Genomic DNA, 57,671 nt, shown 5'->3' on the forward strand with positions numbered 1-57,671 from the left:
GACCACTCTGGCGCCATTGGGCGACTAAGGACAACATTTTATCGCGCTTGCTTTCTATCAAATTCATGCAAGCAAAGGTAATCCCAATAAAAAACTATTTAAATATGTACTTGATAGGCCGGATACTCACTTACTGAGAAGATTGTCCAGATAGATTATGCTCACCCTATGAAACTTATGGAGATGTCATTGGGAGGAAAGTATACAACTCGTGACGGCGAAAGTGATTTCAATTCCCTTATTCCTATAAATGAAGAGAACGGTAATAATAAAAATGGGAACAATAGATTTCTTAACAAACAGCATATTTATACGATCTACAACTCATATAATCTGAAAATAAAAGACTGGGGAATTTCGTTGGGAGCCAGATTTGAAGGAACAGAAAACAAAGCTAATTTTTATGCTACTAATACAGAAATAAAACAGAGATACAGCAATTTAATACCCTCTTTTCAGCTTTTGAAGAAATTCAAGAACATATCAAGTGTTAATCTGGGTTATACGCAAAGAATTCAAAGACCAGATATTAATCTAATGAACCCTTTTGTAAATAAGTCAGATCCAACGTTCTACTTTGTGGGAAATCCTGATCTTTCGCCAGTAACAAATCATACTTTTTCCTTGGGTTATAGTTGGTTTAAAAAAGGGTTTGTAAATATTGGAACCAATTATTCATCCGCCAGGAATACTATTCAGCGTGTTATTGAGCTTAAAGAGGAGAACATAAGTTATGCTACCTACTATAATATTGGTAAAGACAGACGCTTCGATATAAACCTGAACACTAATTATCCACTAACTAAAGCCATAAACCTTTCGCTAAATGGTACGGTTTCTTATGTTAATGTAAATGGAAGTGTTCAGGGGGCAATGTATGAAAATGATGGTATGCAGGGGAATGCATATATGTATATAAATTATTCGATACCAAAAATTGCACGTATATCAGCAAACTTAGGGTACTATAGTCCCACCGTGATCCTTCAGGGAAGTTCTAATGGTTATGTCTATTCTTCATTGTCTGCAAGTAAACAGTTATTAAAGAACAAACTGACGATATCTGGTTCAGTAAGTAACCCATTTCAAAAGTATCGAACAGTAGAAAATAGAATACGTACTGCGGACTTTTCACAAGCTCATCGTTATAAAAATTATTTTAGAAATTTTTCGCTGAACCTAAGTTATAATTTTGGAAAACTGGAAAAACCAATTAAAAAGAATAAAAAAGGTATTAAAAATGAGGATAAGATCGAAAATATTGAAAAGGCTGAAAAGGGAGTTAACTAATTATTTTTTATATAAAAAACTATCAGAAAAATCATACTATTCAATTTTCATAAGTAATGGACTTTGACATTTAAAATTGTACGGGTTTTAAGGCTCATTTTAAGAAGGAATATTTGTAGTAGGTAATGATAATGATTACACCCGGCATACAGACAACTATTATAGAGATCGAAATGTAATCGATCCGCTCAATTTTAAGGTATTGGACGAGGTTTTCCAATTTCATGAGGACATGCAGGCGGATATTCCTTCGCTTGACAAAGACCTACAGGAATTTCTGATTAAGGTCAAAGAGGTTCATATCCTGTTCGATGATTACGTCGCCCAATACAACCAGCTTTACACCTCGTATAGCTACGCTATCCAGCACATGGCAGAACTGACAAAAGAGGTCAGGGTTTGGGACTGTTTTTGGAAGGAGCCTAATCTATAACAGCTGTTTATATATTAGTTTCATAAATTAAGTGCATTTTTTTTAGAATATAATTTTTAAAGGAAGGTTTGATTTATACTAATTTCTTTTCGCCTCTATGCCGGCGAGAGGCATCCTACTTTTGACCGCAAAAGTAGACATATATTTCATATCAAGGAGTTACCTCTTTTTACTATATATACACTATGTCTATTTTTTACCTTCCCCGGTGTAAATTAAGTCCGAGACTTTTTGTTATAAATGTAAAATTTAATTCACAACCTTTTTCGGAATAGTCATTTTTTTACAGAAATATCTTTTCTCTCTACTATCCCTACCTTTCCATATTTTCTAACTTTCTGCATTTGAGGGTTGAAAAGTTCGATAGTACAAACTTTATTGCTGAGCCAAAGAATAGATTATGTATTTGGGTCTAAAAAAGCAATGATCAACTTTGATACTAAAAGTATCACTTATATATCAATAATAAGTAAAGATTGTCCAATCCTAAAAGCGGATGTTGTTTTCACAGTATTCATTTGCTTTAACGATGTTATCTGTAAATGATGATGACCCAATTCCTCCTTTAACTGCGATCACAGCTATTTTATTTAGCATTCCATAGTAGGTAATGATACGTTTCATTTTTTCTGTCGTGTCTAACTGATGAAAGTTACTTGATGCTAAATTCACCAGTTTTAAATGATGATTGCTTTTAAACGCTTTTTCAAAATAAATAGACTGGGCTTCTAACATGCCTTTCAAAAAGGATTGCTCAGTTTGCTTCATTATGCCAATATCCGTATCTATATTATGTTTTTTCATAAATTCAATCCAATGTCCCGTAGCACTTGCATGGGACATATTATACTGTATGGGAATAGCTGGTAGATCTTCTGTATTGTCAAAATCTGGATAGCGGATTAACAAACTGTCAATCCACCGGTATCCAATATTATAACTTTCGTCAACCAACTCATCAATTGTTAATACACTTTCATTAGTGGGTAAGGAATTACTGTTGTTATTTGGTGATTCCAAATTGACTGTTGTTATATCCTTTTGGTTAGTCGATGGTGAGGCTTCATGCGTGATTGGAGTTTTTAGATTGACATGTAGGCTGTCCTCTTTATCACCGACGGGTTTTAGATCATTAATAGTCGTTAATTCTGTGGTTTTTATGGGTGAATCTTCGTTTGAGTCGAACAGGCGGATGAATAATAATATGCCGATGATTGCAATGATAACAGTGACTACTCCTCTAATAAATAATCGACTATTCTTTTTGTGCAATAAGGTATGTACATGGTCATAATCAAACCGTTTATTTACATCCTTTATAATACATCCCGCTATTATTTTGTTAAAGGGAAATTTCACCAGTTTTAGGTTAGAAGAAACTGTACTGTTTGTCAGCATTTCTAACAGAATGAGACCCAAGGAGTAATAATCTGATTTATAGTTTGATGAGGGGAGTTCTTCTAGTTGTTCTGGTGCAGTATACCTCCTCGTTCCTGCTGGCGATTTAAACAAATAATGATAATCCGTATCAGACAGTCCAAAATCTATTACCTTGATATTATTGCCATTATGCGTAATCAATATATTATCGGGTTTCAGATCCCTATGAATGATTTGCTTGGAATGAATATAGGATAAAGCTTCGTTGATTTGGCTAATAATTCGGATAAACATTTTATTGTTAGCCGTAATATCGTTTTGTTCTGCAAATTGTTTTAACGTCAATCCGTCTATATATTCAACCACAATATAAAGACCTTTGTTATCGTAATGCTTATCGTAAACACGAGCTATATTGGGATGATCCAATTGATAACCGATATCAAACTCCTTTTCCAGTAATTGTATATAGAATGGATTTGTAGAAAATTCTGGTTTCAGTCGTTTGATAATGTACCATTTACCATACTTTTTTGCTTTTAGGATAAGACAATGGCTATGTTTATTTTCAGTAACAAACTGAATGTCCTCAAAGATATTGGAAAAAGCTATGGCATCTTCCTGTTTGGAGAAGAAACCCGAATTATTCAAAATGGATATGTAGTCATCTTCTTGATGGGGCATTATCGAATACTCTTAATATTGTTAAACCTGTTTTTTTTCCTATCACATAAGGTTTTTCTTCTGTAAAGGTACCTGTAAGAATATTCATTAACAATGGTTGGTTCAATGCTATTATTGGACTTTCAAAAACTGTACCCGATATCAGTCGTGTGTATTCTGCTTTCAGAATAAGGAATTTGTTGTCGCCTTGATATTTTATCCTACACAACCTATTGGGCAACCATCCTATTTCCAATTCTATTCCTACCGTTAAATCTGATGCTGAAATAACGGAGTTAGATAAAAAAGCTGATTCTATATCTGATGACCTTACTTGGCAAAATGCTTCAAAGTTTTCATAACCGAGATATCTTGAGAGGATATCCAACGTGGATTTTCTAACTTTTTCCCTACGTGGAATATAACCCCACAACCTTTTTAAGGTCGATACACTGATACTGTCTTTCGTTTCTTTGAAAATGCCTACAGACAAATCTTGAAAGTCAGATGGTGTAGAAAACTTTTTATGGGAAACAAACTCTATTTCATAAATAAGTGATTGTACTTGTGACAAATTAACCGACATTCCTATTCAATTTTATGCCTAAATATAAGCAGTACCTATGACACTATAGGTATGGAGTTTGAAATGAACCAATATGAACCTTACAAATTCACCCAAAACACCTCATATTTGGAGCATGAAGATTACAATGAACTATCGGGGAGAAATTCCTTAGGCGAACAGCCAAATATCTCGGCTAATTTGTTGATGTGGTTAAGATTGTATTTTGCAGGGTATTTTGGGCTTTCGATTTGCCCGATAAAGCCTATCGAGAAATCAAGAAGATGAGCAAGCTGGGCTTGGGAAATTCCTTTGGCCTCACGGAATTCTTTGACTTTGCGTATCACAAAGAGTTCTATTTCAGACTTAAATGCTGTGGTACTCATCGTGAACCGAAGTAAGTCAATTTTACGACTAAATTCACTTATATATAACTAAGTGTTTTTGTAGATTTGAATAATAAACCAAACAAGGGAAGCCGAAAACAAGATAGAGTAGGCATAAAAATAAATTGACAGCAAATGAAAAAACTATTATTGGGTAGTATCGTGCTATTTTTATTCTCGGCTTCTGGTCTAATGTTCCAAATCAGCTGTTCAAAGGAAGTAAAAGCAGAAAACACTTTACTTCAAAATGAAGGACTGAAGCAATTGGGAAAGATTTCATATAAGTCACAAGGCGATTACTGGTTGGCGAACTACAACGGTACGGGTCAACAGAAACTGAATATTCCTTTGCCAAGTGTATAAGACGGTATTGCAGAGATAGCCTTATCTTCTGATGGGCCAAGAATCTTTTTCATAGCCGTACAAGAAGTTGGTCCTCCTGTGTACGAATATTTTCATTTATACTCTTGCAACTTAGATGGATCAAACCTTAAAAGGGTTTTGGACAACGAAGATATAGATCAACTTTCTGTTTATTAAGCTATTGGCATAACTATCGTGTATCTCACTATGGTGCCATAGGAAAGCACACGTGATTGCTTTTTGATCGTTATGATTACTGCGATGTCATATTTACTCAACTGATACAAACCAAGAAAAAATAATGAATTACGAAAAATACTACGACTTAGAGACATTTCTTTTTACGGATGTCCATAACGCATTTCATGAAAATGAAAAACTGTCTGCCGATCAGTTCTTTTGTATTGTTATCTGGAAAGCGAACAGGGCTAAAAGTAAAATAGCCAAAAGATTGTTGGCAGATTTTAAAATGAACAGTGATGATAACTTAGATCATATAGTCGATGTTATGACTTCAAAAATCCATGAAGCAAGTTCAAGCAAAGATAAACTGTCCGTATTGATAGAAGAGTATAAGTTTAGATTGCCTATGGCTTCCGCTATTTTATCCGTTTTATATCCGGATGATTTTTCAGTTTATGATATAAGAATTTGCGAAATATTGCAAGGTGATTTTCCTAAAATAGCAGACAGAACATTTGAGCGTTTGTGGGAAGGTTATATGCTGTATCTCGAAAAAGTAAAAGAAATTTCATCAAAGACGAACTATCGTGATGCTGATAAATATTTATGGGGCAAGTCTTTTTATGACCAATTGGTTTTGGATATACAAAATAATTTCAAGTCGAGTAAAGACTGATTTGAAACCATTGGACTTAATATTTGGGAGTAAAGCAAATACACCTTAAAAATAGATACTCAAAATATGGATAATGCTGAAATAAAGGCAAAAATTAAAGATTACTTTGTTGAAATTGATGATGACAAATTCACAAAAGTAAAGCGTGTCAATTCTAAAGAAGAGCTTAAATGGGAAGGCGCTATTCTCCGAAATAGATTTATGCTTACAAGTAATGATAGCCATTCTCTCTCTTTGTATATTACATACGCACATGCTGATGAAAGAGACGCCCTTTATTTTAAATTTGGCTATAGTAATACAAATGATGGCTATCCTGCTGTGGAGAATTTTGTCATATTCCTTTTGTTAGACGAAAATAAGACCATTAAATTAAATATAGACTCGGCAGATTATCGAGACTATCCACATCTGAATGCTTATCTGCAATATGGCGATCTTTCCTCTCTTTCTGTATCAGACTTTATTCAGATTGCTAATGCCAATAAAATAGACTATTCAATTAGGTTTGGGAGAGGTGAACTTGAAGGATCTTTTACGGAAGATGAACTCAATATTATAAAAGGATTTTACAATGCTGTCTTTGATGAAGATTTTGAAATCGAAAGACTGTCAAATTATATAAAAGCCAAAACCATCCCAGAACAAGAAGAAGTAATGAATGTAGATACCGATATCCCACAACCGGAAGAACCGAAAAAAGCAAGTGGTTGCTACATCGCAACTATGGCATACGGTAGTTACGAACATCCACAGGTAATGCTTTTGCGCAATTTTAGAGATGGTTATTTGGCGGAAAGAAATTGGGGGATAAAATTCATTGAAATGTATTATAAATATTCGCCCAAGTTAGTAAAGCGATTAGAACATAAAACTGTAATCAACAAAGTGGTTAGACGCTGTCTTGACCTATTTATAAAAATCATTAAGTAACGACCAGAGATGAAGGAAGTTGTCTCCCATATTTTCACCGTGAATAGAACAGATGAGCAATAGATCAATATCCAATAAAACAGCACTCCTTATCAAGTCGGACAAGTTAGCCAAAACTCTACATCAATTTCGGGCTGAACATACGGATGGGTTAAGTCAACGTGACCATGATATGTTGGTTGGAGCAATCAAAAGGGATGGTTGCTCCATGCTAACAAGCCTTTTAAACTACAAGAGTTTTGAAGAGTATCCATTTGAGTTTGCTGTTGCCTTTGTATGGTATATTGAGCTTACAGACGGATTAGATATGCCGTCCTTAAAGGTTATTGATAATTGGGGGCATTTTGGAGATGAGCTCCGAAGTACAATCATCCAATGTGTCTTTGAATCCTCCCATGCGCTTAACTTTTTCGAATCACTTTGTTTTATCATGACACTTAATATTAGTGAAGAACAAAAAAAGAAGTTGTCCATTAGCCTGGAAAGTCTTTTTATGGACTATTACAATTTAATCGTTAACATCGATAATTCAATTTCCGAACTAGAGAAACAGAAATATGAGGAGCTAAAAAGGTTATTGAGGATTGATTATAGTACCATTGAAGTTGAGGTAAATGGCACTTCTGAAATTAGTGATTCTTTGGAAACGACACTTAATGAATTAGAAAGTTTGGTTGGCTTAAACGAAATAAAGAATGAAGTAAAATCTCTGATTAATTTTGTTAAAGTAAATCAACTAAGAAAATCAAAAGGATTGCCCTTAGTTTCATTATCGCTCCATTCAGTTTTCTACGGTCCGCCCGGTACAGGTAAAACTACTATTGCAAGACTAATATCAAAAGCTTTCAAAAATTTAGGCTTTTTGAAGAAAGGTCATTTGGTCGAAACCGATAGGTCACAATTAGTTGCTGGTTATGTTGGTCAGACAGCAATTAAAACCAAAGAGGTTTTAGACCGGGCATTAGATGGTGTGCTATTTATTGACGAGGCCTACAGTCTCAATAGCAAAGACGATTATGGTAAAGAAGCCATTGATACTATCCTAAAATACATGGAGGACAACAGGGATAGATTAATCGTAATTGTGGCTGGTTACGAGAATGAGATGTCCGAATTTATAAACTCAAATACAGGTCTAAAATCAAGATTCAATAAATATTTCCATTTTCCAAATTATAGTGGTTCTGAATTGTTGGAAATTTTAATAAACATTATTAGCAAGAATAAGTTTGCCATTGCGGAAGATGCTAAAAATAAGCTCTTATATACTATCAGCGATGCCATTTTTGCCGAAGGAAAACAGTTTGGCAATGCAAGGTATATCAGAAACCTATACGAACAGATTATTCAAAATCAGTTTATGAGAATATCTCAAATGCAGTATGTCGAAGAAGAACATCTATCGGAAATAACGATTGAAGATTTACCGTAGACCAGAGAATTTAAAATCATTGTAGATTAATTTTTAACTATATGAAATTGATATGTTTTTCCCTCTTTTTTTTTATTGATTGTGTGTTGTAACTCTATCCAGACTGATGCACCAAGAATATTGAATGATACGCTTGTTTCGCAGTTCAATATCGCTTCAAATGGATTTTTAGCCTTTGTGAATTTCAAAAAAATAGATGGTATTGAATATCAGGACGGAAGCCTACGATATAAATTAATCTATAGTGGATTTGTAGAAGCTACGAAAGATTGCTATTGGAATGGGAATATACTAACTTCAGGGAGATCATATATGTATTCGGAAGATGATGAAAAGGGCTGGCCGATGGGTATAAGTAAAATGAAGATAGCCGAAACAATAGAAGAAATTAATGCAATGCAATGGTACGGTGGTTTATATAAGCACCAGCTATATAAAAAGGCTATGGACACGATGTCACAGGCTATGCTATTTTTGAAAAGAGAGATAGCGGATGGAAAATGATAGCGTATTCTTGTGGAGTAGACACATCGGAATAAATACCCAAAGGCAATGAAGAAGCAAGCAAGGAAAATAAGCTCAACGAGGACAAATAACTATAGAAAAACTCTTATTCTGAGAAATTTAAGCTATCACAGAGAACAATATTGGTTTCCTGCTCTTGTAGTTCTAATTCTTTTTGGGCTTTGATTATACCGATTCTGATCCTAGATTCTTTATTATACTCTCGCTTGATTTGATTTTTAGGGTTGGTATAAACACGAATTGTAGGATTATAGTATCATGTTCTCCCTTGATGGTAAATGTCAAAGTAGACTGATGACATCCCATTTTTTAATGTATTTTTACGAACTGCAACTGACATAATTATATCTCTAAAAATTTTAGACAAGATTATCCAACTTAAATATAATTAAAAAAATATTTTAACATTCCTGATTTTTATAAAAACAAAAAAGACATTGGAAACCAATATCTTTCGAAAGAGTTTATTTGAAATCTACCAGAAATTAGATGAAAATATAGGTTAATAAATGGTCTGAAAAGAAAGCTGAAACCAATCTAACAATGCTATCTGCAATATTACTTACCATTTGTTAAAAATGAATATTTGACCGCAAAAGTAGCAACCTGCCTGCCGGCAGGAACTCGTCGCTGTACCGGCTCGACACGACGGTGCACCATTCCTGCAATTGTCGACCCGCTAAGGCGACATTTGTCGGGCATGTAAGGATAGTGCTTTATTCTTACATATTATTTTATACTCCAGCTGAATTGAAAAAAGACGGCCTTAGCGGATTTGGACGTGCAGGCCGCAGATGATGTGTTGCAGAAGCGTACAATCAGCACTTAACCAAGCAGATCTCAGCCTTTGCTTTGGGGCGGAGCGGTGGAGGCCTAAGAGCTGCGCACTGCATCATCGCGTCGCCGGAACGACAAATACGATACAGCCTTGATTTTTTTGCTTCGTTTTTTTATCAAGAAAAAAATGAAGGCCCTGTCGTGGCAACGACGGAAAGGTAATGCGATGGACAAACCAAAAAAAATGGACTAAAATAAACCTTCCTTTTTATTCCCCCTTAACCTCATCCCCTAAACATAATCAAATAAAAAAAGGCATCTCCTATGACAAACATAGAAGATACCCTCTTAAATAACGTTTAGAAGCGAATTACTTCGCGTACGACACCGATCTTGTTTCGCGGATTACCGTTACTTTAATTTGACCCGGATACGTCATTTCCGTCTGTATACGGTTTGAAATATCGGCAGCTAACACTTCTGCAGCTGCATCGCTGATCCGTTCAGACTCTACTACGACGCGTAACTCGCGACCTGCCTGGATAGCGAATGTTTTCTCTACACCTGGGTATGATAAGGCCAATGCTTCTAATTCTTTCAAACGCTTGATATAACTTTCAACAACTTCGCGGCGTGCACCCGGACGTGCTCCTGAAATAGCATCACAAGCCTGTACAACAGGAGAAATCATGGATGTCATTTCTATTTCATCGTGATGGGCTCCAATAGCGTTACAAACATCCGGATGTTCCTTATATTTCTCGGCCAATTGCATACCCAATATCGCATGCGGTAGTTCTGGGTTATCGTCAGGCACTTTACCAATATCGTGCAATAGACCGGCACGCTTAGCCATTTTCACGTTTAAGCCCAGCTCTGCTGCCATCGTTGCCGCGAAGTTAGCCACCTCCCGCGAGTGCTGCAATAAGTTCTGACCATAAGAAGAACGGTAACGCATACGTCCTACCATACGGATTAATTCAGGATGTAAGCCATGTATACCTAGATCTATGACAGTACGTTCACCAATTTCGACGATTTCATCCTCGATCTGCGTACGTGTTTTGGCAACCACCTCTTCAATACGAGCCGGGTGAATACGACCATCTGTTACCAATCTATGCAACGATAGACGGGCAATCTCGCGACGTACCGGATCAAATCCCGATAAAATAATAGCCTCAGGCGTATCGTCTACGATAATCTCAACACCTGTAGCGGCTTCGAGTGCACGTATATTACGCCCTTCCCGACCGATAATACGTCCTTTGATTTCATCATTTTCAATGTTAAAAATGGAAACCGTATTTTCAATTGCAGATTCCGTAGCCGTACGTTGAATAGTCTGTATAACTACTTTCTTAGCTTCTTTAGAAGCCGTTAGCTTCGCCTCATCTACGATATCTTTAATCTGCATAATAGCTTGAGAACGTGCTTCTTCACGTAATGAAGATACCAATTGTTCTTTGGCTTCGTCAGCCGTCAATCCCGCAATAGTTTCCAATTGTTGGATATGCTGATTTTTCAATTGATCCACCTCTTCGCTTTTCTTTTCATTCACCTCAACGAGTTGATCTAACTTTTTACTTTTAGCATCCAACTCCTGTTTTTCCCGATTTAAAGTCTCTAGTTTTTGATTGATGGACTGTTCTTTTTGACGGATGCTGTTTTCCTTTTGAGCTACCGTATTATTGCGTTGATTAACCTCTTTTTCATGCTCCGCCTTAAGTTGAAGAAACCGTTCTTTAGCTTCCAGTTGACGTTGCTTCTTAATATGTTCGGCATGTTTTTCAGCCTCTTTTATAATGCTTTCCGCTTTCCCATTAGCAGCTTGCTCTTGCTTCTTGAACAGTAATTGTAATAAATACCGTCCAATAACAACGCCAATAAGAAGTGAAATTATTATTGAAATTGTCGTTGATAACTCCATTTTATTTATTGTATATATTTAGTTTTTAATAATTTTCTTTTCAAAACCAATGCCCTCTTCTTTTATCATCCCCGAGATTCCTCGGAGCAGGCTCCGACTCTGGATTTTGTCATCCCGACTTCCGGAGGGATCTAATGACGTGTAGGTAATCACACGGCTGTAGATGCCTCGTAACCTCGGCATGACAAAGCAACGATCTCTCAGCTGCTTTTAAAAAAAAACCGCAATTAAATTTAAACAGGCTTCATGTATTATTAAACTTCGATTACACATGATTTGAGCGTATGATTATGACCTAGATGGCTTTCGCAAAATGGCCTATATCTTTTTGTTGCTCGTGATATTGAAGCGTTAAGTTTAAAATAGTGACAACCCGAATTTAATTGCGGCAAATTCGTCGTTAAACAGCTCTATAAAGAACGATCTTATTTTTTAAAGAAATCTGTTAATAAATTATCCAGTTCATGAATCGTCTGTTCCAGACCTATGTCTTGATTTTTTGCATTACGCTCAGCTTTAATCATACCTGTAGCATACTGCAATACGCACATAGAAAGCAAATCCTGCTTATCACGAACTGCATAACTATCCTGCAATTCCTTTATTTTTTCATTTATCAATTTCGCAGCGTGACGTATCACCTCCTCTTCTTCCGTTTCTACCCGTAAAGGATACACCCGATCTGCGATATTTATTTTTATGGAAATATCTCCCATTTTCTTGAGCTTAATAACGTAATAAACTTATATCCTTATACTCTTACCTACCCAACTACTTCAGTAAGTTTATACATTTGTCTATTTCTCGCACAAAATCGTTAATTTTTTGCTTTGTGTCAAGTGTTTTTTCATTTATAGCTACTTTATCTATATCAGACTCTTCCAAGGATTTTGCTACTGTCATCACTTTTAGCTTATCTTCAAGCTGTTGAACTTTATCCGAACTCGTCTCAAAAGCAACTTGCACAGATTGTAGTTCTAATTTCAGCAGGTCATTCTCTTCTTGTAAGGCTTCACACATTTGAATTAAATTTTTCGTTTTCTCAACGATAATATTCATTTGTGATGATAATGATGCCATATATTATTTCGCAATTAATATTTATATCTCTCAACTAACGCACTACCGCACCAGTCTCTTTCTCAAAGTTAAGAATTAATTTTTTAATTATACTATCAATTTGTTTGTCATTAAGTGTTTTTTCTTCATCCTGAATGGTAAAACTCAATGCGTAAGACTTTTTGCCTTCCGGCAACTTTTCACCTTTGTACACATCAAATATGTTTACATCCTTCAAAAGTTTGCGTTCCGATTTAATAGCGATGTTTTTAAGCTGCTCAAAAGTAACCTCATCATCTATCAACAATGCTAAATCCCGACGTACGGATGGAAACTTCGAAACCTCTTTGTACGTAATCGTATTCTTGCGAATGGTTTTTAATACCAGATCCCAATCAAAATCCGCAAAAAATACAGCCCCGTCAACATCTACCTTCGCCAATGTTCCCGCCGCAACAGCTCCTAACGATACCAATACCTTTTGCCCTTTTAGGTAATCCAGACCATAAGCAAAATGCGGATTGGTCGTTTCTACAAGTTGAAGATTATCTATCTTTAAACGCTGCAGAAGAACATCTACCGCAGCTTTTAGGTTATAAAAATTATTTACTTTCGATTCATTGTTCCACTGTTCAGGCATCTTTTTACCAGCAATCCCCAGTACCAAATGCTGCTTTTCCTGGTACCCTTCTTCCAAAAGATGATACGTCTTGCCGTATTCAAAGAACTTGATATCCGAAGATTTACGTTTCTGATTGTATTCTATGGCCGTTAACACCGAAAAGATCATGTTTTGACGCATCGTATCCAAATCCGTACTCAACGGATTAAGCAACTTCACGGCGGTGTGTTCATCGTCTGAATAAGCTCCTTTTGTCAGGGAATTGGATAAAATCTCGCGGTATCCATTGGCAATCAAAAGATCGGCAACCTGATTAAGCACCACTTCTTTATCCGGTTTTTCGGAAGTATTCAAGGAAGCTTTAATCTGCGGTTTCAGCTCGATATTGTTGTAGCCGTAAATACGCAACACTTCTTCTATTACATCCACTTCGCGGGTTACATCCACTTTATATGCCGGTACATGAACGGTGATCGTATCGGCATCTTCGTTCGAAATTTCTATGCCCAAGGCCAGTATAATAGCCTTAATCTCCGGAGCCGGGATATCTTTACCGATCAGGCGTTGCACGTTTTTGTAACTTACGTCAAATGTAAACGCATCTACCTTAGACGGGTAAATATCGGTAATGGCAGCGTCAATTTGCCCACCGGCTACTTCCTGTATCAATAAAGCTGCACGTTGAAGTGCATATACTGTTATGTTAGGATCTGTTCCGCGTTCAAACCGGAAGGAGGAATCCGTTTTTAAGCTATGCCGTTTGGAGCTCTTCCGAATAGACACTGAATTGAAATATGCCGATTCCAAGAATATATCAGTGGTCTCTTCGGTCACCCCGGAATGTGCACCGCCAAAGACACCAGCTAAGCACATCGCTTTTTCAGCATCTGCAATGACTAAATCTTCCGATGACAGCTTGCGTTCTACCCCATCTAAGGTCGTAAACAATTCACCTTCGCTTGCTAAGCGGACAATGACTTTGTTTCCTGCAATCTTATCTTTATCAAACGCGTGTAGAGGTTGCCCCAGATCGTGCAATACATAATTGGTGACATCCACAATGTTATTGATCGAACGGATGCCTATCACATTTAATTTCTCTTTTAACCATTCGGGTGATTCCCCTACTTTTACACCAGCGATATTGATCCCCGAATAACGAGGACATGCTGTGCTGTCTGCTACAGTTACACCTGTAGCATCGGAATTTTCCTTTTCGTTGAAAGCAGTTACATCAGGCAAGGTATATGTACTACGAAAATATGCTGCCAGATCACGCGCAACGCCTAAATGTGAAGCCGCATCTGCACGATTAGGTGTGAGGCCGATTTCAAATCTATAATCGTCCTGAATCTGGTAATAATCTTTCACCAATGAGCCAATCTGCGCATCCGCATCCAGTTCCACAATACCGGCATGAGAAGTTCCCAGACCTATTTCATCTTCACCGCAAAGCATACCTTCTGATACTTCGCCCCTGATTTTTGATTTCGTTATTTTAAAAGGTTCTCCGGTTGTAGGATGGCAAATCGTACCTACTTGCGCAACGATCACCTTAAGACCTACCCTTACGTTGGGAGCTCCACACACGATATGCCGCAATTCTGAAGCACCTACATTCACGGTAGTTACTTTCAATTTATCCGCATTGGGATGTTGTTCGCATGTAATCACCTCTCCGACAACTAATCCGTCCAAACCTCCCGGGATAGATTGTACCGTTTCAACAGCTTCCACCTCTAGTCCGATATCCGTCAAAATCAACGACAGTTCCTGCGGTGTCTTATCTATATTTACGTAATTCTTAAGCCAATTGTAAGAAATATTCATTTATCTGTGATTTTAAAGGTACAAAGATAGGATTTTGTAGCGAATTTATTCAGCACGACCCTAAACGATTTGCACTACAATTATTAAAATAATACGTAACTTTGTACTTTAATTTGAAGAACGTTCAAAACATACGAAAATAATGATTCAATTCTTTGAGAACCCATCGAACACCATATACGGTGTTCAAAGTGTAAACTCTTTATCACAAGAAGACATTAACAAACTCAATTGGCTTTTTGGAAACGCTAAAAAACTAGACGACCATACGTTAAATAACCACTACGTAGGGCCCCGTGCAGCAATGATCACCCCTTGGAGTACCAATGCCGTGGAAATAACACAAAACATGGGCATTAAGGGTATCGTCCGAATTGAAGAATTTCAGCAGGTGGATGAAAACTTTAACGAATTCGATCCTATGATTTCGCAGAAGTACACAGCCTTAACACAAGACATGTACACCATTCATATCAATCCGGAACCCATCTTGGAAATCGATGATATTGATGCGTATAACAAACAGGAAGGCTTGGCGCTGAATCGGGAAGAGGTGCAGTATTTAGACAACCTATCGACTAAACTCGGCCGCAAGCTGACTGATTCGGAGGTTTTCGCATTTTCACAAGCTAATTCTGAACACTGCCGTCACAAAATATTCAACGGAACGTTTATTATCGACGGGGAAGAACAGCCGACTTCTTTGTTCAAATTGATTAAGAAAACTTCCGAAACTAACCCTAATGATATTATATCAGCGTATAAGGATAATGTTGCTTTTGTAAAAGGACCCCGCGTCGTTCAATTCGCACCCAAATCGGCAGACAAGCCTGACTTTTACGAAGAAAAGGAATTCGAATCTGTGCTGTCCGTAAAAGCAGAAACACACAACTTCCCGACGACCGTTGAACCATTTTCAGGTGCAGCTACGGGTTCCGGAGGAGAAATCCGTGACCGCCTCGCAGGTGGCCAGGGTGCTTTGCCTTTGGCGGGTACGGCAATATACATGACCTCGTATTCCCGACTGGAAGCAGATCGTCCTTGGGAAAAGGCGATGGAAGAACGCGACTGGTTGTACCAAACGCCGATGGACATCCTCATCAAAGCATCCAATGGTGCTTCAGATTTTGGTAATAAATTTGGCCAGCCGTTGATTACGGGTTCCGTTTTAACGTTCGAACATGAAGAGGATGCGCGTAAATTAGGCTATGATAAGGTCATCATGCAGGCCGGCGGTGTCGGTTATGGCAAACTGGATCAGGCAAAAAAACACACCCCTCAAACAGGTGATAAAATCGTTATTCTGGGTGGAGAAAATTACCGTATCGGTATGGGTGGTGCCGCTGTATCATCAGCCGATACAGGTGCTTTTGGTTCCGGTATTGAATTAAATGCGATCCAACGTTCTAACCCCGAAATGCAAAAACGTGCGGCCAACGCCGTACGGGGAATGGTCGAATCAGACAGCAATCCCATTGTATCCATCCACGACCACGGTGCCGGTGGCCACTTAAACTGTCTTTCAGAATTAGTAGAAGACACGGGCGGTCTGATCGATCTGGATGCCCTACCTGTGGGTGACCCTACCCTTTCGGCTAAGGAGATTATCGGTAACGAATCGCAAGAGCGTATGGGATTGGTTATTGCCGACAAAGATATCGAGACTTTAAAACGCGTTGCTGATCGCGAACGTGCTCCTATGTACACGGTGGGTGACGTAACGGGGGATCACCGTTTTACATTTAAATCGAAAACCACGGGTGAAAAACCCATGGACTATGCGTTGGAAGACTTCTTCGGATCCTCTCCAAAAACATACATGAAAGACACTACGGTAGTCCGGAATTACGCTGATTTGGAATATTCCACAGAAAGTATCCCTACCTACTTACAACAGGTTTTACAATTGGAAGCTGTTGCTTCCAAAGATTGGTTGACTAATAAAGTGGACCGTTGTGTAGGTGGCCGTGTCGCAAAACAACAATGTGTCGGCCCGTTGCAATTGCCATTGAACAATGTCGGTGTAATGGCGTTGGACTTCAAAGGCAAAGAAGGTATAGCGACAACAGTAGGGCACTCACCGGTGGCAGCTATCGTAGATTCTGCTGCGGCAAGTAGAACGGCTATTGCAGAAGCTTTATCCAACCTGGTCTTCGCTCCTATCAAAAATGGTTTAGCGGGTGTATCGCTCTCGGCTAACTGGATGTGGGCATGTAACAACGAAGGGGAAGATGCGCGCCTGTACAAGGCTGTAAAAGCCTGTTCGGATTTCGCTATCGAATTGGGGATCAATATTCCTACAGGGAAAGATTCGCTTTCGATGAAGCAGAAATACCCTAACGGCGAACATGTGATCGCTCCGGGAACATTAATCGTCTCCGCTGCCGGTAACTGTATAGATATTAATAAGGTTGTAGAACCTGTCCTGAATAAAAATGCGGGTTCGATTTATTACATCAACCTATCAAAAGATAGTTTCAAATTAGGTGGTTCGTCCTTTGCCCAGATCTTAAATAAGATCGGAAAAGAAGTGCCGACTATTCAGGATGGTGCTTATTTCAAAACAGCGTTTAATACCATCCAGGATTTAATCAACCAGAACCTGATCGAAGCAGGGCATGATGTAGGTTCCGGTGGTCTGATTACGACTCTGTTAGAGATGACTTTTGCAGATGTGAATGTAGCGGCTAATTATGATCTGTCGGGATTGAATGAAGCCGATACAGTAAAAGCACTATTCAACGAGAATATCGCTGTTGTACTACAAGCAAAAGAAGATACTGCTTTCGAAAAAGTTTTAACGGCGGCAAACATCAACTTTACAAAAATCGGTCAGGCTATCGAAGGTACTGAAATCACGTTAAAAAACAACACGGACCGCTTTACGTTTAATGTTGTTGAAATGCGCGACATCTGGTATAAGACATCCTTCCTTTTGGATCAAAAGCAATCTAAGAACGGTACGGCAGCGGAACGTTACAACAATTACAAAAACCAACCGCTGAAATATACGTTCCCTAATCATTTTACCGGTATAAAGCCTGTCATTGATGAGACAAAACCTCGTCCCAAAGCAGCTATTATACGGGAGAAAGGTTCGAATTCGGAACGCGAAATGGCAAATGCCATGTTCTTGGCCGGATTTGATGTGAAGGATGTACACATGACGGATTTAATTTCAGGTCGTGAGACATTGGAAGACATTCAGTTCATTGGTGCTGTGGGCGGTTTCTCCAACTCGGATGTACTGGGTTCGGCCAAAGGTTGGGCGGGAGCTTTCCTCTACAACGACAAAGCAAAAACGGCATTAGATAATTTCTTCAAACGCCCGGATACACTTTCGGTAGGAATATGTAATGGTTGTCAGCTGTTCATGGAACTGGAATTAATCAATCCTGAGCACGATGTACATGGCAAAATGCACCACAATATATCTCAAAAGCACGAATCAAACTTTTCTTCGGTTACTATCCAAGAAAACGATTCGGTCATGTTATCGACTTTAGCGGGTGCTACACTCGGTGTATGGATTTCGCACGGAGAAGGAAAGTTCAACCTTCCAAAAGAAGAATCACAATACCATATTGTAGCGAAATACGCTTACGATCAGTATCCGCACAACCCGAATGGTTCAGATTACAATACCGCGATGCTATGCGATGCTACAGGCCGTCACTTAGTAACCATGCCTCACATTGAACGCTCTACTTTTCAGTGGAACTGGGCAAACTATCCGCAAGGCCGACAAGATGAAGTCACTCCTTGGTTAGAGGCATTCGTCAATGCCAGAAAATGGATTGAAAATCAAAGCAGGTAAGACGTAAAAATATATACATACAAAAAATCCCGGGACGATAATCAATCCCGGGATTTTTGCTTTTATGATTTAATAACGATTAATGCTTCACCGCCATTTCGTCTACGTAGTCCTCATTTTCTTCGTAGTCGGCAACGATCATCTCTGCATAATTTAGCTTTTCTTTTCCGCCAAAGCGTCTTCCCAGACTATCAAAAATAGAATATACGACAGGGACAACAACAAGTGTCAGCAATAACGAAGACAACAGACCACCGATAATAACAATAGCCAAACCTCTGTTCGTATCAGCAATACCACCTGTAGCCATTGCAATAGGAATCATACCAAACACCATCGCAATAGTTGTCATCAAGATCGGACGAAGACGCGCATGGTTTGCAGCCACCAAAGCATCGTGTGTGTTATCACCGGCATCTTTTCGATGGTTAGCAAAGTCTACCAGTAAAATCGCATTCTTCGCCACCAAACCAATCAACATGATGATACCCAATATGGTAAAGATATTCAACGACTGATTCGTCAATGCCAACAATAATAAAGCACCAATAAACGACAACGGTATGGAGAACAATACGACAAAGGGAGTTACAAAGTTGTCATATAGGGAGACCATAACTAAGTAAACCAAAATAATAGATGCCAGCAGGGCAATACCTAACGTACCAAATCCTTCAGACTGATTTTCCATATTACCGCCCCACAGGTATGCAACACCGGGCTTACGTTCTAATTCCTGGAACTTCGCTTCCCATTCCTGCGCTACGGTACCCGCAGGACGACCAATCACTTGACCCTTTACGGATACCGCAGGCGATTTGTCACGACGCTCCAACAAAGTAGGACCTGACCCATAACCTACCTCCGCAAATTGCTCCAGGGAAATAGCGGTACCTTGACTATTAATAAATTTAAGGGTTCTCACATCATCTATCCCTGTACGACCTTTGTCGTCAAATTGGATATTGATATCGTATTCGTTATCTCCGGCTCGGAATTTATTATCGGTATTCCCCGAAAAAGCAGTCTGCATTGTCATACCTACGGTCGCTACATTCAGGCCCAGGGAAGTCATCTTCTCGCGGTCTACTTTGACATTAATTTCCGGATTACCATCTTCCGAAGACAATTTCACCTGCGAAGAACCTGGTACTTCCCTTAACAGATCAGCTGCTTTGTTTGCAAATTCCAATGCATCCTCCGACGAAGATCCAATAATGGTCAGCATGATCGGAGCCTGTTCTGCTCCCATCAAACCCATATTTACGGTCTTAACCTTAGCGCCGATCAGTTCATGCTCTAATTCACGCTTCAATTTTGCAGAATACACTTTCGAATTTTCTATTCCAATGTATTCATCCTTCATAACGACATGAATTTCGGATTTATACCGGGAACCTGATACGGCTGAGAAACCGCCGTCACTGGATTGCCCCACCGAGGTAATCAACCGTTTAATCTCCGGCTTAGCCGAAATAAAACGCTCTGCCCGCTGTGTAAGTAAATTTGTCGTTTCTAAAGATGCGTCTTTTTCCAATTCCAATTGTACAAGGAATTCTCCTTTGTCATTCGCCGGGAAGAAGTCAGATCCAATATACCCCATTCCAACTAACATAATCGAGCCAAAGAATAAAACGATCGCTAAGAAAAGTGTCAATAATTTATTCACTCGTGTGCGGAGCGACCATTTTAAAATATTGGATACCCAATTGGTAAATTTCGTTAGTCCTCTTTCAAAGCTTACAATTATTCCTCCGAATAAAGACTTTGGATTGATATGCTCTAACCTTCCAAACCGAGAATACAACCAGGGAACAACCGTAAAAGAAACCAATAATGACAACATCGTTGAAATAATAACAGTCACACAAAATTGAGTCAAGATATTAGCCACTAAACCTGTTGACATTGCAATAGGCAGGAATACAACGACAATCACCAAAGTAATAGCCGTGACTGTAAAACCGATCTCCTTAGCACCATCAAAAGCTGCACGTACCCTGTTTTTACCCATTTCCATGTGTCTGTGTATATTCTCGATCACCACAATAGCATCATCCACCAGGATACCTACTACCAGGGAAAGTCCAAGCAAAGACATCAAGTTAAGGGTATATCCCATCATAAATAACCCAATAAATGTCGAGATCAACGACAACGGTATCGCTACCATCGTAAACGCAGCATTGCGTAAGCTATGAAGGAAAAAAAGCATAATAAAACCGACCAATACAATGGCCAATATCAAATCTTTCATCACGTGATTAGCTGCATTCAAGGTATATTCGCTTGAATCATTCGCCACCAATACTTTAATATTATTATCCTTATAATCGGTTTCTACTTCGGAGATTGTATTTTTAACCAATTCAGAAACCGCTACGGCATTGGCATCCGATTGCTTAAATACCTGCAATAATATCGTATTTTGACGATCCAGACGTGCAATTTTATTCACTTCAGCAATACCATCTTGTATATCTGCTACATCACGTAAAAACACAGTAGCCCCCGTAGATGTATTCAACGGCAAATTTCGTAATTCTTCAACAGATCCCACTTTACCGGCCAGACGGATAGTCGTACGCTTTTCGCGAGAAGAGACACTTCCTGTCGGAAAATCTAAGTTGGAGGATGCGATTACTTGCTGGATCTGGGTAATGGATAATCCGTAGCCTTCTAATCTCTCCGGATCTACTTTTACCTGGATCTCACGCTCTTCACCCCCTACCATATCTACCTTAGCGACACCGTTAACACGAGCGAAAACGGGTTGTATTTTTTTATCCAATAGATCGTAAAGTTCCTTCTCTGTCAAGTTAGACGTTACCGCAAGACTCATAATTGCAACATCGTCTAACGAAAACTTATTTAATGTTGGAGGATCCACATCATCTGGTAAATCGTTTAAAATAGAATTGATTTTACGTTGTGCATCCGTCAACAGGAAATTCACATCTGCTCCATCATTAAGGGTAACCATCACGATAGACACATTCTCCAAAGAGGTGGATTCTATTTTCTTAACCATTTCCAACGACGAAACGGCATCCTCTATTTTTTTTGTAACGGTATTCTCTATTTCCGTAGGTGAAGCGCCTGGATATACCGTTTGGATGGTAATCACATTGATATCAAACTTTGGAATCAACTCATATCCCAACTGTGTATAGGAGAATAAACCGCCAAGTGTCAAAATGATAAACATCACAATGATCAAACTTGGTCGTTTTATTGATATTTCTGAAATTTTCATCTGTATATTTATTTATTCATTTGTATCTGTTTCCAAAGGCATTCATGCTGCCTTCGGCCGTATAAGTATAAGAATTCAATGGAATAGATGAACTCGTTACTCTTCGGTTGTTTTCTAAAAGCGATGAAGCATGTATTCAGCTTTATCGTTTACTTAATAACGGTAATAAGAGTTTGATCAAACAAATTAATTTGTCCGGATACGATCACCTGATCGCCTTCATTAACTCCGCTTATTACCTCAATAAAATCACCAAAATTACGACCTGAAACCACTTGCGTAGCTATTGCTTTATCTCCTGCGGCCACAAATACCTTATTATCACTCACACTACCCACAAATGCTGTCCTTGGTATAACTAACACATGAGCGGTGTCTTCGTTTCCAAATCGGGCTGTTCCATACATTCCGGCACGTAAATCATTATTGGTATTGTTCGCAATTTCTATTTCGACAGGAAAGTTTAAATTGCCATCGGATTTGGGCGCAATGAATGTAATCTTACCGGTAAACTGTTTATCTGCGTACACACTGGCTGTTACACTCACCGTTTGCCCTACTTTCAACGTAGCTACATTCTTTTCATCTACGTTTACACGCAATTTCAACGTGCTTACATTAACGATATCAAATGCAGGTGCACCTATGTTTAGATAAGTCCCCGGTTCAATTTTCCGGGAATTGACAATACCTGAAACAGACGTTTTAATAGTGACATCTCCCGCTGTTAATTTTGCAGATTGAAGATTATTCCGCGCATTTTCGAATTGTAGTTTCACCTGATCCAATTGTTGTTTGGTGACCCCTCCCGTTGCATAAGCGCTTTCAAAGCGTTGCACATCAGCTTGGGCATTGTTAAATACTGCCTCGGCATTGGCCACCGTAACGTTCAGTTTATCGCCTTCTACAACAGCTAATGTCTGACCCGCACTGACGCGTGAACCTTCATCCACCAATACACGCACTACCCGACCTGCTGCTTCTGCGGATACAGTCACTTCCTGCTTAGGCATAAAAGTTCCGTTTGCTAAATAAGCTAAATCTACCGACTGCTTACGTGCCGTATCAATACGTACCGCAACAGTCGCATTTGTAACAGCTGCCTCTGCTGTCTCTTGCTCATTCTTAGCCTTGTTTTTATTCAATATGTAAAAAATTCCTGCTAACACGGCAGCGATAATAATTACAGTAATAATTGCACGTTTCATATCTATATTATTTGACTTTTAATTGTCATATAGAATATTCATGTGTGTTTATATGTTCATCAACATGAATATTTTATATATTGTATTCAGTTAATTATTCGTTTACTAATGATTTTAAATTTCCGTTTGATTTAATTAGCTGGACTTCTGCTACTTTATAGTTTAACAGCGAAGTATTCAGGTTGTTCTGCGCTTCTGCATAAGCTGTCTCTGCATCCAATAGTTCCGTTAATGTCGCTAATCCATTTCTATAATTATTTTCGGTATTGTCTAATACTTCCTTTGCCAAATTAACATTTAATCTGTTGGAATTGATGGTCAGCAAGCTATTTTTAATCTGTGACTTCGCATTTTCATGCGCTAGATTTAATGCTAATTTCGTATTCTCTATATCAACTTGCAGCTGTCTGATTTGGATGTCAGCCTGATTTACACGAGATTTAGTAGCTCCTCCATTGAAGATAGGAATAGAAAGATTGAGTCCAACAGCAGAAAACGTAGATTTATTAGCATTCCTATTAAACAAAGGGAGGCTTTCACCAAAACCTGTATAGCCAAGATTCCCCGTAAAAGAAAGTGATGGATAATAATTGGCAACAATTGATTTCTTGTTCAATTCCAACAATTCAGATTGTTTGCCCAGTAACAAGACCTCAGATCTATTGGATAAATTCGCCTCATGCTGTAATACCTCTATATTTACATCAAAAGTTTCCTTCGGTAGCTCGATATCCTGTGATATATTCATACCTATAGCAAACTTAAGTGCATTTTCCCTCAGCTGATTGGCATTAATAACCTGTTGCTTTTGAGCCTCCAAATTATTTATATTAACCGATATCCGATCCAGATCTATTTTTTTTGCTAACCCAGCTTCTACTAACCCCTTAATAACGTTGTGGGTTTTCGTCGTGTTATCTAGATTATTTTGAATAGTTTGCAATTGCAGAGTCGATTGAAAAACTTCATAATATGCGTTGGCCACTTTCTCTATCAACTGCTCTTCTGTGAGTTGGCTATTGATAATGTAAAACTCACGGGTAGTTCTGGCAGCCTTTAACCCGGTAAACAACGCCTGATTGAATATCTGCTGGTTTACGGCCAAAGTACTGGTAGCTTGCCACGGTTGTCCAAATTTTATAAACATCAATGTTGACTCTCCTCCTTCCGGAGTCATCGTAAGTGCATTCTCCTGAATCATGGGATTATAAGTCAGTGACCCCGACCCGGTAATCTGCGGCAAGGCACCTGCCCGCACTTCATCAATTTGATATTGTGCATTTTCCAATTCCAGCTTAGACTTTTTTGCTTCAGCCTTATTCTCCAGTGCAAATTTGACGGCATCTTGAAGTGTCAAAACTTCCTGCGCATACAAATAATTACCAGCAAAAATACCGGATAACAATACAGTGATTAATTTTATTCTTTTCATTCTATCTATGTACTAACTATTTTCCCTTCAAAAATAAACTCCGCAGCCCTTTTTTGGCTTTCTAAAATTTTATCCACTTTATTGACGTTGGGAAGCCCCGTTACAATATCAGCGATATTATGCATAATTCCCAGTCCCCGAACAATCTCCACAAAACATAAACTGGCACAATCAACATCTTCAATTTTCACTTCTCCGGCAGTGATTGCTTTTGTTAACAATTGCTTGATATTGAAAATGTCTCTTTGATGAAATTCAATCAAGACATTCGTAAATTCCAACCCCTTGATCCATTCTAAATTTTCACAGAGATGCAGTACATAATACTTTCGAACATAACTTGAACGCAATTCCAATAAAGCAAACAACGTCTCCATCAAATTATGATGATATTCATCTATGATAGCGACTTCACGTTGATTGGCTTCCTGCGCTATAGCACATAAAACATCTCTGATTAAAGCGTTTTTATCCGGATAGTAATAATATAAATTTGCCTTTGTAATCCGCAAATCCTCCGCGATTTCGTTCATTGTGGTCTTATTAAAACCATAATGTGAAAAGCGCTTTATCGCAACCTCTATAATCTCCTCTTTACGATTATCCATTTATCAATCTCTCCTTTTTTATTTCTGACTTTTAACAGAAATTGTTCAAAAATATAAAATGAATAATATATTTCAAGAAAGATTACTTAAAAAAACATTGCAATGACAATATAGCGGCTAGAATTTCATGTGCATATAACGAACAATCACATGCGAATGCTTCATCGGGACAAAGCTTATTTCAAAATAGTTTACTCAAAAAGTTTCTGAAATTTTCGTCTATCTAATTTATAAAGCCGGGCAGCCCGATAGGAGACTCCGGTTTGAAATTCATCCAGTTCTTTTAAATAGCCTAGATTATTCATTTTCTTACGAAAATTACGCTTATCTAACGCTTCTCCCAGGAGTGCTTCATAAACTTGTTGAAGTTGTGTTAATGTAAATTTTTCGGGCAACAATTCAAAAGGAGCTAAAGAATAAGACAAACGTTTCTTTAACTTTTCTACACTTAATTGAATAATTTCCCGATGGTCGAAGGCTAAATCGGGCAGATTATTAATGGGATACCATTTAGCTTGCTTCATATAAGATGTAACAGGTTTCACCTTATTTTTAACATTCTCGTAGCGTACTAAGGCCACATAGGCAACTGTAAGAATTCTTCCCTCAGGATGTCTTTTTACACCGGCAAATGCCGCCAATTGCTCCAGATAAATGTCTTTAAGTCCGGTATTCTCATAGGAAATACGTTTTACAGCATCTTCCATCTCCTCGTCTTTCTCAATAAAAAAACCAGGTAATGCCCACCACCCTTTATATGGGTATTCATTCCTTTCCGTCAATAATATTTTTAATTGAGCTTCATGAAAGGTGTATATTACGCAGTCAACTGTAAAATGTGATAACAAAACCTTAAAAATTAAGTATTAACAAATTGTTAAGTAACTAGAACTGCAAGCAATATTGCTTAAAAAATGTATAATAAACAAAAAAAATCATAGAAAAATTTAATAGTGTAAGAAATACACACTATATTCGTATGAGCTAAACTAAATTATAGTGAGAGAAATTAACAGAATAGGTGTTTTTACATCTGGAGGGGATGCGCCTGGAATGAATGCAGCCATCAGATCAGTTGTAAGAACTGCCTTATATGAAAATAAAAAAGTAACAGGCATTTATCACGGATACCAAGGGATGATAGATGGAGAGTTTACTAATATGACGAGTCGGTCTGTCAGCTCTATTATAAATAAGGGAGGAACCATATTAAAGTCAGCACGTTGTTTGGAGTTCAAAACCAAAGAAGGAAGAGCAACAGCGTACGAAAACATAAAAAGAGAAGGCATAGATGCCTTAGTAGCAATCGGAGGAGATGGAACCTTTACCGGAGCACAGATATTATCACAGGAATACGATATTCCTGTAATGTGTATACCCGGCACAATAGATAACGATCTTTACGGCTCGGATTATACGTTAGGATATGACACGGCTAATAATACCGTTATTGAGGCGATAGATAAAATCAGAGATACTGCAGCTTCGCACAATAGGGTATTTTTTGTAGAAGTAATGGGTCGTGATTCGGGATGTATTGCGTTGCAGGCCGGAGTAGGCGGAGGTGCTGAGGCGATACTTTTACCCGAAAAAGAAACCGCCATTGCGGAGTTAATCTATTTATTAGAACACGCAGAAGAACGTAACAAAAGTTCCATGATCGTCATTATAGCAGAGGGTGATAAAAATGGTGGCGTGTACAATGTAGCAAAGCATGTCCAAGAAAAATTTGATCATTTTGACATAAAAGTTAGTATATTAGGACATCTTCAACGTGGTGGAGCGCCAAGTAGTTTCGACCGTGTGTTAGCTACACGAATGGGCTACACTGCTGTTAGGGAGTTATTAAAAGGCAATTCAGGCGCTACTGTTGGTATTAGAGGGATAGATATGATTACCACTCCGCTGGAAGAAGCCTTAAATAATAGGGAATTCAAATTGAATGAAGAATTGTTAGAAATTGCGAAAGTAATGTCTATTTAAGGTAAACAGTATGGTTTTAGTTATTTTCACAGGATCACGTTATGCGGATTGGAGGCTTTTAGATAAGGGAAGAGTACTCCATGGTTTTCGAACAGCTGGAATAAACTCATATATCCAAGATGAAAATTTTGTAAATCAGCTTCTGAATAAGAATACACAATTGTTGTATAACGCTGAAAAAATTCGGAAAATATTCTTCTTTGGTGCCGGTGCTTCTTCCAAAGATCGCCAAGATAAAACAGCAAAGATATTTGAAACCTTTTTTACTCATGCGAAGGTAAAAGTAAACCATGATTTAGCAGCTTCTGCCCTATCTACCTTTGGCGATGAAAAAGGCATTATAGGAATAATAGGAAGTGGATCCAATGCAGCTTTCTATAACGGTAAAAAAATCATCGAGAACAACTATGGGTTAGGCTATATTCTGGCAGACGAGGGATCGACAAACTGGTTAGCGCGACAGATATTAAAGGACTTTCTCACCGATTCCCTTCCAACAGGGATACGCGAAAAGCTGTTGATAAAACATGCCATAGATCGAAAAATTATATTGGAAAAGATTTACAACAACCCAAATCCTAATATATTTCTAACGTCTTTTGCTGATTTTATATTGGAAAACAAAAAGGATCATTATATCGCTTCTATTGTAAAAAAGGGGTTGGAAATTTTTGTTAAAACGTATCTGATACCCCTTTCTGATCAATATCCCGATCAAACCATTCATTTTACGGGATCAGTCGCGAACAATTATTCAGATTGGCTGCGGGAGATCGGCGCAGAATATCATTTAAACATAGGAACCATATTAAAAGATCCTATACAAAACTTAGTAAAATATTACATTAATAAAAACTGATAAAAATGAAAATTGGAATTAACGGATTTGGCCGTATTGGCCGTCTAGCATTTAGAGCTGCAGTAAAACGTGCTGATATCGAAGTGGTGGGTATTAATGACTTAGTAGAGCCGGATTATATGGCTTATATGCTAAAATATGACTCGACACACGGCCAATTTGACGGCACCGTAGAAGTAAAAGATGGCAATCTTGTTGTTAACGGAAAAACAATACGCGTAACTGCCGAAAAAGATCCGGCTAATTTGAAATGGAGTGAGGTCGGTGCTGAAGTAATCATCGAATCTACAGGTTTCTTCCTGACGCAAGAGTTGGCTCAAAAACACATCGATGCTGGTGCTAAAAAAGTGGTGATGTCTGCGCCGGCAAAAGATGATACACCTACTTTCGTAATGGGGGTAAACCACAAAGAATTGAAAGCAGATCAAAATATCGTTTCAAATGCTTCTTGCACCACAAACTGTTTAGCGCCTATCGCTAAGGTATTAAATGATAAATTTGGTATCGTAGAAGGCTTAATGACGACTGTACACGCTGTAACAGCGACTCAAAAAACTGTCGATGGTCCATCTGTAAAGGACTGGAGAGGTGGTCGTGGGGCTTACCAAAATATTATCCCTTCTTCTACAGGTGCTGCAAAAGCCGTTGGTTTGGTCCTTCCGGAATTGAAAGGCAAATTAACAGGTATGTCTTTACGTGTCCCTACTGCCGACGTTTCAGTTGTTGACTTAACAGTACGTTTAAATAAAGGTGCTTCTTATGAAGATATTAAAACTGCCATGAAAGAAGCTTCAGAAGGTGAATTAAAAGGTATCTTAGGTTATACAGAAGATGAGGTAGTTTCTTCAGATTTCTTAGGAGATGCACGCACATCTATTTTCGATGCTAAAGCGGGTATTTCATTGAATGACAACTTCGTGAAAGTCGTTTCCTGGTACGATAACGAATGGGGTTATTCAAACAAAATCATCGACCTGGTACAAGAAATTGGAAAATTATAATTCTATTTCTCTTGTCTTATAAAAAATGGAGCTAACAGTGTTAGCTCCATTTTCTTTTATAACAGGATTAGTAATCTATTTTTTTCGTAATGAGTACAGTGCCTTTTCTGACAACCGATTTTTCATTTATTTTATGCCCTGTAAAAATGTAAAAATATGTACCTTCAGAAAGGTTAGACGCGTCCCAATCATTTTGGTAATTCGAATTTTTATACACTGATTTTCCAAATCGATCTATAATATCCAACTCCATCCTGTCAAATAGATAGGTACCAATAACAACGAACGTATCATTTTTATTGTCTCCATTAGGGGTAATGGTATTCGGCAAAAAGAAACCTGTAATTTCAATAGTTATTTTAGCAGGATTAGACCAGTTCTCATTCTTATCCTGAATCTGATAAGTCCACTCGTCAAATCCCGTAAAATTCTCATTCGGTACATAAACAACATCTCCATTCCCTACTAGTTTAATCGTTCCGTATGTAGGATAGGATAAAATATTAACCGTTTCAATGTTTATAAAACTTCCCTCAACATAATCATTGATATAAGGCTTAACAGTTCCTCGGTTATTATATCCGATTTTTATCTGATCGTCCACAGCCACCGGTACCGTTTGTCGGATGAAGATTTTTACCTCAGCTACATTACTCCAAAGGCCACTTTTATCTTTGACTGAATAAAAAAAGGTGTCTTCTCCGTAAACAAGGTTACTAAGGGGATAGTACCAAATCGCATCTCCCTCCACAAAAACTTCACCGTAGCTGGGATGTTCTGTTATACGTATCGAATTGACCTCAATAGTACTGGATCCGGCAGCATCGTTGTCCAAGACATTAATCCGAGCGTTATTTCCCTGAAAAAATATTATCGAATCCACAATCGCCTTTGGTGGTATAGCTACAACAGTTATTGTAGGGTTGTCATCATCGAATGTATTACCCGAAACGTCAAAAATCTCAAACTGATACTTTTCGTCTGTTCCAAATACGAGGGCTGTATTTTCCACATACCCCCTATCAATATCCGATTGATTAACGATGTATGTTGCTGTGTGTATCGTTCCTCCATTCTGTAAGGTAAAAGGAGAAACTAGCATATCAGCTTCTTGTATATTTTTATCACGCAATCGTAGATCTGACACGGCCAAATAACCTGAATGAAGAATTTCAAAGTGATAGACAATTTGATCGCCTAGGGTAAACTGATTATTCTCACCGGTCCCCTTGTTGATAACAGATTTCCTGAGTTGCAAAATAGGTTTGGTGTCGATATCGATAACGGTTTGTTCGTCATCTTCGAAAGAAGTACCTGAAACATCTGTTACGTCAAATTTTCTTGGATTCTTACCCTTTACTACGGCAGAATTGGTAACCTGTTTCTTTATTACATCATCGGCGGTAATCGTGTATCGAACTGTAAATGATACTTCATCTCCTTCTTTATCTAGAAATGTCTTTGGTGGCACCAAATTAGTATTCCCCAGCAATGGATCCTGTACAAAGATGTCTGTTACCGGCACCATGCCTGAATTACGAATGGTAAAGGTGTACTCCAGTAGCTCACCTGCTTCCTGAAAACCGGATTGGTTAGAATCGATATGCTTTACTGTTTTCAAGAGCTGCAATTGCCCTCTTTCGTGATAAGGTTCCAGCAGAAACACATCGGTATTCAATATCATGTTATTACACCCCTCCATACATTCATCGAATACAGTACCCGGAGATACCGCTTCGGTATTACCGGAAGTTGCATCAGGATCGGTGAAATCTCTCGGTCGAACCACTCCCCCCAAAGCATCTACAAATCCATACGTAGCATCCGGTACGTTATTCGCTGTAGCTTTTATCGTAAAAATCAAATGACATCCATTGGGAAGATCTATCGTTCCGTCGACATTATTTGCAACGATGTTCACTGAATGAACGGTACCACAAAAATTCGAAGGAGCGGCTGTACTAATTATGAAACCCTCCGGCAAACTAAACGAAAAAGCACTGTTATTCGCATCCGAAGGTCCGTTATTCTTCACCACAACGGTATAGGTAATGACTTCGTCCAATTCGATCTCCGTTTTATCGGGTTCGATGGAAACAATTTCGAGATCTGCAATTTCAACCGTTGCTGCTTTTACCACACTTTCCTGTACCTGAACGGTATATGACCAGGTATCCATGCCTTTGTTATTTCCAAAGCTGGAAGCACCGTAGTTGTTATTCACACTTTGATTCGATATCGTTGAACGTCGATACGACCCCCATTTGTGGCCATTTTCATCACTAGGTATTCCATCTAGATTTATAAGTGGATCAGACTGTTCTTCCAACAGCCCCGGGGATATTTCACTATCATCCCAATACATAATGGCCGGACCATTCACACTACCATCCGGATTCATTCGTTTTACCAAAATACCTTTGGGATTGATTTCCATATCAAAGTACGGAAAGTGTATTTCTCCTTCTACTGAACCGATCAATATCTCAATGGGATAGTCTCGACCCGGAGGCAAAAGATTTCCGTCCCCGTCCTTGCCATCCCAGATATATTGGTTACTACCCACTGTAGCTTGCATCAATATATCACGTTGTTCAAAAGAATATTGGGGATCTCTTGACCTGATCGTAATTTTATATCTGCCTGCATAATTTGTTTCAAAGCTAATTTTACTCCCTTTCAAATTAACGTGATTAGGGGTTCCCTCACTTCCGGTCAAACTTATATTTTTGATTTCGGCCACCTGGATGGAATTCAACAACCAGGTAGAGCCCCCCGGAACAACCCCTGTACTTGTTGGTGGTAAACCAGGATCAGGCATGGTATATAACATCTTATGCGTGATATAACCATTGTCTACATCCGCAAGTAATGGATTATGGATATATGCGTTATAGCCTTGGTTTGAACTTTTATAACTTGGATTTCCCTCCCCGTCCAGAAACCCGGTGTTATTTACAAAATATGAAAACTGAATGCCATGACTCCCATTCCCATCTACTTTATATACGTATCCGTCTTTGGTCAATACATAATTTACACCATAAAAAGCGCCTTCTTCTTTATCTAAAGATTCACCATTCAAATACAGATTAAGCACATTGGTATATACCCTGCCCGCAATCCATTCTGTATCTGTTGTATTCCTCACCGAAATATCCCAGGCCGCTATCAAGTAGCCTCTATCTGATTGATGCCAAATCCCATCAGCCGGGTTTAACGGAGGAGTGGTTCCACCTGGCTGCACAATTTCACCGGAGGGAGGTATAAACTCTATCCGCCATATTCCTTCTTCATCGACGGGAATCTCACGGGGAGTATAACCTATCCTCGGTCCGGCCAATTCAGCCCCTCGCGTGCTGTACAATCCCGTCGCCATAATACGCCCAACGTCTGAATTATCCGTCATCACTACGCTATTACCTGAAGGAGATGTTACCCGAATTCTTCCATTGCCTACATTTTGCGCACTGGACGCTACCGCTAAGGTTTCGCCGACACGTGCATAAGCATAGTGTGCTCCCAGATCAGAAAATGAAGTATAGCCAACAAAAGGCAATGCACTAAAAAAAGCCCTGTTTCCCCGTACGTCACGTGGATATAAGTCTTTTGAACCATCCGCTAAGATGGTGGTAAACTTTGATATAAATAGAACAAAAAGTACTAATTTAGCTACAATATGCATATTGGCATTAATAATCAAGGCAATACACAAACTTAGACAAAGTTAATTATACCTGCAAGTTTCCCAGGTTAAACATCCGTATTAAGTTTACCCTCACTAATCTGTCTTAGCAAATAGGCTCCAATGAAGAGCAATAGGCTTGTGAATCCAAAGCATTTTATCTAAGTTTGCAGCCTAATTACTATTTGCAATGTCACATCAAGTACCAGAGGATGGCACTCGACTTCCTTTAATGGAAGAGTTTTACACCATACAGGGTGAAGGATTCCATACCGGAAAAGCTGCCTATTTTATCCGATTAGGAGGGTGTGACGTAGGTTGTCATTGGTGCGATGTAAAGGAAAGCTGGAATGCGGAGCTACATCCGCTTACTTCGGCCGACCAAATAGTAGAAAATGCAAAGCAATACCCTTCCAAAACGGTGGTAATAACAGGTGGTGAACCTTTAATATACAACCTGGATTATCTAACCAGAAAGCTGAAAGAAGCTGGAATAAAAACATTTATAGAGACTTCCGGAGCGTATCCTTTAAGCGGATTTTGGGACTGGATCTGCCTTTCTCCTAAAAAATTTAAAGGTCCACGTCCGGATGTGCTAAATGCCGCTGGAGAGCTGAAAATTATTATTTTTAACAAAAGTGATTTTGAATGGGCAGAAGAGCATGCTAAATTTGTCGGGGATCAATGCAAACTATACCTGCAACCGGAATGGTCTAAAGCTTCAGAAATGACTCCTTTAATCATTGACTACGTTAAAAATAACCCTAAATGGGAAATTTCACTGCAAACCCACAAGTATCTGAATATCCCTTAGCAAGAGGTTAAGGTTGATTGTAAAAGTTGAGAGGGTAATAAAACCGAAGGTTTTTCTTTTGCAATTTTGTTAATGCCCCTCTCATTACCTTTCCGCCACTAGCCGTGGCAGGGCTCCTTCTTTCTCCTTGACGAGAAAGAAGCAAAGAGTCAAGGCTGTATCGTATTTGTCGTTCCGGCTACGCGATGATGCAGTGCGCAGCTCTTAGGCCTCCACCGCTCCGTCCCAAAGCAAAGGCTGAGATCTGCTTGGTTAAGTGCTGATTGTACGCTTCTGCAACACATCATCTGCGGCCTGCACGTCCAAATCCGCTAAGGCCGTTTTTTTTAATCAGCTGAGGAATAAAGTAATACTTAAGAATAAAGCACTATCCTTACATACCCGACAAATGTCGCCTTAGCGGGTCGACAATTGCAGGAATGGTGAACCGTCGTGTCGAGCCGGTACAGCGACGAGTTTTTGATTCCTTTTTGCGGAAAAAAGGAATGCCCTGTCGCGGCGAGCGACAAAAGAAATTAGTATAAAACAAACCTTCATTTATTTTAAACACTAAATTACTAAACCTAAGGTATTTATTATTCATTAATGTTTGCCTTCAATGGCATGAATGAGCTCACGATGTTCGGTTATTCATTAATATTTGCCTTCAATGGCATGAATGAGCTCACGATGTTCGGTTATTCATTAATGTTTGCCTTCAATAACATGAATAAGCTCGCAAGCTGCGTTTGTGAATACAACGCATTTTATCTAAGTTTATACCATAAGGCAATTGGTATATGAACCCGACATGATTAAAAAAATCATTAAGCACACAGGGCAATGAGTTTTTTAGTCATCAAAGGCTCCATCTGACAACTAAAAAACAGGAAATAAACAGATGAAACTCTTATTCACGGTCATAAGTTTTTATTTATGCTTTGGTATCGAAGCTAATCTGATATACGCGCAACTTCCTTCCTCAAATAAAAAAGCGCAACAGGCTTATGAAACCGCCAATAAAAATCTTCGCTTACAACAAACAGATCTAGCGGTTTCCTACTTGAAGAAAGCTGTAGAATTGGACCCTGACTTCGCAACTGCATACCAGCAACTGGGCGACATACATCGCCAAACAGAGAATTACGCACAAGCCATAGAATATTATAAAAGTGTATTAAAACTCGATCCTAAACTAACCTCCTTAACTAAATACGGATTAGGGGAATCGCTGCTTAATGAAGGAAAATATCAGGAAGCTCTTACCTATCTAGAAGATTATGCAAAAAATAATCTGACTGAAAAAAGCAGGAGGCAAATAGATAAGTACATCGCCGATTGTCTTTTTGCAATTAAATATACCGAACAAAATACAGTTCATTTACAAAAGCTTCCCACGACAATAAATACATCAGATGATGAGTACTTTCCCAAATTGACGGCTGACAACAAGACAATTGTATTCACGCGGAAAGTAAACAATCAAGAAAATTTCTTCGAAAGTGAATTTGACTCTAACAATTGGTCGGAAGCTAAGAAATTGACGGGAAAGATTAATTCAGAAGCGTTTAATGAGGGGGCACATTGCATTTCACCGGATGGAAAGTACTTGTTTTTTACCGGATGTAATAGACCCAATGGAATGGGAAGCTGCGACATCTATGTTTCCAAAAAAGAAAATGGCGAATGGGGTACGCCTTATAATTTAGGTGCACCAATTAACACAAAGGGCTGGGAGTCACAGCCTGCAATATCTGCCGACGGTAAAACTTTGTATTTTGTAAGCAATCGTACCGGAGGAATCGGAGGCTATGACATCTGGAAAAGTACATTAAATGAGTTGGGAAAATGGGGAAATCCAGAGAATCTGGGAAAAGAAATCAACACGCCCTTTGACGAGAGCGCCCCCTACATTCATGCGGATAATAAAACCTTATATTTTGCATCAAATGGATGGCCTGGTTTCGGAAGGTTAGATTTATTTTTAAGCCATGTAGATACAGCAGGCAACTGGTCACACCCCGAAAACTTAGGCAAACCCATAAACAACCACTATAATCAAACTGCAATCCACGTCAGTATAAATGGTAAATTAGGTTATTTAGCTGCTCAGGACTCCAGCAGGCAGCTAGATATATTTACCTTTCAACTATCACAATTAATCATGCCCGATCCTGTAGCTTATATTCAGGGACAAGTTATCGATGCAGAAAACAACCGTCCATTGGCAGCAAAGGTCAGTGTAACAAATACTGACAACCAACAGGTGGTATATGAAGATATTGCCGACTATATAGATGGAAAATTCATCGCCACCCTCCCCATAGGTTTTAATTATGCTGTCCATATTCAACATCAAGGATACCTGTTTGATTCCAAACAATATGCACTGGACGATCTAAAATTCACTAACGAAAAATTTGAAGCAAATATCCTTCTCCAGCCTATAAAAGTTGGTGGCACGATCACATTAAATAACATCTACTTTGATATCAATAAATACGTATTATTACCTACCTCAAAAAGCGATCTAACACTATTGCTGGCTTTCCTAAAGCTAAATCCGCTTATTATGATCGAAGTCAGCGGACATACGGATAATACAGGCACAAAAGATCTGAATCAAAAATTATCCGAAAACCGAGCGATAGCGGTAGCGAATTATCTATGTGCAAACGGGATTGCTAAAAACAGAATCACAACCCTAGGATTAGGCGACGAGAGACCTATCGCTACCAATGAAACCGAAGAGGGCAAACAACTAAATAGACGAACAGAAATTAAGATTTTGAAATAGTACTATAGCTTGATTATTTTGCCGGATTTCACCGATTCATCGCATGCAAAAGCAATTTTCAAACTATTCAATGCGTCCTCCATCGATTTGGAAAGATCTAAGTCTTCCTGAATTGCGTTTAGAAAGAAAAGCTGTTCGCGGTTACACAATTCCTGATGATCTGGCTCATCCAATAAATCTATCCATTCATCGGATTTTAAAAACTCATTTTTCTCATTGATATCGGCATGGTGTATGCGTATCGATTCCGTTTGCGTATGAGCGGCTATCGAATCCGAATTACCTTGCCGGCTCGCATTATTAGCTACAATAGATACAGAGCCTTTGGGTCCAATCACATCTTTGATAAAAAAAGCCGTTTCACTGACCATTGGCCCCCAACCTGCCTCATACCAACCTACACTTCCATCATCAAAACGAATCTGTAACTGTCCGTAATTATAATTATCCATCGGGATATCATCTGTTAACCGGGCACCAATCGCCGAAACCTGTATAGGTTTGGCATCTGTCATCTGACACATCACATCAATATAGTGTACACCACAATCTACTATAGGACTAAGACTTTCCATTAAATTGCGATGAACATCCCACATATAGCCCCGACTTTGCTGATTTAAATTCATACGGAATACCAAAGGTGTACCCAATTTTCTTCCTTCAGTAATAAAACAAACCCAAGAAGGATGATGACGAAGAATATAACCGACCACCAGTTTTTTATTCGCTCTATTTGCCGCATCGATAATACGTTGAGCTCCTGATACGGTATGCGCCAATGGCTTTTCAATAAACACATGTGCTCCTGCCTCCAGCGATTGAATAGCGTATTGTTCGTGCGTATCAGGGTAGGTAGATATACAAACCGCATCAGGTTTAGTCGCACGTAAGGCAACTTCAAAATTATCAAACAATGGATAGTTTGCATTTAATTTTTCATTTAACGCGATCTTGCTATTCCCGCGTGACACCAAGCCAACTATCTCGAATTGTTCAAAATCATGATAGGCTTTAGCGTGTGATGCTCCCATATTACCACAACCAACTACTAAAATTTGTATTTTATCCATATCGCTCAGTTCTAACCCTTAAAAATGCAACTTTATAGGGGATTCCACAAACAAACTTGTATAAAGTTGCATGAATTGATGGAGTTAATAAATTTTATTATATAAATTCACATTTTGTAATACAATTATGCAAAACGATATTTCTGCTGCCGAACCTTTGATCACGAATACCGCTATGATAGTGGGTATATTAATGTCTATACTGGGATTCGTATTTTACACGTCAAGTTTATCGAACAAATATATCAGAGGCTTTTACAATATTATCCCTCCTTTATTGTTATGCTATTTTCTTCCGGGGATTTTGAATTCGTTTAACATTTTCGATGGTGAAAATTCCCCACTCACAGGTATTGGAAGCCGTTACTTTTTACCAGGTTGTTTAATTCTATTTATTATCAATTTAGATCTAAAGGAAATGTGGGCCTTGCGTAAGCGAGCAGGTTTAATGTTCATAACAGGTACGGTTGGTATTATACTCGGAGGCCCGTTAGCTGTATACCTTACGGCACTTGTAGCACCCGAAATTGTAGGAGGAGCTGGTCCGGATGAGGTATGGCGTGGATTAGGAGCTTTGGCAGGATCGTGGATTGGAGGAAGTGCTAATCAAGTTGCTCTACGGGAAATTCTCCAACCCTCACCTAAACTATTCTCCTCCATTATTGCAGTCGATGTCTTCGTAGCGTACATCTGGATGGCATTTTTACTATACGGTGCAAGTAAATCCAAACAGTTTGACAAATTTTTCAACGCCGATTCAAAAGATGTCGATGCTTTGATGATCAAGATGGATGAAAAATCAAAAACGAATAACCGCATGCCGGAGACAAAAGATTTTATTATCATGCTGGCTTTAGCATTTGGAGGAACAGGGTTAGCCTCTTTCCTTGCAGAGCCCCTTGCCAATTACGTAGCCCAATACTACCCCGGTTTGGAAAAATTTTCATTAACCAATAGTTTTTTCTGGCTTGTTCTTTTTGCGACTATAATCGGTATATCCCTTTCTTTTACTCCTGCTAAAAAACTTGAAAATGCAGGGGCATCCAAAATAGGTACAGTATTACTGTACATGCTTATCGTGACTATAGGCATGCAAATGGATATTCTTGCTATCTTAGATAATCCCGGACTGTTTGTCGTAGGGATCATCTGGATTTTGTTTCACGCGTTGCTGCTCTTAATCGTTGGCAAAATATTCAAAATCCCTTTCTTTTATTATGCGGTAGGGAGTATGTCCAACATTGGAGGGGTGGCTTCAGCTACAGTAACATCAGCCGCTTTTCACCCCTCATTAATATCTGTCGGTGTTATTCTATCGGTGTTTAGTTACGCCATAGGCACATATATGGGTTGGATCACAGCTCTACTGATGCAATTGGTATCTCCTATTTAGAAATATAAGAGCCCTCAATCATCGTTTTCTTCGTCGCAATTAATATTGCTCATCCGCGTTTTATTGGCTATTTTTGAAAAATAAATCTAAATGAGAAATTATACATTAATATACCTTACCCTAACACTATGCTGCTGCTGCTTATCTCCTATTCAGGCGCAGCTCATGAAAGCAAAAGAAATCTTTAACCGGGCCGATTCCCTACGTGGTGAGCTAACACCTCTACGTACTTGTTATGATATTCAATATTATCACTTAGACGTAAAAGTAGATCTTGACAATAAATTTATTTCAGGTTCAAATTTATTCCGGTTTCGGGCTGTAGATGATTTCACAAAACTTCAATTTGATTTATTTGACAATTTATCCATTGATAAAGTAGAGTACGATGGAAAGACACTTCCTTTTAACAGAGAGTTCCATGCTGTTTTTATAGAGTTTCCGAATACCATAGAAAAAGGTAAAATCGACTCCTTTACTGTGTACTATTCAGGAAATCCGATTCAAGCAACCCGAGCTCCCTGGGATGGCGGGTTCGACTGGAAAAAAGACACCAATGGCAAACCTTTCGTGGCTACGGCATGTCAAGGTCTGGGAGCCAGTGTGTGGTGGCCCAATAAAGACCATCAATCTGATGAAGCCGACAGCATATTGATTTCGGTATCTGTCCCAGAGGATCTCATCAATGTCTCTAATGGACGATTAATTAAAACTGAAAACACAAAAGATGGCTATAAAACATACCATTGGAAAGTAACCAATCCTATTAACAACTATAATATTGCGTTAAACATTGGCGATTACGTACATCTAAGCGAAGTCTATGCAGGCGAAAAGGGGAATTTGGATATAGACTATTATATTTTAAGAGAAAATAACCAAAAGAGGAAAGTAAATCATTTGAAAAAGAACGTAAGAGAAACATTGCAGGCATTTGAACACTGGTTCGGTCCTTATCCATTTTATGAAGATGGTTATAAGATTGTTGAAACAGCCCACTTAGGAATGGAACACCAAAGTGCAATAGCTTATGGCAACAAATACCAAAATGGATATTTGGGACGCGATGGCTCGAATACAGGCTGGGGTAAAAAATGGGATTTTATTATTGTGCACGAATCTGGTCATGAATGGTTTGGCAATAACATCACGGCATCTGACCTGGCGGATATGTGGATTCATGAAAGTTTCACAAATTATTCTGAAGCACTATTTATTGATTATTTTTATGGCAAAGAAGCGAGTCAAGCCTATGTTCATGGAAATAGAGCAGGGATACTAAACGACAAACCTCTTCTGGGGCCATATAAGGTCAATAAAGAGGGCTCTGGAGATATGTATATCAAAGGAGGTGTATTGCATAATATGATCCGGACAATCATCGATAATGACGAAAATTGGCGGAATATCCTGAGAGGTTTAAATGAAAAATTTTACCACCGTCAAGTCAATTACCACGACATAGTAACCTATATTTCTGAAGAAACGGGCATTGATTGTACTGCGATATTTGAGCAATATGTTAAACACAGGGGCATCCCTACGTTAGAGATCTCTTTTGATAATTCGGGGCGGTCGTCAGGAAGATGGATTAGCGAAGTAGAAGGTTTTAATATGCCGATTCATATCGGCACAAAAGGGAATAAAAAACAGCTTATAAAGCTTACAAATTCATTCACACGTATAAACATTCCGGGACTGACAAAGGAAAATCTAGAAATAGATACCTATAATTATTATATTGGTGTTTTGATGCAATAAATGACCAATAAAAGCGTTGTCCAATACACTTTACAAGCTTGGAAATAATTGAACAATTTAAGTTGTTTTTTTGCAGGGATACGTTGTTATAAACGATTTTTTTTCACTAGGTTTGCATTTAATTATAATATAGAACAATTCTTACCAAATGGGATTATTTAATTGGTTTACGCAAGAAGTTGCAATCGACTTAGGGACAGCGAATACCTTAATTATTCATAATGATAAAGTAGTAGTGGATGAACCCTCTATTGTTGCTTTTGATCGCTCTACCAACAAAGTAATAGCGATCGGCCGACAGGCTATGCAAATGGAAGGTAAAACACACGACAATATAAAAACTGTAAGACCATTGCGCGATGGTGTTATTGCTGATTTTACGGCAGCAGAGCATTTAATACGGGGAATGGTGAAATTGGTGAATGGTGGTAAATCTTGGTTTTTCCCGTCCCTTCGTATGGTGGTATGTATTCCATCAGGAATCACGGAGGTGGAAAAACGCGCAGTACGCGATTCAGCCGAAATTGCAGGAGCTAAAGAGGTTTATCTGATCCATGAACCTATGGCGGCAGCTGTCGGTATAGGCATTGATGTAGAGGAGCCTGTCGGCAACATGATTATCGATATAGGCGGTGGAACAACAGAGATAGCCGTTATCGCATTATCCGGTATCGTTTGTGATCAATCTATTCGCGTAGCAGGAGATAATTTTGACTCTGACATCGTGCAGTATATTCGTCGTCAGCACAACATCATGATTGGTGACCGTACCGCAGAAAAGATCAAAATCGAAGTAGGTGCAGCTCTTCCTGAATTACAAGAACCACCTGAAGATTTTGCCGTTCAAGGTCGTGACTTAATGACGGGTATTCCAAAACAAATCACGGTATCTTACACCGAAATTGCGCACTGTCTGGACAAATCAATTTCTAAAATTGAGGAAGCTATTTTAAAAGCGTTAGAAATAACTCCACCGGAGCTCTCTGCAGACATCTACCAAACCGGCATCTATCTGACGGGAGGAGGTGCCTTGTTACGTGGACTGGATAAACGTATACAGGCTAAAACTAAATTACCTGTTCACGTTGCCGAAGATCCCTTACGGGCTGTAGTACGTGGCACCGGTATTGCATTAAAAAATATCGGAAGGTTCAAGTTTTTAATGCAATAATATACTGAATAAATCTGCATGAGTTACCGCTCCCACAAAGACATGAACTAAGCTTGGTGATCTCTTGAACACCACTTGGAAATAGATTAAGAAGTAAAAATAACTCATGCAAGCTTCATCGCCGTTTAACGACAATTTATTCGGGTGAAAAACATATATGGGCGCGATATAGAAAAGCATTACTTCTTCTATATCGCGTACTTGTTAAATAACATAATGAAGTAGTAAAGAAACATGAAAAACTTATGGCTCTTCCTGGTTAGATATAATGCCTTTTTTTGGTTCATACTGTTTTTCGTGCTTTCCATTTTTTTAGTAGTACGAAATAACAATTTTCAACGCACCTCCTTCGTAAATTCGTCTAATATCGTAACAGGGTCTTTTTATAAAAACGTAAATTCATGGAAAAGTTATCTCGCATTATCTTCAACTAACGAGGAATTAGCGCTAGAAAATGCCAAATTACGCCAACAGCTGGAAAATTATATCGGTAGGGATACGCTGGAGCGTGTATCTTTCGCTGATTCAATAGATACCGGCAGATATGAATTTATTGTCGCTGCTGTCGTGAACAACAGTATTCATCAGAAAAGTAATTTTTTGACCTTGGATAAGGGGAGTAACGATGGTGTGGAACTTGGGATGGGAGTCATTACCTCTAACGGTGTTGTAGGATCAGTGCTAAATGTTTCACCCCATTTTAGCACCGTAAAATCGCTACTACATCCGGACACAAAAATATCAGTTACCTTAGATAGCACAGCAGACGCTTTTGGCTCTTTAGTTTGGGGTAACAATACAGACTCACGCTACGCAATGATTCGGGATATTCCCAATCACATAAAAGTTTATACAGGACAGGCAGTGTTTACTTCAGGATATTCTACATTATATCCTAAGGGTATCAAAGTAGGACACATTGTTGAATCCGGAATTACATCCGGAGAAAGTTTTAAGGACATACGCATTTTATTGACTACAAATTTTTCAAATCTTAGTCATGTGTATATTGTAAAAGACAAATTAGCTATTGAAAAAATAGAACTCGAAGCGACAAATAAAGACAATGGGTAGAATTATAATTAACAATATAATACGTTTTGTGATTTTAATAATGCTTCAGGTTGCATTATTTAAGAACATAGGGTACTATAATTTAGCTACCCCATTCCCTTATATTTTATTTCTATTCCTTCTGCCCATCGGCACTCCCAATCTCGTACTGTATGCTATTGCTTTCCTTACAGGACTTACCGTAGATGCGTTTTACGACACGATCGGCATCCATGCTGCAGCTTGTGTAGCATTTGTTTGGCTTAGGATATTTTTTCATAAGATTACCTTAGAAGCAGATGTCGTGAACTCGTTCGAAACACCTACCTGGAGTGAGATGGGATTCAAATGGTACAGTACTTACATCGTATTGGGGACTTTGGCACATCACCTTGTACTGTATTTGGTCGAAGTATTCTCTTTCCAAAATATACTTTATACCTTAACGAGTGTTGGGTTAAGCAGTGTATTTACCATTGTAGTAATTTTTATAATAGGAGTGCTTACATACAAACGCAAATCGCGTTTGGGAATTTAATAGATTCATGAATAGTTTTTTTGAGCGAAAATTTGTCATACAAGGAATATTTATCGCAATAGCACTAGTTATTGTAGCTCGATTATTTTATTTGCAAATCATTGATGATTCCTTTTTGTTATCTGCAAACAATAATGTCTTACGTAAAGTAATCGTTTATCCGGCACGTGGTATTATTTTAGATAGAAATGGTAAAGTCATTGTTCAAAACGAGCCTGTATATGACCTCTTAGTTACCCCTAGAGAGGTAAAAGATATTGATACGGCATTGCTATGCCAACTCATCCACATCGACATGGAAGGCTTTAAAAGCCGTATAGCAAAAGCTCGTGCGCACTCACCCTATCGTGCATCGCCGTTCGAAAAACTAATTTCTTCCGAAACCTATGCACGTCTACAAGAACATTTGCATAAGTTCAGAGGCTTTTACGTCCAGAATAGAACTGTTCGAAGCTATCCCGATAGCATTGCCGCTCAGTTTTTGGGATACATCCAAGAAGTAAATGACAAGGATATTGAACGGTCGAATGGTTTTTATAAACCTGGCGATTACATTGGTGCCAGCGGTGTTGAACGCTCGTATGAAGAGTTGCTAAGAGGAAGCCGGGGTGTCAAAAACCTGATGGTAGATGCATTGAACAGACCCAAAGGCGTATTTATGGAAGGTAAATACGATACATTGGCTGTTTCTGGGGATGGACTTGTATCCTCTTTAGATATTGAATTGCAAATATTGGCCGAACAGCTTATGAGGAATAAGCTTGGATCTGTAGTCGCTATCGAACCATCTACCGGAGAGATTCTCACGTTTGTCAGCAGTCCGTCTTATGATCCTAATCTCATGGTAGGAAAAGACCGAGGCAACAACTACATGGACCTGCTCAACGATCCGACCAAGCCCATGTTCATCCGGCCTATTCAAGCTTCTTACCCCCCGGGATCTGTTTTTAAAGTAGTGGCAGCACTTACTGCCCAACAAGCCGGCGTGATCGATCAGAACACTGTATTTTTCTGTCCCCATGGCTATTTTGTAAATGGTGCACGTATGGCCTGCACACATTATGACGGTCCTACAAGCCTTATAAAATCCATACAGATGTCGTGCAACACCTATTACGGCCATGTCTATGCAAGAATGTTGGATTCGCGAGGAATGCCAACACCGCAGGCTTACGATCTATGGCGCGAAGGATTGTTGAAATTTGGGTTAGGACATCCTTTGGGTATCGACTTGCCTGGAGAAAAAGGCGGCAACGTCTATCCGTCTACTTATTTTACCAAAAGATTCAAAAGCGACAAGTGGAAATCGACTTATAATATTTCACAATCTATCGGACAGGGAGAATTAGGTATTACTCCGCTACAAATGGCTAATGTTATGGCTATCGTAGCGAATAGGGGTTTTTACTATAGACCTCACCTGATCAAGGGTATTGGTGAGAAGAAAATTGTCAAAGAAGAGTTTACCGAGAAAATACACGCAGGTGTCGATGCTAAATACTACGAACCCGTCATTGAAGGGATGAGTCGTGCTGTTAATATGGGTGGGACGGCCGCTAGCGTACGCATCGCCGGAATTGAAATGTGCGGAAAGACAGGGACGGTTCAGAATCCACATGGAAAAAATCATGCGGTATTTTTCGCATTTGCTCCCCGGGAAAATCCAAAGATAGCGATTGCCGTATTCATTGAAAATGCAGGATATGGTGGTACATGGGCAGGTCCAATTGCCAGCATGCTCATCGAAAAGTATATAAACGACACAATCACCTTACCGAAGTATATTCAAGATCGTATATATAATGAAAACCTGTTGCCTAAGGTGGAGAAGAAAGAGTCAGCAATAAAAAAGAATCCGACAACCATCAAAAAAGACAGTGGCAAAGTACAAAAACAAATTGCACAGACCACGGATAAAAAAGAACTTTTAGTACACCACAGCCAAGTTAGAAGAACGCATGAATAAACTACAGAACAACAGCTTTCTTGGTCGGATAGATTGGATTACAATAGGTCTGTGGTTTCTATTATGTCTGATTGGATGGTTTAATATTCATGCTGCTGTATTTGATCCCGAGCATCCCGGTCTCTTCAATTTGGAAACAAATTACGGAAAACAATCTATTTTCATTTTTACAGCAGTCATTATCGGATTTTGTATTCTTATCATCGACTCCCGGTTCTTTATTTCCATCACTCCTATCCTCTACATTATTGTTATTCTATTGTTGGTTGCTGTATTAGTCGTCGGTCGAAATGTGGGCGGTAACCAAGCCTGGATTCCCATCGGAAGCTTTAGATTACAACCCTCCGAATTTGGAAAATTAGTTACTTGCCTATTGTTGGCTTACTATCTTAATACGCAAGCTAGTAAAACCCCAAATAAAAAAACATTACTCATTGGAGCCTGTGTTGTCCTGTTTCCCGTCGGATTGGTGATGCTACAGCCCGACACAGGTTCTGCCTTAGCTTTTTTCTCTTTAGTTTTTGTCTTTTATAGAGAGGGGTTTCTTAGTAACCTTGTCTTGATTTTGGGAGCACTTGCTATTTTACTTTTTGTATTGGCTCTATTGATAAATCAGTGGATATTGGTTGGAGTTATTGCTTTGGTGGCATTGTTTTTCATGTTATTATTCCGTAAACGTAGAAAGAACATGATCAACGTAGGCGTATTATTCATAGCCTCCTCTGTTTATATTCTAGGAGTAGATTTTGCTTATGAGCAAATATTACAGCCCCACCAAAGGAACCGTATCGATATTATTTTAGGAAAAATGGATGATCCAAGAGGGCAAGGCTATAATTTAAATCAATCCAAAATAGCTATCGGATCAGGGCAACTTTTTGGCAAAGGCTATCTTCAAGGCACGCAAACGAAATATAACTTTGTGCCTGAACAAAGTACGGATTTTATTTTTTGCACGATAGGCGAAGAATGGGGGTTTGCAGGGTCGGTGTTCCTTATTTGTATTTACCTTACGCTATTGCTGCGAATCGTCAATATCGCTGAACGACAGCGCACCACCTTTGCACGGATATATGCGTATGGTGTAGCTTCTATACTGTTCTTCCATTTTTTTATCAATATCGGGATGACAATAGGTATTGTTCCCGTAATCGGTATTCCACTTCCATTTATAAGCTACGGTGGATCGTCCTTGTGGAGTTTTACAATATTATTATTTATTCTGCTTCGTTTTGATTCGACCCGCAAAGGCCTGAGTCAAATCTAAATTCTATCCAAGACCCAACGAATAGCATTATCGATAATTTCTTGCGGATTTTCACAAAACTGCTCATTAACCCGACTCGCTAAAATTGCATTTATCGAAATCGCATGGTGACCAAACATATTGGCCAAAGCATACATACCTGCGGTCTCCATTTCTAAATTAGTGATTTGTCTGCCCTCCAAGGAAAAGACATTTGCTGTCTTTATCAAATCGGGATATACGTTATGAGAACGAACATTCCGCCCTTGGGGACCATAAAATCCCGGAACCGTCATCGTTATACCGTGTGGCAAATCCTTTGCAAATTTCTCCATTAACCTTTCACTTGCCATCCCTACATAAGGGCTGAAACTCAATTTTGGAAATTGTAGTGCAATTTCCTCTTTTATCCGAAGTTCAATAGCGGTATATGGCTTGATATAATATTGCATTAGCGCGTCAAAACCTATTGCATATTCACTCGCAAGGATAGTTCCTATTGCAATATTCCCCTGAATCGAACCTGAAGTGCCAATACGGATAATGTCTAATGATGTCAGCTCGGATTTCAGCGCCTTGGTCGTGAAATCGATATTTACCAGTGCATCAATTTCATTAATAACAATATCAATATTATCAGTTCCAATTCCCGTAGAGATAACGGAAATACGCCTACCCCGCAATGTTCCGGTATGTGTAATAAACTCTCGCTTACCTTTTTTTACTTCTAACGTATCAAAGTACTGAGACACAACAGATACCCGATCGGGGTCTCCAACGAAAATTATTGTTTCCGCTAAGTCTTCCGGCTTTAGATTTAAATGGTAAATACTCCCATCCCCATTTAATATCAATTCTGAATCAGCTATCATATCGTATATAAATAAGAGGCTTTAACACCTTGTAAATTTTCCATTTTCTTTATCACAACATTTACTTGTAATTTACGGATTTCTATCTTTATAATACAATTATTATCAAAATATTGATCCACAATCACGATTTGTTCGTCTTTCAAAATACGCATTATTTCATTCATCTGTAAATATTCGAACGTCACCTTATATACGTCATTAACTGTTTTCTCTACGATATCTGCTTCAGCCAAAGCTTCTAATGTAGCGGCTTTATACGCATGTATAAGTCCGGGTACACCCAACAACGTACCGCCAAAATAACGCACTACTACAACCAAAACATTGGTAATGTCTTTAGAAAGCAACACATTCAATATTGGTCGTCCCGCTGTCCCTGAGGGCTCACCATCATCATTGATGCGGAATACATTCCGATCGGGTGTAAGTCGATAGGCCCAGCAATGGTGACGTGCTTTCGGATGTAAGGCCTTAAGCGCAGCAACGATATCCTTCAATTTAGACTCATCTTTAAAGGGATAAGCATAGGCAATAAATTTACTGCCCTTGTCTCTAAATATACCTTCCACTCCCGCTTCGATTGTGTAGTATGTATCTTCAAATAAACTCACAGATATGCAATTAATAAAACCGATATGATGGCTAAAAATAATCCGATTTGATTGATTTTGCTTAACTTTTCTTTAAAAAGTACAATCCCAACTATACCACCTAATACAATAACACCGATATTCATAGCGGTAAATACAATAGAAGGATTATCCGGAAGTGCGCGATGTGCCTTCATATAAAGATATATATTTCCAAAATTAAATACCCCCAACAACAATCCCCAACCTATGGCATTTTTATCTAGGTTTCTCTTCAAAATTCCTACTTGATAAGCCAAAATTCCAAATGCAACCAACATAGAAAGCACAAATACAATAAACATAGACGTGAGATAAGGCACTCCGCTATGTTGCGCTATTTGCTTAAATAAGACATCTATAATTCCCATCCCCAGAAATACGACGAAGGGATAAATCCATACATTCTTCTGCGTATCGTTTACCTGTTTATTCCAGCTGATTGAAAATACAATTGCTACCAGCCCTACACCAATTCCAATCATTTTAGTCCATACCACTGCTTCTCCAAATACAACAAAAGATGCTATCAAGGGAATAAATAAGGACAGTCTCTGTGCTATATCAGTCTTGACAATACCACTTGTTCGGATAGCTAACGCAATAAAAATGAACAAGGTTGGCAATAATATTGCCAAGGGAATATAGATCATCAAAGGCCACTGTTGTATAGTAGTATTTGATAAATCCGGTTTGAGAAGAAAATAGGTCATTAAAACAGCAATAGGATAATTCCATAATACCAATTGCTGGGTATCCACTTGTCTGGATCGGGCTATTTTAATTACAATAGAAACGGTTACGCTAAAAATTACACTTAAAAATACATATATCATTTATAAAATCATTAGATTTCAATAGTACAAAAAATCTACAAATTAAGGAGGTAAATTATTCCAAATCCTATTCTTTTTTCGGTTGATACAAATATTTAACCCCTATTTACAGGCCAAAACAACCAACAATAACCTTAATATAAACACAATAAAATAACAAAATAAACAACTATTTTTATAACATTTTTTTAATAAAAAAAACACATTACAAACATCAAAAAAACCATTAAAAAAAACACTATATAAAAAATAAAAAATTAATTAACAGATACTTAACTAAAATATAATATAAAAAATAACACAAAAAAAACACTTATTTTTTAACATGAAAAAACAAAAAAAATAGAGCACAAATCATTAAATAATTAAATAAAAAAAATAAAAAATTTGCATAATAATTTTATTGATGCTACCTTTGGACTATCAAATTAGAGACATGAATAACGCTACAACATATACATTCTTTTATTTCTTTTATTATCCTAGATAAGAGCAGGGACGAGTATAGCATTGTAGAAGCATAATATAAAAGTCCCGAAATTGAAACGGGACTTTTCTTTTTTAAAGAACACACAGAAAAATGAGTACAAAAATTGCAATCCAAGGCGTAAAAGCATCTTTTCATGAAGAGGCTGCATTGAAATATTTCGGAAAAGACATCGAAACAATTGAATGTGAGTCATTCAAGAAAACCTGTGAAATGCTTAAACACGGAAAAGCAGATTATGTAGTGATGGCCATTGAAAATTCAATCGCTGGAAGTATCCTTCCAAACTATAACTTATTAAGAGATTATAGATTTCATATTATTGGAGAGGTACACTTAAATATCCAGCAAAACCTGTTAGCCTTGCCCGGAGTAAAACTGAGCGATATTAAAACCGTTGAATCTCACCCTATCGCTATTCGCCAATGCGATGAATTCTTAAGCGATCATCCAGATTGGGCGATCCGTGAAGGTATGGATACAGCTGGTTGTGCGAAGAGGATCAAAGAAGGAAAATTAACCACCACTGCCGCCATTGCAAGTGAATTTGCAGCTAAAATTTACGGGTTAAATATTTTAGAAAAACGCATAGAGACACACAAGAAAAATGCCACCCGCTTCCTCGTATTATCCAACGAAGTTGTAGAACAAAAGAATGCAAACAAGGCATCTTTATCATTCCAGACGGGAAACTCTGTTGGCTCATTAGCGAGTGTATTACAGTGTTTTGCAGAACAGAATGTAAATTTAAGCAAGATTCAATCGATGCCTGTTGTAGGTCGTCGAAACGAATACGACTTCTATGTCGATGTCGAATGGAAAAAACAAGCCGATTATGATACTGCCATCCGGAAAGTACTTAAACACACGGTCAACTTCAGCATTATGGGCGAATACATTAAAAACGAAAGAGTATAAGTAACTATCATATTGTAAATAAAAAAATTCTAAATAAAATGAAACATTCATTAGACATCCTTCCGTTAAAATCTTGGATCGACACCGGCGACAAGCCTTTAATCATTGCAGGACCTTGTAGCGCAGAGACTGAAGAGCAATTGGTTTCTACCGCACACTTACTAGCAAATACAGGCAAAGTAAATGTATTACGTGCAGGTATCTGGAAACCGCGTACGCGTCCCGGAGAATTCGAAGGTATCGGAAGTATCGGTTTAGAGTGGTTAAAAAGGGCAAAAGAAGAGACCGGCTTGCTGACGGCAACGGAGGTAGCTACTGCAAAACATGTGGAAGAAGCTCTAGTAGCAGGTGTAGACATTTTGTGGATCGGAGCTCGTTCTACCGCCAACCCATTCACTGTTCAAGAAATCGCAGATGCACTGCAGGGGGTTGATGTCCCGGTATTGGTCAAAAACCCGGTTAATCCAGATTTATCATTATGGATAGGTGCGCTGGAACGTGTGAACCGAGCTGGCATCAAAAAGATCGGAGCTATTCACAGAGGATTCTCTTCTTATGAAAAAACCGCTTTCCGTAACGAGCCCATGTGGGATTTAGCTATTCAATTGAAAACCATTGCCCCTGATCTGCCAATCATTAATGATCCAAGTCATATCTGTGGTAACCGCGAACTAATTCCTTACATCACGCAAAAAGCTTTAGATATGGACATGCAAGGATTAATCATTGAGTCGCATATTGACCCATCAGTAGCGTGGACGGATGCCAAACAACAAGTTACTCCTGCTGCGTTAGCGGATCTATTAGACCATGTTGCCGTGCGTCGCGCGGAATCCAATAACCCTGCTTTTGAAGATAAATTGGCTGAATTACGTCAACAGATAGATAAATTGGATGACCAAATCATCAAACAGATCGGCGACCGTATGAAAATTGCAGAGAAGATTGGCGAATTCAAACGCGATAATAATGTAACTATCCTTCAAGTAAATCGTTGGGATGAAATCGTTCAAAAGCGTGTTCAATTGGCTAAAGCATTAAGTATAAGTGAAGATTTTGCCGTCAAATACTTGGAACTACTGCACAACGAGTCTATTCGTAAGCAAAACGAAATTATGAACACTAATTCACCAGCAGAGGCATAATGAATGAGATAAGCATTAAGCTATCACATCCAACAAAACGAGTAAGTGGCACGGTTCAACTCACTGGTTCTAAATCAGAGAGCAACCGTGCTCTTATTATACGGGCGTTGAGTGAAAGCAAAGTAAACGTTAAGAACCTCTCTGAAGCGGCTGATACAGTTATCTTGAACAAAGCGCTAACACAAGCATATAGAGAGGGGGCAGACCAGAAAATAATTGACATAGGACCAGCAGGTACGGCAATGCGTTTTTTAACCTCATACCTCAATCTACTCGAAGGAAATTTTATCCTTACAGGTACAGAGCGTATGCAACAACGTCCCATTGGTATCTTGGTGGATGCGTTGAAAAGTATCGGAGCAGATATACATTATACGAGCAAATCAGGCTTCCCTCCTCTTCATATTGAAGGAAAAATGTTTCAGGGCAAAGATAAAGTAACTATCAAAGGTAATGTAAGCAGTCAATATATTTCCTCTCTTCTTTTGGTAGCTTCCGCCTTAAAAAAAGGATTAACCATCGAAATTGACGGAGAACTAACGTCTCGACCATACGTAACGATGACATTGGACATGTTAAAGGAAGCTGGTATATCCCATGAATGGACAGGCAATACCATTCATATTGCACCTCAAAAGCATCAGGAATCTGTGCTATATATAGAGCCCGACTGGAGCGCTGCTTCGTATTGGTATGCTATAGTAGCTCTTTCAGAAAGTGGTGAAATTTTTCTTCCCGGGCTAAAAGAAAATAGTTTGCAGGGAGATATAGCCATTGCTAAAATCATGAACCATTTCGGTGTTGAAACGACATTTACAGCTAAAGGTATATATCTTAACAAAGTGGCAATTGATTCGACTAAGCACTTATTTGATTTTAAAGAATGTCCGGATTTAGCACAAACTGTCGTTGTAGTAGCTGCTGCATTAAAAAGAAACGTGTCTTTTACGGGACTTGAAACATTAAAAATCAAAGAGACGGATCGTATTGCAGCACTTCAAAATGAAATTTCAAAATTCGGAGCAAAGCTAACAGCTGAAGATGAAATTTATCACCTGACTACAGAAGATGTGAAAGATCCGGGAACTGTATCTTTCGCGACCTATGAAGATCACCGCATGGCAATGGCATTTGCTCCCCTTGCATTAGTCTTTGATCAAATTACCGTATTAGAACCTCAGGTCGTAGAAAAATCATATCCTATATATTGGGAGCATCTTGCAGGGCAAGGTTTCCAGATTACGGAGTAGCAAAATCAGTAATAATTATTACTGATTTGACACATTTCCTTTATAAAAATCCCTTTAGGGCAGAGGAGATGTCGAAAAACACGAAGTGCTCATTCATCTATATTAAAGCGGATAATCATGAATAATTTGCTTTATCCAAGGTGATTATAATTGCATATAAAAGCAAATTTATCTAAGTTTACCCAATATTTAAATTATGGCAGGAAATTCATTTGGCGACATCTTTAAAATCACAACTTTTGGCGAATCCCACGGTGCGGCTATAGGAGTTATTTTAGATGGATGCCCTCCAAATATTCAGATTGATGAAGAATTCATTCAATCAGAACTTGACAAGAGAAAACCCGGTCAATCCAAAATAACAACACAACGGAAAGAAAGTGATACCGCTCAATTTCTATCGGGAATTTTCGAAGGAAAATCGACAGGAACCCCCATAGCTATTGTTATTCCAAACGAAGATCAGCGTTCAAAGGATTACTCGCATATTATGGATAAATTTCGTCCATCACATGCAGATTACACCTACCAAATGAAATACGGGATTCGCGATTATCGTGGTGGTGGTCGTTCTTCAGCACGCGAAACCGCTGCACGAGTAGCTGCAGGTGCCATTGCAAAACTATTTTTAAAACAATACGGAATTGAAATCTTCGCCCATGTCTCTGGTGTAGGAACGATCGAGTCCCCTAACCTCAATACCTCAGATCTAAAGACATTACTCGAATTACGCGAAAGCAATATAGCTCGGTGCGCCGACCCTGCTACCGCAAATGAAATGATAGATTTTATTGATGGAATACGCAAAGATGGTGATACAGTAGGCGGGCGGATTTCTACCATTATTCGCCATGTACCTGTAGGATTGGGTGAACCTGTATTCGATAAATTACATGCCGACCTAGCTAAGGCAATGATGGGCATCAATGCGGTACATGGATTCGAATATGGATCAGGATTCGAAGGGTCTCAGCTTAAAGGTTCTGAACATAACGATATTTTTGCTTTCGAGAATAATAAAATTATTACACATAGCAATTATTCAGGCGGTATACAGGGTGGTATCTCAAATGGTATGGATATTACCTTCAAAGTGGCTTTTAAACCGGTAGCAACCATTATGCGCGATCAACCTACATTGAATCTCTTACAAGAAGAAACCACTATCTCCGGAAAAGGAAGACATGATCCGTGTGTCGTTCCACGCGCCGTTATTATCGTTGAAGCAATGACGGCCTTGGTTATTGCAGATCATCTACTAAAGCAAAGAACATATAAGAATGTCTAACAAGAAAAATTATATACTAGCATGCGATATCGGGGGTACACATATTACCTCCGCTATTGTAGTCGAGGATACATGGGAAATCTTACCTAATACGATCAAACGTTTTTCTTTTAATTCGCAGGAAAATGCTAAATCGATTTTTCAATATTGGGCAGGTAATATACAAAATTGCCTTAATGAATTTGACAAAGAAATAAAACAGATAGGCATCGCCATGCCTGGCCCCTTTGATTATGAAAACGGGATCGCATTGATGAAGGGACAAAACAAGTACGATAGCATTTATAAACTGAATACGACAGAAGGCATTTTAAGTGGCTTGAAAAATAAACACGTTGAAATTCGGTATATTAATGATGCAGCTGCCTTTCTTCAAGGAGAAATATTTGCAGCCAAGCGAAATAACGAAGACCGGATCTTGGGAATTACATTGGGAACTGGACTAGGAAGTGCTGTCTGGTCGAGTAAAGCAAAAGCTATCGATGCAGATCTTTGGAACAGCCCTTATAAACGTAAAATCTTCGAAGAATATTTGGTTACACGTTGGTTTGTTAGCCGCTTTTTAGCGCTTTCGGGATTTAAAGAAAATGGTTTTAAAGAGATCGTCCAAAATCATAAGAACACCGAAGAATTTGAACAACTATTAGTCGAATACAGGACACACTTGAAAGATTTTCTTCATTTTTTTAGTAAAAAACACGCTTGTAAAAAATTTATTATTGGGGGTAATATTGCCAAAGCATGGGCCTTAATCAATAAGGATCATTATTTCGGAGATTTCGAAATAAGCGTTGGGCAATATGAAGAAAAAGCAGCAATTATAGGTGCTGCTTCGTTATTTCAATAATATAAACTCTATTTCTTAATATATCTTAGGATATTGCTGCGGATTCACTTCGGTCATGATTTGGTAGGCTATCTCTACCACATCATCTACTGAAGGTTTCGTAAAATAGTCACCATCCGAACCATACGGAGGTCTGTGTGCTTTGGCGGTCAGTGTACGCGGCTGGCTATCCAGATGGAAGTAGCCTTGCTGTATTTCCAATATTTGCTGTAGGATAAACGCAGATGCTCCACCAGGTACATCTTCGTCGACCACCAAAAGACGATTGGTTTTCTGAAGAGATTGTGCGCAGACCTGTGTTCGATCAAATGGTTGTAAGCACTGAATATCCACTATTTCAATAGAAATACCAATTTTTTCTAATTCTGAAGTTGCTTCCTGTACGATACGTAAAGTAGAACCATACGAGACCACCGTAATATCCGATCCACTACGAATTACTTCTGCTAAGCCCAACGGAACAGTGAATTCGCCGACATTACTAGGCATTTTTTCTTTTAAACGATACCCGTTTAGGCATTCGATGACCAAAGCAGGATCATCCGATTTTAAAAGTGTATTATACATTCCCGCAGCTTGGGTCATATTTCGTGGCACACAGATATGTAAGCCACGTAAGCTTCCCAATAAAAGTGCCATCGGAGAACCTGAGTGCCATATCCCTTCCAGACGATGTCCGCGTGTACGAATAATGAGAGGTGCTTTTTGCTGACCTTTCGAACGATAACTTAAAGACGCTAAATCGTCACTCAACACCGGCAACGCATACATTAAATAATCCAGATACTGTATTTCGGCAATAGGTTTGAAGCCACGAAGAGCCAGACCTAGCCCTTTGCCAATAATAGCTGATTCACGAATTCCGGTATCAAAAATGCGTAAATCACCAAATTTCTCTTGCAAACCAGCAAATCCTTGGTTTACATCTCCTATTTTCCCTACGTCTTCTCCGAATGCGATTAAACGATCATCCTTGGAAAAATTCGCTTCGAAACAGGCATTCAATACTTCACGTCCGTCTACGATTTTTGCATCCTCTTCATATTCCGGTTTTGTTCCGGAAATGTTGAAGGCCGAATTTTGGCTTTCTACAAATAGGTTATCATTGTACCGTTGTCGATTCAGTTCCTGTTGTTTTTTATACCATGCAATCAGTTCGTCCTTTTCGGGAGAACTTGTAAAACGCAATTCACGTAAGACAAGACGAACAGTAGAATATATTTCTTTTAGAGAAGGCTCTGTTATCGATTGCAGTGTTTTCAGTGGCAACTCAATAACTTCGTTATCCATTTTCGACAATAAATCGATAGCTTCTTCTAAATCCCCTTGAATGGTTTGGCGATAATCTGCCCACGCTTTCTTTTGCTCGTCACGAACAATTTTTTTGGCCTCTGTTTCTATCGCTTCCAACTCTTCTGACGATGCGATTCCTGCCTCCACCAGCCAGTCACGCATCTTCACGTTGCAATCATATTCCTTTTCCCAATCCAATCTTTCCTGAGATTTATAACGTTCATGCGAACCAGAGGAAGAATGACCTAAGGGTTGTGTAAGATCGGTGACATGCACAAAGCACGGTATATGTTGTTCTCGAGCTATTTTAGCGGCTTTTTCATACGTCTCACAAAGCCCCGGATAATCCCAGCCCCTTACTTTAAAAATTTCAAAACCTTCACCTTTGTGATCGCGTTGAAAACCTCTTAATGCTTCTGATATATCTGCTTTGGTTGTTTGGATTTCGTTGGGGACAGATATCCCATATCCATCATCCCAAACGGAAATGACAACGGGAATCTGTTTCACTCCAGCGGCATTTATCGTTTCCCAGAATACACCTTCGGAAGTAGATGCGTTACCTATTGTACAAAAAACGACTTCGTTACCTTGGTTAGAAAAATAGTTTAAATAAGAAAGATCAACATTTGTTCTATATAATTTAGAGGCTAGTCCTAATCCCATTATACGAGACATCTGCCCACCAGTCGTCGAGATATCAGATACTGAATTTTTTTGCTGTGTCTGATTCACCCAATTACCCTCATCATCGACCAAACTTTTGGAAAAATGGGCAACCATTTGTCGTCCTCCTGATGAAATATCAGCTTCTAAGTTCGGATTGGCATAGAGTTGGGAAAAGAAATGATAGATTGAACTAATTCCAGATGCAAAAGCAAATGTCTGGTCACGGTAGTAACCTGAACGCCAGTCACCGTTTTGGAAAACTTTAGCCAAAGCTATCTGCGCCAATTCTTTTCCATCGCCAAAGATTCCGAATTTTGCCTTACCTGTAAGTACTTCCTTTCGTCCTAATAAACTAACATATCTGCTTTGTAAGGCTAATTTATAATCATCTAAAATAATATAGCGAAAATCATCAAAGCTTAATTTTGACGATGACAAATCAGTTGGCACATTCAAATTCGTTTCTGACATTTCTTTTTTGGGTTTCCTACAAAAGTACTAAAATTCCTTTTTACAATATAGTTAATAATTTATTAATATCCTTAAATAATAGATCTTAATTACGTACTTTTAAGGCCTATTACATCGTATTTATGAGTGCTAGTATTATATCAACAACTAAAAAAAATGACTCCGCCTGCTTAGGAGATTTAGAAAAAACCGTAATTCTCAATACGTTAATGTCCGTTCCCTTTTCCGAAAGAGATCAAAAATGGCGTGATGATTTTTTATATTGTTTACCCGAAG

At 38.6% G+C, this 57,671-nt stretch carries 44 protein-coding genes (1 of these 44 running past the window's edge); 26 read left to right on the plus strand and 18 right to left on the minus strand.

Annotation, left to right across the window (positions count from 1 at the left end):
• The first annotated feature begins 150 nt into the window (after window positions 1-150).
• Together E4F24_RS00380 and E4F24_RS00385 are read left to right on the plus strand one after the other, a co-directional pair.
• Window positions 151-1,290 (plus strand): outer membrane beta-barrel family protein, encoded by a 1,140-nt coding sequence (locus E4F24_RS00380; RefSeq protein ID WP_262708986.1) that lies wholly within the window; start codon window positions 151-153, stop codon window positions 1,288-1,290.
• Window positions 1,291-1,492: 202 nt separating this feature from the next.
• Complete coding sequence (locus E4F24_RS00385) at window positions 1,493-1,723, plus strand: hypothetical protein (protein ID WP_140936627.1); 231 nt, start codon at window positions 1,493-1,495, stop codon at window positions 1,721-1,723.
• 486 nt (window positions 1,724-2,209) lie between these two features.
• Here E4F24_RS00385 and E4F24_RS00390 read toward each other — a convergent pair whose 3' ends face one another.
• The 3 genes from E4F24_RS00390 to E4F24_RS00400 all read right to left on the minus strand — a co-directional run bounded on the left by E4F24_RS00390 (window position 2,210) and on the right by E4F24_RS00400 (window position 4,717).
• A complete protein-coding gene (locus E4F24_RS00390; protein ID WP_140936628.1) occupies window positions 2,210-3,787 on the minus strand; it encodes a serine/threonine-protein kinase in 1,578 nt (525 codons plus the stop codon).
• Window positions 3,768-4,352: a hypothetical protein gene (locus E4F24_RS00395; protein WP_140936629.1), complete on the minus strand. Its 585-nt coding sequence runs from the start codon at window positions 4,350-4,352 to the stop codon at window positions 3,768-3,770. The genes E4F24_RS00390 and E4F24_RS00395 overlap by 20 nt, the downstream gene beginning before the upstream one ends.
• 122 nt (window positions 4,353-4,474) lie before the next feature.
• The gene (locus E4F24_RS00400; protein WP_140936630.1) at window positions 4,475-4,717 is read right to left on the minus strand and encodes a helix-turn-helix domain-containing protein; all 243 of its coding nucleotides are present in this window, start codon (window positions 4,715-4,717) and stop codon (window positions 4,475-4,477) included.
• A 135-nt stretch (window positions 4,718-4,852) separates the two neighbouring features.
• On the opposite strand from E4F24_RS00400, the gene E4F24_RS00405 reads away from it, so the two are divergent.
• The 5 genes from E4F24_RS00405 (at window position 4,853) to E4F24_RS00425 (ending at window position 8,808) form a co-directional block, all read left to right on the plus strand.
• The gene (locus tag E4F24_RS00405) at window positions 4,853-5,080 is read left to right on the plus strand and encodes a hypothetical protein (protein ID WP_140936631.1); all 228 of its coding nucleotides are present in this window, start codon (window positions 4,853-4,855) and stop codon (window positions 5,078-5,080) included.
• A 301-nt stretch (window positions 5,081-5,381) separates the two neighbouring features.
• Window positions 5,382-5,939 carry a hypothetical protein gene (locus E4F24_RS00410; RefSeq protein ID WP_140936632.1) on the plus strand — a complete coding sequence of 186 codons (558 nt, stop codon included), beginning with the start codon at window positions 5,382-5,384 and terminating at the stop codon, window positions 5,937-5,939.
• Window positions 5,940-6,005: 66 nt separating this feature from the next.
• On the plus strand, window positions 6,006-6,872 hold the full coding sequence (locus E4F24_RS00415; protein ID WP_140936633.1) for a CFI-box-CTERM domain-containing protein: 867 nt from the start codon (window positions 6,006-6,008) through the stop codon (window positions 6,870-6,872).
• Window positions 6,873-6,924: 52 nt separating this feature from the next.
• Window positions 6,925-8,304 carry an AAA family ATPase gene (locus tag E4F24_RS00420; RefSeq protein WP_216629104.1) on the plus strand — a complete coding sequence of 460 codons (1,380 nt, stop codon included), beginning with the start codon at window positions 6,925-6,927 and terminating at the stop codon, window positions 8,302-8,304.
• An 81-nt stretch (window positions 8,305-8,385) separates the two neighbouring features.
• Window positions 8,386-8,808, plus strand: a complete 423-nt coding sequence (locus E4F24_RS00425; protein ID WP_140936634.1) for a hypothetical protein — start codon at window positions 8,386-8,388, stop codon at window positions 8,806-8,808.
• Window positions 8,809-9,976: 1,168 nt separating this feature from the next.
• Here E4F24_RS00425 and rny read toward each other — a convergent pair.
• The 4 genes from rny to pheT all read right to left on the minus strand — a co-directional run bounded on the left by rny (window position 9,977) and on the right by pheT (window position 15,047).
• Window positions 9,977-11,536, minus strand: a complete 1,560-nt coding sequence (gene rny, locus E4F24_RS00430) for a ribonuclease Y (RefSeq protein WP_140936635.1) — start codon at window positions 11,534-11,536, stop codon at window positions 9,977-9,979.
• Between the two features lie 425 nt (window positions 11,537-11,961).
• Window positions 11,962-12,252 (minus strand): cell division protein ZapA, encoded by a 291-nt coding sequence (locus E4F24_RS00435; protein WP_140936636.1) that lies wholly within the window; start codon window positions 12,250-12,252, stop codon window positions 11,962-11,964.
• Window positions 12,253-12,307: 55 nt separating this feature from the next.
• Window positions 12,308-12,616 (minus strand): hypothetical protein, encoded by a 309-nt coding sequence (locus E4F24_RS00440; RefSeq protein ID WP_140936637.1) that lies wholly within the window; start codon window positions 12,614-12,616, stop codon window positions 12,308-12,310.
• 34 nt (window positions 12,617-12,650) lie between these two features.
• A complete protein-coding gene (gene pheT, locus E4F24_RS00445; RefSeq protein WP_140936638.1) occupies window positions 12,651-15,047 on the minus strand; it encodes a phenylalanine--tRNA ligase subunit beta in 2,397 nt (798 codons plus the stop codon).
• Between the two features lie 142 nt (window positions 15,048-15,189).
• On the opposite strand from pheT, the gene purL reads away from it, so the two are divergent.
• Window positions 15,190-18,864, plus strand: a complete 3,675-nt coding sequence (gene purL / locus E4F24_RS00450; RefSeq protein WP_140936639.1) for a phosphoribosylformylglycinamidine synthase — start codon at window positions 15,190-15,192, stop codon at window positions 18,862-18,864.
• A gap of 79 nt (window positions 18,865-18,943) precedes the next feature.
• Here the strand turns inward: purL and E4F24_RS00455 are convergent, their stop codons facing one another.
• The 5 genes from E4F24_RS00455 to E4F24_RS00475 all read right to left on the minus strand — a co-directional run bounded on the left by E4F24_RS00455 (window position 18,944) and on the right by E4F24_RS00475 (window position 26,216).
• The gene (locus E4F24_RS00455; RefSeq protein ID WP_140936640.1) at window positions 18,944-22,120 is read right to left on the minus strand and encodes an efflux RND transporter permease subunit; all 3,177 of its coding nucleotides are present in this window, start codon (window positions 22,118-22,120) and stop codon (window positions 18,944-18,946) included.
• 149 nt (window positions 22,121-22,269) lie between these two features.
• Window positions 22,270-23,328, minus strand: a complete 1,059-nt coding sequence (locus E4F24_RS00460) for an efflux RND transporter periplasmic adaptor subunit (protein WP_140936641.1) — start codon at window positions 23,326-23,328, stop codon at window positions 22,270-22,272.
• A gap of 94 nt (window positions 23,329-23,422) precedes the next feature.
• Window positions 23,423-24,760, minus strand: coding sequence for a TolC family protein (locus tag E4F24_RS00465; RefSeq protein WP_140936642.1), 1,338 nt, complete (start codon window positions 24,758-24,760; stop codon window positions 23,423-23,425).
• A gap of 5 nt (window positions 24,761-24,765) precedes the next feature.
• On the minus strand, window positions 24,766-25,368 hold the full coding sequence (locus E4F24_RS00470) for a TetR/AcrR family transcriptional regulator (protein ID WP_140936643.1): 603 nt from the start codon (window positions 25,366-25,368) through the stop codon (window positions 24,766-24,768).
• 191 nt (window positions 25,369-25,559) lie between these two features.
• Entirely contained in the window at window positions 25,560-26,216 is a 657-nt protein-coding gene (locus E4F24_RS00475; RefSeq protein WP_140936644.1) for an NUDIX hydrolase, read from the minus strand.
• Window positions 26,217-26,367: 151 nt separating this feature from the next.
• On the opposite strand from E4F24_RS00475, the gene pfkA reads away from it, so the two are divergent.
• Genes pfkA through gap form a run of 3 tightly spaced genes read left to right on the plus strand, consistent with a single transcriptional unit; the run spans window position 26,368 to window position 29,211 of the window.
• Window positions 26,368-27,351 (plus strand): 6-phosphofructokinase, encoded by a 984-nt coding sequence (gene pfkA, locus E4F24_RS00480; RefSeq protein WP_140936645.1) that lies wholly within the window; start codon window positions 26,368-26,370, stop codon window positions 27,349-27,351.
• A 10-nt stretch (window positions 27,352-27,361) separates the two neighbouring features.
• Entirely contained in the window at window positions 27,362-28,210 is an 849-nt protein-coding gene (locus tag E4F24_RS00485; protein WP_140936646.1) for a hypothetical protein, read from the plus strand.
• Window positions 28,211-28,215: 5 nt separating this feature from the next.
• Window positions 28,216-29,211, plus strand: coding sequence for a type I glyceraldehyde-3-phosphate dehydrogenase (gap, locus tag E4F24_RS00490; RefSeq protein WP_140936647.1), 996 nt, complete (start codon window positions 28,216-28,218; stop codon window positions 29,209-29,211).
• 67 nt (window positions 29,212-29,278) lie between these two features.
• Here the strand turns inward: gap and E4F24_RS00495 are convergent, their stop codons facing one another.
• The gene (locus E4F24_RS00495; RefSeq protein ID WP_140936648.1) at window positions 29,279-32,896 is read right to left on the minus strand and encodes a DUF7507 domain-containing protein; all 3,618 of its coding nucleotides are present in this window, start codon (window positions 32,894-32,896) and stop codon (window positions 29,279-29,281) included.
• A 190-nt stretch (window positions 32,897-33,086) separates the two neighbouring features.
• Here E4F24_RS00495 and E4F24_RS00500 point away from each other — a divergent pair, with 190 nt between their 5' ends.
• The gene (locus tag E4F24_RS00500; protein ID WP_140936649.1) at window positions 33,087-33,710 is read left to right on the plus strand and encodes a 7-carboxy-7-deazaguanine synthase QueE; all 624 of its coding nucleotides are present in this window, start codon (window positions 33,087-33,089) and stop codon (window positions 33,708-33,710) included.
• 880 nt (window positions 33,711-34,590) lie between these two features.
• Complete coding sequence (locus tag E4F24_RS00505; RefSeq protein ID WP_140936650.1) at window positions 34,591-36,486, plus strand: OmpA family protein; 1,896 nt, start codon at window positions 34,591-34,593, stop codon at window positions 36,484-36,486.
• A 2-nt stretch (window positions 36,487-36,488) separates the two neighbouring features.
• Here the strand turns inward: E4F24_RS00505 and E4F24_RS00510 are convergent, their stop codons facing one another.
• Entirely contained in the window at window positions 36,489-37,559 is a 1,071-nt protein-coding gene (locus E4F24_RS00510) for a Gfo/Idh/MocA family protein (RefSeq protein ID WP_140936651.1), read from the minus strand.
• Between the two features lie 127 nt (window positions 37,560-37,686).
• Here E4F24_RS00510 and E4F24_RS00515 point away from each other — a divergent pair, with 127 nt between their 5' ends.
• The 7 genes from E4F24_RS00515 (at window position 37,687) to rodA (ending at window position 46,708) form a co-directional block, all read left to right on the plus strand.
• Window positions 37,687-38,952 (plus strand): DUF819 family protein, encoded by a 1,266-nt coding sequence (locus E4F24_RS00515; protein ID WP_140936652.1) that lies wholly within the window; start codon window positions 37,687-37,689, stop codon window positions 38,950-38,952.
• Between the two features lie 90 nt (window positions 38,953-39,042).
• Window positions 39,043-40,713: a M1 family metallopeptidase gene (locus E4F24_RS00520; RefSeq protein WP_140936653.1), complete on the plus strand. Its 1,671-nt coding sequence runs from the start codon at window positions 39,043-39,045 to the stop codon at window positions 40,711-40,713.
• Window positions 40,714-40,861: 148 nt separating this feature from the next.
• On the plus strand, window positions 40,862-41,884 hold the full coding sequence (locus E4F24_RS00525; protein ID WP_140936654.1) for a rod shape-determining protein: 1,023 nt from the start codon (window positions 40,862-40,864) through the stop codon (window positions 41,882-41,884).
• A 234-nt stretch (window positions 41,885-42,118) separates the two neighbouring features.
• The gene (gene mreC / locus E4F24_RS00530; RefSeq protein WP_140936655.1) at window positions 42,119-42,958 is read left to right on the plus strand and encodes a rod shape-determining protein MreC; all 840 of its coding nucleotides are present in this window, start codon (window positions 42,119-42,121) and stop codon (window positions 42,956-42,958) included.
• Entirely contained in the window at window positions 42,951-43,475 is a 525-nt protein-coding gene (locus tag E4F24_RS00535; RefSeq protein WP_140936656.1) for a rod shape-determining protein MreD, read from the plus strand. The genes mreC and E4F24_RS00535 overlap by 8 nt, the downstream gene beginning before the upstream one ends.
• Window positions 43,476-43,482: 7 nt before the next feature.
• On the plus strand, window positions 43,483-45,441 hold the full coding sequence (gene mrdA, locus E4F24_RS00540) for a penicillin-binding protein 2 (RefSeq protein WP_140936657.1): 1,959 nt from the start codon (window positions 43,483-43,485) through the stop codon (window positions 45,439-45,441).
• Window positions 45,434-46,708 (plus strand): rod shape-determining protein RodA, encoded by a 1,275-nt coding sequence (gene rodA, locus E4F24_RS00545; RefSeq protein WP_140936658.1) that lies wholly within the window; start codon window positions 45,434-45,436, stop codon window positions 46,706-46,708. The genes mrdA and rodA overlap by 8 nt, the downstream gene beginning before the upstream one ends.
• Here the strand turns inward: rodA and E4F24_RS00550 are convergent.
• The 3 genes from E4F24_RS00550 to E4F24_RS00560 are packed head-to-tail and all read right to left on the minus strand — an operon-like array spanning window position 46,705 to window position 49,027.
• Window positions 46,705-47,559 carry a nucleoside phosphorylase gene (locus E4F24_RS00550; protein ID WP_140936659.1) on the minus strand — a complete coding sequence of 285 codons (855 nt, stop codon included), beginning with the start codon at window positions 47,557-47,559 and terminating at the stop codon, window positions 46,705-46,707. The two genes, rodA and E4F24_RS00550, sit on opposite strands and share 4 nt — an antisense overlap.
• A complete protein-coding gene (locus E4F24_RS00555; protein ID WP_140936660.1) occupies window positions 47,556-48,173 on the minus strand; it encodes an IMPACT family protein in 618 nt (205 codons plus the stop codon). The genes E4F24_RS00550 and E4F24_RS00555 overlap by 4 nt, the downstream gene beginning before the upstream one ends.
• A complete protein-coding gene (locus tag E4F24_RS00560; protein WP_140936661.1) occupies window positions 48,170-49,027 on the minus strand; it encodes a DMT family transporter in 858 nt (285 codons plus the stop codon). Before E4F24_RS00560 ends, E4F24_RS00555 begins: the two co-directional genes overlap by 4 nt.
• Before the next feature lie 580 nt (window positions 49,028-49,607).
• Between E4F24_RS00560 and E4F24_RS00565 the strand changes: the two genes are divergently transcribed.
• The 5 genes from E4F24_RS00565 to E4F24_RS00585 all read left to right on the plus strand — a co-directional run bounded on the left by E4F24_RS00565 (window position 49,608) and on the right by E4F24_RS00585 (window position 54,962).
• Complete coding sequence (locus tag E4F24_RS00565; RefSeq protein WP_140936662.1) at window positions 49,608-50,432, plus strand: prephenate dehydratase; 825 nt, start codon at window positions 49,608-49,610, stop codon at window positions 50,430-50,432.
• A gap of 38 nt (window positions 50,433-50,470) precedes the next feature.
• Window positions 50,471-51,577, plus strand: coding sequence for a chorismate mutase (locus tag E4F24_RS00570; protein ID WP_140936663.1), 1,107 nt, complete (start codon window positions 50,471-50,473; stop codon window positions 51,575-51,577).
• Window positions 51,577-52,827: a 3-phosphoshikimate 1-carboxyvinyltransferase gene (aroA, locus tag E4F24_RS00575; RefSeq protein WP_140936664.1), complete on the plus strand. Its 1,251-nt coding sequence runs from the start codon at window positions 51,577-51,579 to the stop codon at window positions 52,825-52,827. Before E4F24_RS00570 ends, aroA begins: the two co-directional genes overlap by 1 nt.
• A 196-nt stretch (window positions 52,828-53,023) precedes the next feature.
• Window positions 53,024-54,115: a chorismate synthase gene (gene aroC / locus E4F24_RS00580; protein ID WP_140936665.1), complete on the plus strand. Its 1,092-nt coding sequence runs from the start codon at window positions 53,024-53,026 to the stop codon at window positions 54,113-54,115.
• Entirely contained in the window at window positions 54,108-54,962 is an 855-nt protein-coding gene (locus E4F24_RS00585) for an ROK family protein (protein ID WP_140936666.1), read from the plus strand. The genes aroC and E4F24_RS00585 overlap by 8 nt, the downstream gene beginning before the upstream one ends.
• A gap of 15 nt (window positions 54,963-54,977) precedes the next feature.
• Here the strand turns inward: E4F24_RS00585 and E4F24_RS00590 are convergent, their stop codons facing one another.
• Window positions 54,978-57,395 carry an alpha-ketoacid dehydrogenase subunit alpha/beta gene (locus E4F24_RS00590; protein ID WP_140936667.1) on the minus strand — a complete coding sequence of 806 codons (2,418 nt, stop codon included), beginning with the start codon at window positions 57,393-57,395 and terminating at the stop codon, window positions 54,978-54,980.
• A 122-nt stretch (window positions 57,396-57,517) separates the two neighbouring features.
• Between E4F24_RS00590 and E4F24_RS00595 the strand changes: the two genes are divergently transcribed.
• Window positions 57,518-57,671, plus strand: partial view of a hypothetical protein gene (locus E4F24_RS00595; protein WP_140936668.1) — the start only. It continues 587 nt past the right edge of the window; 154 of the gene's 741 nt are visible here — the first part of the coding sequence; the start codon lies at window positions 57,518-57,520; its stop codon lies beyond the right edge, outside the window.

Source organism: Sphingobacterium lumbrici, assembly GCF_006476045.1.
GTDB lineage: Bacteria > Bacteroidota > Bacteroidia > Sphingobacteriales > Sphingobacteriaceae > Sphingobacterium > Sphingobacterium lumbrici.

Bases quoted from the DNA above. Each gene is read 5' to 3' on its own strand.
- gap (WP_140936647.1), top strand. From the start codon at position 28,216: ATGAAAATTGGAATTAACGGATTTGGCCGTATTGGCCGTCTAGCATTT.
- E4F24_RS00465 (WP_140936642.1), bottom strand. From the start codon at position 24,760: ATGAAAAGAATAAAATTAATCACTGTATTGTTATCCGGTATTTTTGCT.
- E4F24_RS00410 (WP_140936632.1), top strand. From the start codon at position 5,382: ATGAATTACGAAAAATACTACGACTTAGAGACATTTCTTTTTACGGAT.
- E4F24_RS00500 (WP_140936649.1), top strand. From the start codon at position 33,087: ATGTCACATCAAGTACCAGAGGATGGCACTCGACTTCCTTTAATGGAA.
- E4F24_RS00405 (WP_140936631.1), top strand. From the start codon at position 4,853: ATGAAAAAACTATTATTGGGTAGTATCGTGCTATTTTTATTCTCGGCT.
- E4F24_RS00470 (WP_140936643.1), bottom strand. From the start codon at position 25,368: ATGGATAATCGTAAAGAGGAGATTATAGAGGTTGCGATAAAGCGCTTT.
- E4F24_RS00460 (WP_140936641.1), bottom strand. From the start codon at position 23,328: ATGAAACGTGCAATTATTACTGTAATTATTATCGCTGCCGTGTTAGCA.
- aroC (WP_140936665.1), top strand. From the start codon at position 53,024: ATGGCAGGAAATTCATTTGGCGACATCTTTAAAATCACAACTTTTGGC.
- E4F24_RS00435 (WP_140936636.1), bottom strand. From the start codon at position 12,252: ATGGGAGATATTTCCATAAAAATAAATATCGCAGATCGGGTGTATCCT.
- E4F24_RS00550 (WP_140936659.1), bottom strand. From the start codon at position 47,559: ATGATAGCTGATTCAGAATTGATATTAAATGGGGATGGGAGTATTTAC.
- E4F24_RS00525 (WP_140936654.1), top strand. From the start codon at position 40,862: ATGGGATTATTTAATTGGTTTACGCAAGAAGTTGCAATCGACTTAGGG.
- purL (WP_140936639.1), top strand. From the start codon at position 15,190: ATGATTCAATTCTTTGAGAACCCATCGAACACCATATACGGTGTTCAA.
- E4F24_RS00390 (WP_140936628.1), bottom strand. From the start codon at position 3,787: ATGCCCCATCAAGAAGATGACTACATATCCATTTTGAATAATTCGGGT.
- E4F24_RS00535 (WP_140936656.1), top strand. From the start codon at position 42,951: ATGGGTAGAATTATAATTAACAATATAATACGTTTTGTGATTTTAATA.
- E4F24_RS00415 (WP_140936633.1), top strand. From the start codon at position 6,006: ATGGATAATGCTGAAATAAAGGCAAAAATTAAAGATTACTTTGTTGAA.
- E4F24_RS00520 (WP_140936653.1), top strand. From the start codon at position 39,043: ATGAGAAATTATACATTAATATACCTTACCCTAACACTATGCTGCTGC.
- mrdA (WP_140936657.1), top strand. From the start codon at position 43,483: ATGAATAGTTTTTTTGAGCGAAAATTTGTCATACAAGGAATATTTATC.
- pheT (WP_140936638.1), bottom strand. From the start codon at position 15,047: ATGAATATTTCTTACAATTGGCTTAAGAATTACGTAAATATAGATAAG.
- E4F24_RS00395 (WP_140936629.1), bottom strand. From the start codon at position 4,352: ATGTCGGTTAATTTGTCACAAGTACAATCACTTATTTATGAAATAGAG.
- E4F24_RS00560 (WP_140936661.1), bottom strand. From the start codon at position 49,027: ATGATATATGTATTTTTAAGTGTAATTTTTAGCGTAACCGTTTCTATT.
- E4F24_RS00400 (WP_140936630.1), bottom strand. From the start codon at position 4,717: ATGAGTACCACAGCATTTAAGTCTGAAATAGAACTCTTTGTGATACGC.
- E4F24_RS00440 (WP_140936637.1), bottom strand. From the start codon at position 12,616: ATGGCATCATTATCATCACAAATGAATATTATCGTTGAGAAAACGAAA.
- aroA (WP_140936664.1), top strand. From the start codon at position 51,577: ATGAATGAGATAAGCATTAAGCTATCACATCCAACAAAACGAGTAAGT.
- rodA (WP_140936658.1), top strand. From the start codon at position 45,434: ATGAATAAACTACAGAACAACAGCTTTCTTGGTCGGATAGATTGGATT.
- E4F24_RS00565 (WP_140936662.1), top strand. From the start codon at position 49,608: ATGAGTACAAAAATTGCAATCCAAGGCGTAAAAGCATCTTTTCATGAA.
- E4F24_RS00505 (WP_140936650.1), top strand. From the start codon at position 34,591: ATGAAACTCTTATTCACGGTCATAAGTTTTTATTTATGCTTTGGTATC.
- E4F24_RS00570 (WP_140936663.1), top strand. From the start codon at position 50,471: ATGAAACATTCATTAGACATCCTTCCGTTAAAATCTTGGATCGACACC.
- E4F24_RS00590 (WP_140936667.1), bottom strand. From the start codon at position 57,395: ATGTCAGAAACGAATTTGAATGTGCCAACTGATTTGTCATCGTCAAAA.
- E4F24_RS00495 (WP_140936648.1), bottom strand. From the start codon at position 32,896: ATGCATATTGTAGCTAAATTAGTACTTTTTGTTCTATTTATATCAAAG.
- E4F24_RS00455 (WP_140936640.1), bottom strand. From the start codon at position 22,120: ATGAAAATTTCAGAAATATCAATAAAACGACCAAGTTTGATCATTGTG.
- mreC (WP_140936655.1), top strand. From the start codon at position 42,119: ATGAAAAACTTATGGCTCTTCCTGGTTAGATATAATGCCTTTTTTTGG.
- E4F24_RS00420 (WP_216629104.1), top strand. From the start codon at position 6,925: ATGAGCAATAGATCAATATCCAATAAAACAGCACTCCTTATCAAGTCG.
- E4F24_RS00585 (WP_140936666.1), top strand. From the start codon at position 54,108: ATGTCTAACAAGAAAAATTATATACTAGCATGCGATATCGGGGGTACA.
- E4F24_RS00515 (WP_140936652.1), top strand. From the start codon at position 37,687: ATGCAAAACGATATTTCTGCTGCCGAACCTTTGATCACGAATACCGCT.
- E4F24_RS00510 (WP_140936651.1), bottom strand. From the start codon at position 37,559: ATGGATAAAATACAAATTTTAGTAGTTGGTTGTGGTAATATGGGAGCA.
- E4F24_RS00485 (WP_140936646.1), top strand. From the start codon at position 27,362: ATGGTTTTAGTTATTTTCACAGGATCACGTTATGCGGATTGGAGGCTT.
- rny (WP_140936635.1), bottom strand. From the start codon at position 11,536: ATGGAGTTATCAACGACAATTTCAATAATAATTTCACTTCTTATTGGC.